General features: G+C 70.2%; 46 protein-coding genes and 2 tRNA genes (2 of these 48 cut by a window edge). 12 read left to right on the forward strand and 36 right to left on the reverse strand.

Features of this window, described 5'->3' with window-relative positions:
* From ACHFIV_RS26270 to ACHFIV_RS26295, 6 genes are all read right to left on the reverse strand, one after another.
* Nucleotides 1–34: the 5' end (the start) of a hypothetical protein gene (locus tag ACHFIV_RS26270; RefSeq protein WP_398973800.1), read on the reverse strand. 2153 nt of this gene lie to the left of the window's left edge; only the first 34 of its 2187 coding nucleotides appear in the window; it begins with the start codon at nt 32–34; its stop codon lies off the left edge, out of view.
* Between the two features lie 136 nt (nt 35–170).
* Nucleotides 171–1670 carry an SDR family NAD(P)-dependent oxidoreductase gene (locus ACHFIV_RS26275; RefSeq protein WP_398973802.1) on the reverse strand — a complete coding sequence of 500 codons (1500 nt, stop codon included), beginning with the start codon at nt 1668–1670 and terminating at the stop codon, nt 171–173.
* A 277-nt stretch (nt 1671–1947) separates the two neighbouring features.
* Nucleotides 1948–3384 (reverse strand): GTPase ObgE, encoded by a 1437-nt coding sequence (obgE, locus tag ACHFIV_RS26280; protein WP_398973805.1) that lies wholly within the window; start codon nt 3382–3384, stop codon nt 1948–1950.
* Nucleotides 3385–3524: 140 nt separating this feature from the next.
* Nucleotides 3525–3782 carry a 50S ribosomal protein L27 gene (rpmA, locus tag ACHFIV_RS26285; RefSeq protein ID WP_014045902.1) on the reverse strand — a complete coding sequence of 86 codons (258 nt, stop codon included), beginning with the start codon at nt 3780–3782 and terminating at the stop codon, nt 3525–3527.
* 14 nt (nt 3783–3796) lie between these two features.
* Nucleotides 3797–4117 (reverse strand): 50S ribosomal protein L21, encoded by a 321-nt coding sequence (gene rplU / locus ACHFIV_RS26290; protein WP_015577124.1) that lies wholly within the window; start codon nt 4115–4117, stop codon nt 3797–3799.
* A gap of 311 nt (nt 4118–4428) precedes the next feature.
* Nucleotides 4429–5424 carry a helix-turn-helix transcriptional regulator gene (locus ACHFIV_RS26295; RefSeq protein WP_398973808.1) on the reverse strand — a complete coding sequence of 332 codons (996 nt, stop codon included), beginning with the start codon at nt 5422–5424 and terminating at the stop codon, nt 4429–4431.
* Nucleotides 5425–5613: 189 nt separating this feature from the next.
* Here ACHFIV_RS26295 and ACHFIV_RS26300 point away from each other — a divergent pair, with 189 nt between their 5' ends.
* From ACHFIV_RS26300 to ACHFIV_RS26325, 6 genes are all read left to right on the forward strand, one after another.
* Nucleotides 5614–5907: a hypothetical protein gene (locus ACHFIV_RS26300; protein WP_398973811.1), complete on the forward strand. Its 294-nt coding sequence runs from the start codon at nt 5614–5616 to the stop codon at nt 5905–5907.
* A 240-nt stretch (nt 5908–6147) separates the two neighbouring features.
* Nucleotides 6148–6315, forward strand: a complete 168-nt coding sequence (locus ACHFIV_RS26305; RefSeq protein WP_398973814.1) for a hypothetical protein — start codon at nt 6148–6150, stop codon at nt 6313–6315.
* 28 nt (nt 6316–6343) lie between these two features.
* A complete protein-coding gene (locus tag ACHFIV_RS26310) occupies nt 6344–7636 on the forward strand; it encodes a CHAP domain-containing protein (protein ID WP_398973817.1) in 1293 nt (430 codons plus the stop codon).
* A 137-nt stretch (nt 7637–7773) separates the two neighbouring features.
* Nucleotides 7774–8385 (forward strand): acyltransferase, encoded by a 612-nt coding sequence (locus ACHFIV_RS26315; protein WP_398973820.1) that lies wholly within the window; start codon nt 7774–7776, stop codon nt 8383–8385.
* A gap of 171 nt (nt 8386–8556) precedes the next feature.
* A complete protein-coding gene (locus ACHFIV_RS26320; RefSeq protein WP_398973823.1) occupies nt 8557–10149 on the forward strand; it encodes a hypothetical protein in 1593 nt (530 codons plus the stop codon).
* Between the two features lie 112 nt (nt 10150–10261).
* Entirely contained in the window at nt 10262–11431 is a 1170-nt protein-coding gene (locus ACHFIV_RS26325; RefSeq protein WP_398973827.1) for an acyltransferase family protein, read from the forward strand.
* Between the two features lie 72 nt (nt 11432–11503).
* Here ACHFIV_RS26325 and ACHFIV_RS26330 read toward each other — a convergent pair whose 3' ends face one another.
* The 19 genes from ACHFIV_RS26330 to ACHFIV_RS26420 all read right to left on the reverse strand — a co-directional run bounded on the left by ACHFIV_RS26330 (nt 11504) and on the right by ACHFIV_RS26420 (nt 42175).
* Nucleotides 11504–12787, reverse strand: a complete 1284-nt coding sequence (locus ACHFIV_RS26330; RefSeq protein ID WP_398973830.1) for a nucleotide sugar dehydrogenase — start codon at nt 12785–12787, stop codon at nt 11504–11506.
* Nucleotides 12784–14415, reverse strand: coding sequence for a glycosyltransferase family 2 protein (locus ACHFIV_RS26335; protein WP_398973833.1), 1632 nt, complete (start codon nt 14413–14415; stop codon nt 12784–12786). Before ACHFIV_RS26335 ends, ACHFIV_RS26330 begins: the two co-directional genes overlap by 4 nt.
* Nucleotides 14412–15989: a glycosyltransferase family 4 protein gene (locus ACHFIV_RS26340; RefSeq protein ID WP_398973836.1), complete on the reverse strand. Its 1578-nt coding sequence runs from the start codon at nt 15987–15989 to the stop codon at nt 14412–14414. The genes ACHFIV_RS26335 and ACHFIV_RS26340 overlap by 4 nt, the downstream gene beginning before the upstream one ends.
* Nucleotides 15990–16012: 23 nt before the next feature.
* A complete protein-coding gene (locus tag ACHFIV_RS26345) occupies nt 16013–18595 on the reverse strand; it encodes a glycosyltransferase (RefSeq protein ID WP_398973839.1) in 2583 nt (860 codons plus the stop codon).
* A 105-nt stretch (nt 18596–18700) separates the two neighbouring features.
* The gene (locus ACHFIV_RS26350; RefSeq protein WP_398973843.1) at nt 18701–19711 is read right to left on the reverse strand and encodes a Gfo/Idh/MocA family protein; all 1011 of its coding nucleotides are present in this window, start codon (nt 19709–19711) and stop codon (nt 18701–18703) included.
* Nucleotides 19708–20826 carry a DegT/DnrJ/EryC1/StrS family aminotransferase gene (locus tag ACHFIV_RS26355; RefSeq protein ID WP_398973846.1) on the reverse strand — a complete coding sequence of 373 codons (1119 nt, stop codon included), beginning with the start codon at nt 20824–20826 and terminating at the stop codon, nt 19708–19710. Before ACHFIV_RS26355 ends, ACHFIV_RS26350 begins: the two co-directional genes overlap by 4 nt.
* A 330-nt stretch (nt 20827–21156) precedes the next feature.
* Nucleotides 21157–25473, reverse strand: a complete 4317-nt coding sequence (locus tag ACHFIV_RS26360; RefSeq protein WP_398973849.1) for a ribonuclease E/G — start codon at nt 25471–25473, stop codon at nt 21157–21159.
* 229 nt (nt 25474–25702) lie between these two features.
* On the reverse strand, nt 25703–26482 hold the full coding sequence (locus tag ACHFIV_RS26365) for a TIGR03936 family radical SAM-associated protein (protein ID WP_398973852.1): 780 nt from the start codon (nt 26480–26482) through the stop codon (nt 25703–25705).
* A 356-nt stretch (nt 26483–26838) separates the two neighbouring features.
* Nucleotides 26839–28764 (reverse strand): TIGR03960 family B12-binding radical SAM protein, encoded by a 1926-nt coding sequence (locus tag ACHFIV_RS26370; RefSeq protein ID WP_398973855.1) that lies wholly within the window; start codon nt 28762–28764, stop codon nt 26839–26841.
* A 50-nt stretch (nt 28765–28814) separates the two neighbouring features.
* The gene (locus ACHFIV_RS26375; RefSeq protein WP_398973858.1) at nt 28815–30356 is read right to left on the reverse strand and encodes a CYTH and CHAD domain-containing protein; all 1542 of its coding nucleotides are present in this window, start codon (nt 30354–30356) and stop codon (nt 28815–28817) included.
* Between the two features lie 51 nt (nt 30357–30407).
* Nucleotides 30408–31601: a rod shape-determining protein RodA gene (gene rodA / locus ACHFIV_RS26380; protein ID WP_398973861.1), complete on the reverse strand. Its 1194-nt coding sequence runs from the start codon at nt 31599–31601 to the stop codon at nt 30408–30410.
* The gene (gene mrdA, locus ACHFIV_RS26385; protein ID WP_398973864.1) at nt 31601–33820 is read right to left on the reverse strand and encodes a penicillin-binding protein 2; all 2220 of its coding nucleotides are present in this window, start codon (nt 33818–33820) and stop codon (nt 31601–31603) included. The genes rodA and mrdA overlap by 1 nt, the downstream gene beginning before the upstream one ends.
* Nucleotides 33821–33896: 76 nt before the next feature.
* Entirely contained in the window at nt 33897–34556 is a 660-nt protein-coding gene (gene mreD / locus ACHFIV_RS26390; RefSeq protein WP_398973867.1) for a rod shape-determining protein MreD, read from the reverse strand.
* Between the two features lie 9 nt (nt 34557–34565).
* Nucleotides 34566–35624, reverse strand: a complete 1059-nt coding sequence (mreC, locus tag ACHFIV_RS26395; RefSeq protein WP_398973870.1) for a rod shape-determining protein MreC — start codon at nt 35622–35624, stop codon at nt 34566–34568.
* A 97-nt stretch (nt 35625–35721) separates the two neighbouring features.
* A complete protein-coding gene (locus tag ACHFIV_RS26400; RefSeq protein WP_391771832.1) occupies nt 35722–36741 on the reverse strand; it encodes a rod shape-determining protein in 1020 nt (339 codons plus the stop codon).
* Between the two features lie 293 nt (nt 36742–37034).
* Nucleotides 37035–37448 (reverse strand): nucleoside-diphosphate kinase, encoded by a 414-nt coding sequence (gene ndk, locus ACHFIV_RS26405; RefSeq protein WP_014156293.1) that lies wholly within the window; start codon nt 37446–37448, stop codon nt 37035–37037.
* A gap of 85 nt (nt 37449–37533) precedes the next feature.
* The gene (locus tag ACHFIV_RS26410; protein ID WP_398973874.1) at nt 37534–37902 is read right to left on the reverse strand and encodes a DUF4233 domain-containing protein; all 369 of its coding nucleotides are present in this window, start codon (nt 37900–37902) and stop codon (nt 37534–37536) included.
* Between the two features lie 3 nt (nt 37903–37905).
* Complete coding sequence (gene folC, locus ACHFIV_RS26415; RefSeq protein ID WP_398973877.1) at nt 37906–39429, reverse strand: bifunctional tetrahydrofolate synthase/dihydrofolate synthase; 1524 nt, start codon at nt 39427–39429, stop codon at nt 37906–37908.
* 124 nt (nt 39430–39553) lie between these two features.
* A complete protein-coding gene (locus ACHFIV_RS26420) occupies nt 39554–42175 on the reverse strand; it encodes a valine--tRNA ligase (protein WP_398973880.1) in 2622 nt (873 codons plus the stop codon).
* Between the two features lie 137 nt (nt 42176–42312).
* On the opposite strand from ACHFIV_RS26420, the gene ACHFIV_RS26425 reads away from it, so the two are divergent.
* Nucleotides 42313–43326 carry a hypothetical protein gene (locus tag ACHFIV_RS26425; protein WP_398973883.1) on the forward strand — a complete coding sequence of 338 codons (1014 nt, stop codon included), beginning with the start codon at nt 42313–42315 and terminating at the stop codon, nt 43324–43326.
* 73 nt (nt 43327–43399) lie between these two features.
* Here the strand turns inward: ACHFIV_RS26425 and clpX are convergent, their stop codons facing one another.
* The 5 genes from clpX to ACHFIV_RS26450 form a co-directional block, all read right to left on the reverse strand.
* Entirely contained in the window at nt 43400–44698 is a 1299-nt protein-coding gene (clpX, locus tag ACHFIV_RS26430) for an ATP-dependent Clp protease ATP-binding subunit ClpX (RefSeq protein WP_033299392.1), read from the reverse strand.
* 156 nt (nt 44699–44854) lie between these two features.
* Nucleotides 44855–45538, reverse strand: a complete 684-nt coding sequence (locus ACHFIV_RS26435; RefSeq protein ID WP_104785645.1) for an ATP-dependent Clp protease proteolytic subunit — start codon at nt 45536–45538, stop codon at nt 44855–44857.
* Nucleotides 45539–45605: 67 nt separating this feature from the next.
* Nucleotides 45606–46211, reverse strand: a complete 606-nt coding sequence (locus ACHFIV_RS26440; RefSeq protein ID WP_031091967.1) for an ATP-dependent Clp protease proteolytic subunit — start codon at nt 46209–46211, stop codon at nt 45606–45608.
* Between the two features lie 289 nt (nt 46212–46500).
* A complete protein-coding gene (gene tig, locus ACHFIV_RS26445) occupies nt 46501–47907 on the reverse strand; it encodes a trigger factor (protein WP_398973888.1) in 1407 nt (468 codons plus the stop codon).
* 150 nt (nt 47908–48057) lie between these two features.
* Nucleotides 48058–48134: transfer RNA gene (locus ACHFIV_RS26450), tRNA-Pro, on the reverse strand.
* Nucleotides 48135–48301: 167 nt separating this feature from the next.
* Between ACHFIV_RS26450 and ACHFIV_RS26455 the strand changes: the two genes are divergently transcribed.
* Nucleotides 48302–48375: transfer RNA gene (locus ACHFIV_RS26455), tRNA-Gly, on the forward strand.
* A 71-nt stretch (nt 48376–48446) separates the two neighbouring features.
* Here the strand turns inward: ACHFIV_RS26455 and ACHFIV_RS26460 are convergent.
* Entirely contained in the window at nt 48447–48794 is a 348-nt protein-coding gene (locus ACHFIV_RS26460) for a DUF1330 domain-containing protein (RefSeq protein ID WP_398973891.1), read from the reverse strand.
* Nucleotides 48795–48979: 185 nt separating this feature from the next.
* Nucleotides 48980–49174 (reverse strand): hypothetical protein, encoded by a 195-nt coding sequence (locus tag ACHFIV_RS26465; protein ID WP_073746901.1) that lies wholly within the window; start codon nt 49172–49174, stop codon nt 48980–48982.
* Between the two features lie 477 nt (nt 49175–49651).
* On the opposite strand from ACHFIV_RS26465, the gene ACHFIV_RS26470 reads away from it, so the two are divergent.
* Complete coding sequence (locus ACHFIV_RS26470; RefSeq protein ID WP_398973894.1) at nt 49652–50806, forward strand: acyltransferase family protein; 1155 nt, start codon at nt 49652–49654, stop codon at nt 50804–50806.
* Between the two features lie 47 nt (nt 50807–50853).
* Here ACHFIV_RS26470 and ACHFIV_RS26475 read toward each other — a convergent pair whose 3' ends face one another.
* A complete protein-coding gene (locus tag ACHFIV_RS26475; protein ID WP_398973898.1) occupies nt 50854–51354 on the reverse strand; it encodes an HD domain-containing protein in 501 nt (166 codons plus the stop codon).
* 151 nt (nt 51355–51505) lie between these two features.
* On the opposite strand from ACHFIV_RS26475, the gene ACHFIV_RS26480 reads away from it, so the two are divergent.
* On the forward strand, nt 51506–52684 hold the full coding sequence (locus tag ACHFIV_RS26480; RefSeq protein WP_398973901.1) for a cation:proton antiporter: 1179 nt from the start codon (nt 51506–51508) through the stop codon (nt 52682–52684).
* A 242-nt stretch (nt 52685–52926) separates the two neighbouring features.
* Here ACHFIV_RS26480 and ACHFIV_RS26485 read toward each other — a convergent pair whose 3' ends face one another.
* Nucleotides 52927–54072, reverse strand: a complete 1146-nt coding sequence (locus tag ACHFIV_RS26485; protein WP_398973904.1) for a PP2C family protein-serine/threonine phosphatase — start codon at nt 54070–54072, stop codon at nt 52927–52929.
* Between the two features lie 106 nt (nt 54073–54178).
* Here ACHFIV_RS26485 and ACHFIV_RS26490 point away from each other — a divergent pair, with 106 nt between their 5' ends.
* A complete protein-coding gene (locus tag ACHFIV_RS26490; RefSeq protein ID WP_398973907.1) occupies nt 54179–55411 on the forward strand; it encodes a GNAT family N-acetyltransferase in 1233 nt (410 codons plus the stop codon).
* A gap of 10 nt (nt 55412–55421) precedes the next feature.
* Here the strand turns inward: ACHFIV_RS26490 and ACHFIV_RS26495 are convergent, their stop codons facing one another.
* Both ACHFIV_RS26495 and ACHFIV_RS26500 read right to left on the reverse strand, forming a co-directional pair.
* The gene (locus ACHFIV_RS26495) at nt 55422–56255 is read right to left on the reverse strand and encodes an Fpg/Nei family DNA glycosylase (protein WP_398973910.1); all 834 of its coding nucleotides are present in this window, start codon (nt 56253–56255) and stop codon (nt 55422–55424) included.
* 74 nt (nt 56256–56329) lie between these two features.
* The gene (locus ACHFIV_RS26500; RefSeq protein ID WP_398973913.1) at nt 56330–56818 is read right to left on the reverse strand and encodes a ribose-5-phosphate isomerase; all 489 of its coding nucleotides are present in this window, start codon (nt 56816–56818) and stop codon (nt 56330–56332) included.
* 249 nt (nt 56819–57067) lie between these two features.
* On the opposite strand from ACHFIV_RS26500, the gene ACHFIV_RS26505 reads away from it, so the two are divergent.
* Nucleotides 57068–57671, forward strand: the 5' portion of a protein-coding gene (locus tag ACHFIV_RS26505) for an amino acid permease (RefSeq protein WP_398973915.1). Its footprint extends 842 nt past the window's final position; the window shows 604 of its 1446 coding nt (coding positions 1–604); its start codon is at nt 57068–57070; the stop codon falls past the right edge of the window.

Below are 57671 nucleotides of genomic sequence, written 5' to 3' on the forward strand. Positions count from 1 at the left end.
CCACACGGGCCAGGCGAATGGCTGTGGAAATCACGAAGAACCTGCTCCAGGGGGTGCCGGTTGTTTCACGTATAGAGGGAAATGTGAAGATGCGGCTTCACGCACTCGGGCCTCTGGGTCCACCTTTCGGTGAACCCAGAGGCCCGTAAAAGTACATTTGTCAAGAATTATTACACATCTTCCTGACGGTCCAGGACCGACGCCAGCGCCTGCTCGAAGCCGGAGGCCTCGGTGACGTCCCTGGTCGGGTCCTGCTGCCGAACGTCGATGACGTGGCCCGTCATGGCCGACAGGAGGACGTCGAGCGAGGTGCGCGCCACGGCCTCGGAGGAGAGCAGCGAGCCCTCCGGCTCCTGGCCGAACGCCTTGGTACGCATGGGGGTCGCGGTGCGCTCGGGGTTCACGCAGTTCACCCGGATCCCCTCGCCCGCCCACTCGTCGGCCAGCGCCTGCGTGAGGTTCACCATCGCGGCCTTGGTGGACGAGTAGAGGCTGTACTCCGCGCGGCCACGGGTGTAGCTGCTGGAGGTGTACAGCAGCAGCTGCCCCTGGGTCTCCGCCAGGTACTTGTACGAGGCCCGGGCGATCTGCACGGGTGCCAGGTAGTTGACGTTCAGCGCTTCCTGGATGGTCGTGTTGTCCGTCTCCGCCAGCTTGCCGATGCGCAGCACGCCCGCGGTGTTGATCACGTAGTCGATGCGGCCGGTCTCGGCATAGGCCTTGGACAGCGCGTCGTCGATGTGCTCGGGGTTCTCGACGTGGGTGCCGGTGGTGGAGCGGCCCAGCGCGTACACACTGGCGCCGTACTGCTCGGCCAGCGTGGCGATGTCGGCTCCGATGCCGTACGAACCGCCGAAGACGACCAGGGTCCTGCCCGAGAGGAGCTCGCGGTAGGCGGCCTCGTCGGCCTGGCGGGGTGCCGCCGTGGAGGCCAGCTGGAAGAGCTTGTCGGTGATGAAGACGTCGACCGGCTGGGTCACCTTCATGTTGTACTCGTCACCCGCGACCACGTAGATCGGCACGTCGGGGAGGTACCGCAGGACGACCGAGCAGTCATCGGTGGCCTGGAAGTTCGGGTCGCCGGCCGCGACCTCGTACGCCTTGCGGATCGTGGAGAGCTTGAACGCCTGCGGGGTCTGGCCGCGGCGCAGCCGGGACCGGTCCGGGACGTCGGTGATGAACTCGCCGTCCTCGCCGTGGGTGCGGGTCACGATGATCGTGTCGGCGGACGGGATGGCGACGTCCACCGCCTGGTAGCGGTCGAGGGCGTCGACACAGTCCTTGATCACCCGCTGTGACAGAAGCGGACGGACCGCGTCGTGGAAGAGGACGTTGCGGTCCTCACCCTCCGCCAGTCCCTCGCCGAGAGCCGCGATGGCGCGCTCGGTGGTCTCGTTCCGGGTGTTGCCACCCTCGATGATCTTGGTGACCTTGGTCAGCCCGGCCTTGGCGACGATCTTCTCGACGTCGGGCACGAAGCCGGGCGCCATCAGCACGATGACATCGTCGATGCCCTCGGCGTTCTCGAAGATGCTCAGCGTGTGCTCGATGACTGCCTTACCGGCGATCTTCAGCAGCTGCTTGGGGATCGACAGTCCCACACGCTGGCCGGTCCCACCGGCGAGCACGACCGCTGTGGTCCGGGGCTTGGCTTCATGCGGCACAGACACAGACGACCTACCTTGCGATGACAGGGGGGAACAGTGTGATGGTCGCACTCTCCGTGACCGTCTCGCAAGGCGGACGTTTACCGGTGCTCGCCTGCGGGAAACCCGCGGTTCACCGCCTGGCCAGGCAGATTGGGCAGGCGGAGCCCCGCACCCGGAGTGACAGACTCCACAGACCTGTTGCGCAATCCGCACATCGCCCGTCGCCGTACCGCCCGCCACCTGGCAGTTCCCTGTGAATCCGGGCACCCCCGCCGTGCGGGGGCGCCCGGCGCGGCGGCTAGAAGGGGTCGAACTCGTCGTACTCGCGCTGCGCGACCTCGCGCTCGGACTCGCGTTCGCGGCGGCGCGTCGCGGCGGGACGCGGAGCCTCCAGGCGGTGGTCCTCGCCGCGGCGGCCCAGCATCTCGGCCCCGGCGGCCATGGTCGGCTCCCAGTCGAAGACCACCGCGTTGTCCTCGGGACCGATGGCCACTCCGTCACCGGCCTGGGCACCCGCCTTGCGGAGCTCGTCCTCGACACCGAGCCGGTTGAGCCGGTCGGCGAGGTAACCGACGGCCTCGTCGTTGTTGAAGTCGGTCTGACGGATCCAGCGCTCGGGCTTCTCACCGCGCACGCGGTAGATGCCGTCCTCCTCCACGGTCACCGTGAAGCCGGCGTCGTCGACGGCCTTGGGCCGGATGACGATGCGGGTCGACTCCTCCTTGGGCTGGGTGGCCCGCGCCTCGGCGATGATCCCGGCGAGGGCGTACGAGAGCTCGTTCAGGCCCTTGTGCGCGACGGCCGAGACCTCGAAGACGCGGTAGCCGCGCGCCTCCAGGTCCGGGCGGATCATCTCCGCGAGGTCCTGGCCGTCCGGGATGTCGACCTTGTTCAGGGCGACGATGCGCGGGCGGTTCTCGAGGCCGCCGTACAGCCGCAGCTCCTCCTCGATCATGTCGAGGTCCGAGACGGGGTCACGGTCGGACTCCAGCGTCGCGGTGTCCAGGACGTGCACCAGGACGGAACACCGCTCGACGTGCCGCAGGAAGTCCAGGCCGAGGCCCTTCCCCTCGCTGGCGCCCGGGATGAGCCCGGGCACGTCGGCGATGGTGTAGACGGTCGAGCCGGCGGTGACGACACCCAGGTTGGGTACGAGAGTCGTGAACGGGTAGTCCGCGATCTTCGGCTTGGCGGCGGAGAGCGCCGAGATCAGCGAGGACTTGCCCGCGCTCGGATAACCGACGAGGGCGACGTCGGCGACGGTCTTGAGCTCCAGGACGATGTCCCGGCTCTCTCCCGGCTCACCGAGCAGCGCGAAGCCGGGCGCCTTGCGGCGGGCAGAGGCCAGCGCGGCGTTCCCGAGCCCGCCCCGGCCGCCCTGGCCGGCGACGAAGGTCGTGCCCTGACCCACCAGGTCGGCGAGGACGTTACCCGCCTTGTCGAGCACGACGGTGCCGTCGGGGACGGGCAGCACGAGGTCCTGGCCGTCCTTGCCCGAACGGTTGTCACCGGCACCGGGCTGGCCGTTCGTGGCCTTGCGGTGAGGGTGGTGGTGGTAGTCCAGCAGCGTGGTGACCGCCTGCTCGACGACGAGGATGACATCGCCGCCGCGTCCGCCGTTGCCCCCGTCGGGGCCGCCCAGCGGCTTGAACTTCTCACGGTGCACGGAGGCCACGCCGTGGCCTCCGTTACCCGCGGCGGCATGCAGCTCGACGCGGTCCACGAAGGTGGTCATGGTGGGGGCCTCCAGGTACTGCGGGAAAATACGGAATTGTCTCTTGACGTAACGCGCCGAGGGCGGACCCGCTTCCCCGGTTACCGGGAAAGCCGAGATCCGCCCTCGGGAGGTGCTGTGTCGCTCAGCCGTTGCCTGACTCAGGCAGCGACGGGAACGATGTTCACGACCTTGCGGCCACGGTGCGTACCGAACTCCACCGCGCCGGCGGTCAGCGCGAACAGCGTGTCGTCGCCGCCACGGCCGACGCCCGTGCCCGGGTGGAAGTGGGTGCCGCGCTGGCGGACCAGGATCTCACCGGCGTTGACGGCCTGACCGCCGAAGCGCTTCACGCCGAGCCGCTGAGCATTGGAATCGCGCCCGTTCCGAGTGGACGATGCGCCCTTCTTGTGTGCCATGTCTCCTCAGTCCCTTACTTCGCAGCCGCGGGGATACCGGTGACCTTGATCGCCGTGTACTGCTGGCGGTGACCCTGGCGACGGCGGTAACCCGTCTTGTTCTTGTAGCGAAGGATGTCGATCTTCGCGCCCTTGTGGTGGTCCACGATCTCGGCCTGGACCTTGATGCCGTCCAGCACCCACGGGTCGCTGGTCACGGCGTCACCGTCGACAACGAGCAGGGTCGAGAGCTCGACCGTGTCGCCAACCTTGGCGGTGGAAATCTTGTCAACCTCAACGATGTCGCCGACAGCAACCTTGTGCTGGCGACCACCGCTGCGCACGATGGCGTACACGCGGATCTCTCTCTCACTCGGAACGGATCCCCTGATGCCAGCCGCCCGCGCGGGCCGGGGCCCGCGACAGTCCGGAAGGATGAGCGGCCTCCCCCGGGGACGGATCACCGGGAGGGATGTGCTCAGGGGGTAGGCGCACAGAAACACGCCGAGGGTCAAGGTTACGGGGCTGGGTGCGGGGGGTCAAACCGGGCCTCGTCCGCCGGCGTACGGGAGGTTTCCACCCGCTCCACGGCACTCCCCCGGACCTGCCGCGCGGCAGGTCGCCGCCCGCCTACCCCCGGCTCCGGATCCCGGACCCGGCCCGGCCGTCAGACGTGCGACGGCAGCCAGCCACGCTGAACCGCGCGGACCCCGGCCTCGAAACGGCTGCGCGCGGACAGCCGTTCCATCAGTTCGTTCGCCATCCTCCGCGCGGTCCTCGGCGACACACCCAGGCGCTTGGCGATGGCTTCGTCGGTGTGCCCTTCTGCCAGCAGACGTATGGCCGTCGCCTGCTGCGGGGTCAGCCCGTCCGCTCCACAGGCCGGCGTGTCGGCGAGCGGCTGCGCGGCGGCCCAGACGGACTCGAAGAGCGCCAGGAGCGCCGTCAGCATGCCTTCGCCGGTCAGTACGGCCGCCCCGACGGCGGTGTCGTCACTTCTGACGGGGATCAAGGCGGTGGACCGGTCCACGATGAGCATGCGGATGGGCAGGAGGGCCGCCGTACGGACCTCACCTCCCATCCCCGCGAGCCGGTTCGCGTGCTCGATCGTCGGACGGCTGTTGCGGACACTGTCGAGGTAGACGGTGCGCATGCGCACCCCTCGGCCCAGCAACTCCTCGTTCAGAGGGCGCGACGCGGCGATCGCGGCGTCCGTCAGGACCGAGTCGGGAGAGAAGGACAGAACCTCTTCCTTGGTGCCGTGCGTGAGCGACACCAGCCGGTCACGTATCCGGTCGAGCCCGACGAGTTGCTCGACACCCGGCTGGCGCGCCTCGGGAGTCAGTTCGGCGTACTCCGCGATCAGCTGGACCGCCGCCGCCCGCGACGCGTCCAGTCGTTCCTGCTGAGCGGTCAGCTGCGCCTGTCTGCGGGCCATCAGGATTTCCATCCCGATGTCGGGCGACACGGCCCACAGCCTCCCCGGATCTTCGGCCGAGGGCCGTACGAGCGCCAAGGCGCTCAGCTCGTCCAGAGCGCCGCGCACCGCGGTGGTGGACGAACCGAGCGCACCGGCCAGTGCGGCGACGTTCGCGCTGGGCATGGACAGCATGGCCCGATAAACAGCTTCGGCTGTCACATCCAGGCCGAGTTCGGTCAACACGTGCGTTCCCCCCGGCGTCAGTTGACACAGTCCTGCCGCCGGATCATCTCAGGATCTTCACGAGCACTTCAATGGATCACCGCATTGTCGGCCGCTTCCGGTCCGTGTCCGGGCCCGATGAGGCCATGGCCGGAAGCGTCCAGGCGTCATGGCCGAGACCTCCCATCGCGCCCGGTCATGGTGAGGTGCATGTTTCTCGTCCACGCAGACTTCTCCGCCCTGGGACCGTTCGAACTACCACGTGACACAGGCGAATTGATCCGCACCTCACTGACTCCGGCTGACCAGGTGGAACACGTCTCGGCCCACGCTCTGCCACCCGGCCGCTTCGTCCTGGGCTTCTTCCTGCTGACCGCTTCACTGAATGAGGCGGAGGCAAAAGCCGAGGCGATCTGCCGTCGCCTGCTCGCCGAGAAGCGCCTGCCTCCCGCGGTGCTGCGGGAGGTGGGCGTGCCTCTCATCACTCCTCTCCTGCCGCCCTGAGCCGCCATGGCGGCACGGGGCCCGCCCCCGTCCGGCGCCGGGCTGTGGCGGCCGGGCCGCGACGTGCCGCGTGTGGACAGAACCATCCAAGGCCGTTTTGGGCCAGCCCGAGCTTCTTCCGCCCCTTCTGAGCTGCGGCTTAGCTATGGATCACCGCTCGGAGCCGCACCACTGCGGTTCGGCTCCGACGACCTGTCTGTCACTCAGGTCACCGTTCCGAACACGAAGGGCCAGCCAGCCATGCGCGTCATCCATCACCTCAAGGCCATCCGAATCACCCTTCTCGCCCTGGCGATCGCGGTCCCTGTGTTCGGTCTCTCCGTGCCGGCGCCAGGCACCACCGCGTCCGCCGCGTCGGGCGCCGAAGCGCCCGTGGTCATCGGCACGGACGACATGAGCTGGCAGTGACACCCAGATGATCTACGGGGGAACAGAAGTGACGTCCAGGACCGACAACACCCGCAGGACCACGGGACTGCTGCTCGCCGGGGCCGTTTCGCTCGGCCTGCTGACCGCGAGCACCGGCACCGCCCAAGCCGCTGAACAGGTGTGCACAGGCACCTCGTCGATCTACGGGATCCTCGACGACGGCCGCCTCACCTACTCCGCCATCACGCCCGGCACCGGCAACCGCATCAGAACCCGCATCGGCCCCGACCTCGGCTTCGAGCCCAAAGCCATGGCCACCCTCAACTTCAACACCATCCTCGTCACCTCCACCGCCGGAGCCCTCTACCGCGTCGACGTCCAGACCAACGACGAAACCCTCACCGTCTCCGCCATCGACAAGATCATCGACAAGGGCTGGACCCACGACAAGCTCAGCTACGACGGCTACGGACACCTCTACGGCACCACCACCGACGGCACGCTCCTGCAATACCTCGTCTCCCAGGCCAAGCCCAAGGGCGTCGAACACATCGGCCAACGCGCCGAGATCGGCACCGGCTTCGTCCTCAAGACCCTCACCACCGTCGGCCAGGACCGCCTCATCGCCACCACCGAAGCCGGAAAACTCTTCTCCTACAAGATCATCGGTGGGGCCTGGAAGCGCGACGACCTGAAGGAATCCGGCTGGTCCGGCTTCGACCAGGTCGTCTCCTCCGGCAGCGGCTTCTACTACGGCCGCATCGCCGCGACCGGCGCCATGTACTGGTACAAGGACGCCAACATCTCCGACGGCAACGGAGACGACATCGCCTACCACAACGACGACCCGGTCGACCCCTCCGGCTGGACCCAGACCCTCCTCTCCGCCGCCCCCGGCCAGGTCACCTGCAAGTCGGTCAGCACCCTCGGGCAGGACATCGCCAAGGACGCCAGGGCCGAGGTCGGCAACAACTTCAACGACTACGACTTCGACCACAGCCGTGCCTGGTGCGCGGAGTTCGTGAAGTACATCTGGGCCGGCAACGACGTGACGGGTTCGTCGGAGCTGGACGCCCGGGCGATCAGCCTTCGCGAGTACGGCCTGAAGCACGGCACCTACCGCTCCGGGTCCCCCAAGGTCGGGGACGCGGTGCTCTACGACACCGACGGAAATCTGACCGACGGCGAGGCCGACCACGTCAACATCGTCGTGGCCGTCTCCTCCGACGGCAAGCAGATCGAGACGGTCGGCGGCAACGAGAGCCGCCAGGTGCAGAAGACCGGATGGTTCAACTGGGACACCGCCTCCAGCCCGATCGGTGCCGGGCCGGCGCTCGCCTTCATCTCGCCGAAGGGCTGACCTGACCGGCGCAGCCGGCGGCCACGCCCCTCGAAGCCGGGGTGTGGCCGCCCTCCGCGTCGCGGTGCCGCCTGCCGCGGGACCGGCGGAGGATCGTATGCTCGCCGGGCAAACACGCTCTCCGGAAGGCACAGCACGTGAACTACAGAGTCCAGCCCACTGCCCAGGTCGACGACAGTGCCGAGATCGGCGACGGCAGCAGCGTCTGGGAGCTCGCCCAGATCCGTGAGGGAGCGCGGCTCGGCGAGGGCTGCGTGGTGGGCCGCGGCGCCTACGTGGGCACCGGCGTGCGGATCGGCGACAACGTCAAGCTGCAGAACTACGCCCTGGTCTACGAGCCGGCCGAGCTCGGCGACGGTGTCTTCGTCGGTCCCGCCGTCGTCCTGACCAACGACCACAACCCTCGCTCCGTCGACCCCGAGGGCAAGCAGAAGCGCGGCGGTGACTGGGAGGCCGTGGGCGTGAAGGTCGCCGAGGGTGCCTCGCTCGGCGCGCGGTCCGTGTGCGTCGCGCCCGTGAGGATCGGGCGCTGGGCCATGGTGGCGGCCGGCGCCGTGGTCACGAAGGACGTGCCGGACTTCGGACTGGTCGTGGGCGTCCCGGCCCGCCGGGTCGGCTGGGTGGGCCGCAGCGGCGTCAAGCTCGTCGAGCGGGCGGACGAGCCGGGCGTCTGGGAGTGCCCGCAGACGGGCGCTCTGTTCGACGAGGCCGACGGCGCCCTCACCGAGCGGGCCGCCGGCGCACTCTGAGGGCGGGGGGACGCGCGCCGGGTCCGGCACCTTCGTCTCGATGCCTCCGGGCTTGCGTCAGCGGTGCCGGAGACCAGGTGTGCGACCCTCCGCGCGAAGGAAGTACAACTCTTCCGTTACCCGGGCGAAGCCCGTACGGTCCATGTTCTGACTCGACCGTGGAGCTTCGCTGTGCAGACACTTCGCCTCTCCGACGAACGACTCGTCGGCCTCGCACGCTGGGCCACCGACCGGATGGCACGCGTCAAGAACCCGGCCCTGGCGGAGAGGGTCCTGGGCGCGGCGGGCCACCGCATCCAGGATCCCCGGGTCAGGGCCGACGTGCTGGCAGAGGCTGCGGAGGCAAGGCTGGGGCTCGGCTACCTGCCCCGCCACCTGGCGCAGGCCTACGCGGCGGAACTGGTGTGCGCCGACGAGCACCACAGGGCGGGGCGTCGTAAGGCCGCCGCCGCGTCGGCCGCGAAGGCGCTGATCCTCGCCTTTCACCGGGTCGCCCACATCGACGCCCTCACCTCGCCGCTCGCCACCGAGCCCGCCCGGTTCACGGCTCCCCTGCGCCGCAGCCGCGTCCTGCGGGCGCTGCGTGCGCCGCGCGGGCGCGTGGCCCCCTCGGCCGCTCCGCCGACGGACCGGCCGATGCGGCTGCTCTTCGCGCACAGCGCGAACGACAACTTCCTGCCGGTCATCCTGGACCACTACCGGAAGCACCCGGAGGTCGAGGTCCGTGTCCTGAACACCGCGACCGACCCGGCTACCGCCCCGCTCGCCAAGGGCCTCGGCCGGATGATCGCGTGCGGTATCGGCATACGGAGCGCCTACGCGGAGCAGACGGAGGAAGCGCTGCGTCCGCACCTCGACTGGGCCGACGTCGTCTTCGTCGACTGGTGCACCGCCGCGGCCGCGTTCCTCACGCTCGTGGACCCCGGCACCACCCGGATCGTGGTGCGGCTGCACAGTTTCGAGGCGTTCAGCTACTGGCCGCATCTGGTGGACTTCTCCCGCGTCGACGATCTGGTGTTCGTCAGCGAGCACCTGCGGGACCTGGCCGTCGCCACGCTGCCCCGGCTCAGGGAGCCGGGGGCCCCTGCCGTCCATGTCGTCGACAACGCGGTCGACCTCGCTCGTTTCCCCCTGCCGAAGAAGCCCGACGCGCGGTTCACCCTCGGCCTCGTCGGCGTCGGTCAGGTGGCCAAGGATCCGCGTTGGGCCCTGGAGGTGCTCCGCATCCTCCGCGAGCAGGACGACCGCTACAGGCTGCGCCTGATCGGAGGGCCCATGGACCCGGCCGTCAGCCCGGCTGTCGGCCGCTACCACCGCGCGTTCGCCGCCGAAGTGGCACCGCTCGTCGCCGCCGACGCGGTGCACCTGAGCGGCCACACGGACGACATGCCCACCGAGCTGACGGAAGTCGGGGTGGTGCTCAGCACGTCCGTCCGCGAGAGCTGGCACCAGGGCCTTCTGGAGGGGGCGGCGAGCGGTGCGGTCCCGGTCGTCCGGGACTGGCCGTTCTTCGCGGACAAGGCGCACGGCGCCCGTTCGCTGTTCCCCGGCGCGTGGGTGGTCTCCACGCCCGCCGAGGCCGCTGAGCGGATCCTCGGGGTCAACGAGTCCGAGGACGCCTGGCTCCGGGCGGGGCACGAGGCCTCCGAGCAGGCCGTCTCCGCCTGGGACTGGGGCACGGTCGGGCCGCGGCTCGACGCGTTGCTCACCGCCCCGTCCGTGGACATCCCCGCTCAGCGGACCGTACGGACGAGCGCGGAGTGACGGCATCCGGGCGGGGCGGACGTGGACCCCGGTCATGACCCACTCGTGCGGTCCTTAGGATGACCGGGCACGGCACCCTTTTGAGGTGCCCGGTAAGCCTAACGAGGCCGACATGTCCCGAACCGAGGTCCAGGCACCCAGCCACCAGGCTGTCGCCGCTACAGCCCCGCAGGAGGCCTCCCGGGCCCCCGCGCCACGGCTGCACGCCCTGGACGCGCTGCGGGTCGTCGCCGCGCTCGCCGTGCTGGCCTTCCACTTCACCGGGGTGGACGCGGCGACGAAAGCCAACTGGGGCGTACATCCGGAGGAGTTGTTCCCGTGGCTCTTCCCGGTGACCTCCTACGGTTCCTACGGGGTCCAGCTCTTCTTCCTGATCAGCGGCTTCGTGATCTGCCTGTCGGCCTGGGGCCGCACCCCGGGGCAGTTCGTCCGGGCCAGGTTCCTCCGGTTGTTCCCCGCGTACTGGTTCTCGGCGGCGGTCGCGTTCGTGGTGTGGCGTGCGCTGCCCGACGGTTCGCGCACCGGCCCCAGCATCAGTGAGTCGCTCACGAACCTGACCATGCTCCAGGTGCCGCTGTCCGCGCAGCACCTGGTGGGCGCGTACTGGACGCTGTGGGCGGAACTCACGTTCTACCTGGTCTTCCTCCTGGTGATCTGGAAGGGCCTCGACTACCGCCGCGTCAGTGTGTTCTGCTGGCTGTGGCTGCTGTCGAGCGTGCTGATCCAGCAGAAGGACAACCAGGTGCCCGTGCTCGGCATCTTCGCCCAGCCGCTCAACACCGCGCTGTTCGTCGGCGGCATCGCGATGTACTTGATCTACCGCTTCGGCCCCGACCTCAAGCTCTGGGGTCTGCTCGCCGCGAGCTGGCTCGTCATGCAGAGCGACCTGGTCCAGCACGCCGACGGTCTGCGCCACGACCGGGGGATGGACCGGCACCCCTACATAGCCCTGGCGCTGGTGACCGTCTTCTACCTGCTCGTGCTGGCCGTCGCGCTGCACAGGCTGGACCGGATCCGCTGGAACGGATTCGTCACCCTGGGCGCCCTGGTCTACCCCCTGTACCTGCTGCACGAGGAACTCGGATGGGCGCTGATCCGGAACCTGTACGGACCTCTCGGCGCCTGGCCCACGCTCCTGCTGACCACCGCTGTCATCCTGGTCGCGGCCTGGTTGCTGCACAGGCTGGTGGAGCGCCCGTCGCAGCGCTGGCTGCGCGCCCGGCTGGAGCAGGAGGCGCGCCGGTCCGCGGACCGGGACCGGGCGGAGCGTACGGCCGTCTGACGCCCTGGCGAGCCGCACACGGCTGAGGCCCCCACCCGGTGTCGGGTGGGGGCCTCAGCCGTCGGGGCCGGGTCAGCCGCCGATCACGACGCGGCGCACACCCGCCCAGTTGGCCGGATCCGTCGTACGACGGCCGTCGACCAGGACGCGGACGTCCGGCAGGTCGGCGGCGGCCAGCTCGCGGTACTCGGCGTGGTCGGCCTGGAGGATCGCGGCGGTGACCGTCTGGCCCTCGTGCGGTACGAGGCCGTGCGCGGTCAGTTCGTCGGACGTGTACATCGGGTCCGAGACGAACGGCACCGCGCCGCGCGCCTTGAGTGCCTCGACGACGCCGAAGACCCCGGAGAAGGCGATCTCCTTGACGCCGCCGCGGTAGGCGGCACCCAGCACCAGGACCCCGACGCCGTCCAGGTCACCGTAGGCGGCGGCCAGCAGGTCGACGGAGTACTCGGGCATCGCGGCGTTGGCCTCGCGGGCCGAGCGCACGACGGTCGCCTCCGGGTCGTTCCACAGGTACATCCGCGGGTAGATCGGGATGCAGTGGCCGCCGACGGCGATGCCCGGCTGGTGGATGTGGCTGTAGGGCTGGCTGTTGCAGGCCTCGATGACCTTCTTGACGTCGATGTCGTTCTTGTCGGCGAACCGGGCGAACTGGTTGGCCAGACCGATGTTGACGTCGCGGTACGTCGTCTCGGCGAGCTTGGCCAGCTCGGAGGCCTCCGCCGTACCGAGGTCCCAGACGCCGTTCGGGCGCGGCAGGTCCTCGCGGTCGTCGAAGTCGAGTACGGCCTCGTAGAACTCCACACCGCGCTGCGAGGACGCCTCGTCGATGCCGCCGACGAGCTTGGGGTAGCGGCGCAGGTCGGCGAAGACGCGGCCGGTCAGTACGCGCTCCGGGGAGAAGACGAGGTGGAAGTCGCGGCCCGGGGTGAGGCCGGAGCCCTCCGCGAGCATCGGCGCCCAGCGGGTGCGCGTGGTGCCGACCGGCAGGGTGGTCTCGTAGCTGACCAGGGTGCCGGGCTTCAGGCCGGCGGCGATCGCCTTGGTCGCCGCGTCCATCCAGCCGAAGTCGGGGATGCCCTCGGCGTCCACGAAGAGCGGGACGACGACCACGACGGCGTCGGACGCGGCGACCGCGGCCGTGGTGTCGGTCGTCGCGGAGAGCAGGCCCGCGCCGACCGTCTCCTTGAGCTTGACGTCCAGGTCGTGCTCGCCGGGGAACGGCTCGGTGGCCGCGTTGACCAGTTCGACGACCTTCGCGTTGACGTCCGCACCAATGACCTTGTGGCCCTTGGCCGCGAACTGCACGGCGAGCGGAAGGCCGATCTTGCCGAGCGCGACTACACAGATGTTCATCGGGTTACTTTCCTCTTCAGCCTGGACAGCATGTGGCGCAGCCGCTTGCCCGCACCGGGTTTGATCTCCCACAGGGGCGCCGTCGTGATCACGAGCCGGCCCTTGGGGTTCTGGTTCGCCGCCACCCTGTACGGGACGGCCTGCCGCCAGCGGCGGGCCAGGGGCAGCGGCATCCCGCCGGTCTTCACCGGGATCTCGTACGTCGACCCTGCCACGTCCACGTACACCCGGACCCCGAGCTTCGCCTTCACGGCGTGTACGGGGATCCTGGCGTGCACCGTCGTCGCCCGGCCCCCCTCGGCCGTTTCGACCCTGAACTCGCCTTCCGGCGCGGGGAGTACGTGATCGGCCGGCAGCCGGCGGGCACCGGGCTTGTCCGCGCCCTTCGGCATGGCGCCCGTGGCCAGGCGTACGGTCAGGGAGCCGGTGTCACCCAGGACGCCCACCCGGACGCTGAGCACGAGTGACAGGTCGTCGCCGGTCTGGTCCCAGGCCACGGAGACGAGCTCGGTGCCCTGCGCCAGCCGCCCGGGCACGGCCTCGCCGACCAGTTCGTAGACACGGTCGGGAAGGCCGAGTGCCTCGTCACGGAAGCCCGGGTACAACGCGAACGCCCGGCCGTCCTCGAGTCGGAACGGGGGCGCTCCGTGTTCGGCCTCCTCGGTGATGGCGCGGGCCAGCTCTTCCACGGCGCCGGCCCGCGCGAGGCAGATCCGCACGCGCCGCTTGACGTCCAGGGAGTCCCTGAGCCCGTCGGTGAGGTACTCGTCGGCGAGGGCGGCGATCCCCGCGCAGACCTCGCGCCGGGTGGCGGCGTCGAGTGCCGGGAAGTCTCCCTGGATGAGTTTGGCGAGCTCCCACGTGAAGTGCCGCTGGAAGAGCGCGTCCCGGTCGGGGCCCGCTTCCACCAGCGAAGCGGCGTGCTTCATGATCGCGGCCGTGCAGCGCAGCCGGGACAGGTGGTCGGCGCGGTAGGTGATGTTGCTGGCGTCGCCGCGTTTCACCGCGTAGTAGAAGGTGTAGTCGGAGAGCACCGAGATCTTCCGGGCCCGCACACACGCCTCGATGGTGAACGGCTGGTCGCTGCCGACCGCCAGGTCCTCGGGAAAACGCAGCCCGTGCTTCTCCACCAGCTCGCGGCGGAAGAGCTTGGTGTTCGCCAGTGTGAAGGGCAGGCTGGAACGGTAGAGGCTGACGTCGGGGTCGTTCTTCTTGTAGAGCTTCTGGTGCACGTACCGGCCGTTGGTCCCGACCATCTTGCCGACGACCACGTCCGAGTCGTGCTCGTCCGCGTAGCCCACCATGCGCTCGAGGGCTTCCTCGCCGAGGTAGTCGTCGGACCCTATGAAGTACACGAACCGGCCCGTGGCCACCTCCAGCGCCCGGTTGCTGGGCGCGGCGGGGCCACCGGAGTTGGCCTGGTGCATGACCTTGACCGTGCCGGGGTACCGCTCGGCGAACCGGTCGAGCTCGGCACCGCTCTCGTCCGTCGAACCGTCGTCGACCGCGACGATCTCCAGCCGGTCGAGACCGATGGTCTGCCCGACAAGGGAGTTCAGGCATTCCGTCAGATACGGCATCGTGTTGTAGACAGCGACAACCACACTGACATCGGGAGCCGTCGTCATCGTCTGTTCTCCGCCTTCTCGCGGTCAGGGAGCAGGTTGGAGTAGAGCCCGTCGAGTACCTCGGCCTGTGCTTCCCAGGTCCAGGTGTCCAGCAGCCCGGGCTTGTCGTACGCGGCGCGATAGCGCTCGGGGTCCGCGAGCACCTGCTTGATCGCACGTGCCAGATCGGAGACGTCCTCGGCCTTGCAGACCTCGCCCTGCCCGGTCGAGCGGGTCACCTCGGACATGGTCTTCACATCGCTCACGACCAGGGGCAGCCGTGCGTGCGAGTACTCGAAGAACTTGGTGATCAGGGCGATCTCGTGGTTCGGCCAGTGGTGGATCGGGATGCACCCGGCGTTCGCCGCGGACAGGAACCGGACGACCTGCCAGTGCGGTACGTACGGCACGGCGTGCAGGCGGTCCCCCGCCCCCAGCTCCTCGGCGCGGGCGAGCAGGCCCTTTATGTAGGCGGCAGCCGGATTCGGGACCACGAACGCCATGTGAACGCCGTCGAGCTGCGGCAGCGCCTCCACCATGTCGCCGAGGCCGCGCTGGGGACCCGGCGAGCCGCTGTAGACCACCAGCGGCACGTCCGGTCCGATGCCGCACAGTTCCCGCAGGTCCGGCACGGGGCCGGCGTCGGGGCGCTCGACCGGCCGGTCGGGCGCGTTGAGCACGACGGTGGGCTGCGCTGCCAGGGAATGCCGCTCACGCAGCAGGTCGCCGAGGCCTTCGGACACGGTCACCACCGCGTCGGCGTACGGGGCGTACTCGCTCTCGTGCGCCGTGTTGCCCGGGATCCAGTGCGCGTTGTCCTCCCACGGGCGGACGCCGGGCAGGAACTCGTGGGCGTCCCAGACCAGCTTGACCTGGCGGCCCGCGGCCCTGGCCCGGACCGCCGCACGGGCCCCGACGCCCAGCATCCGGAAGTCGTTGGCGTGGATCAGATCGGGCTGGAGTGCGTCGATCTCCTTGCCGTAGGTCAGCTCGTAGTCCCACAGGGCGGGTTCGAGCCTGCGCCAGGCCCTTCTGCCCTTGGCGGCCTTCCAGGTGGCGGTGAAGGCCCGGTCCAGCGGCCCCTGCAGCCTTCGGCCGGCCTTCTGGGCCTCGGTGGCCTGGCGGGAACGGAGCGCGACCCAGCGCTGCATCAGCTTCGACGCCGGCCCGGCCACCGTGAGACGTGCCCGCTCCACCTTGCGGAAGGCCGGGGAGCCGACCGCCTGCGGCACCACCTTGAGCGCGGCGCGGCGCGTCGCCACGTCGGCACGCCAGGCCTTCGCCCACTGCCGTCTGTAGGCACCGAGCGGGCCGGGCGGGTAGGCCAGGGGACGGCGCAGCAGCGAGCGGTGCCGTTCGGCGTGCCTCTTCGCCAGTGGCGTCTTCAGCGGCAGCAGTCGCACCTCGGCCTCACCGAGTCTCCAGCTGCGGCCGCTGCCCGAACGCACCAGGCCGAGCAGCGTCACGTCCCAGCCCGCCGCGGCCATGGACTCGGCGGCCTTCTGGACCCGCGAATCACCTTCGACCTTGTTGTCGACGAGCATGACGACCCGGCCCCTGCGGGGCCGCTCGATGGCGGCTTCCTGCGTCTCCATGAACAACCTTTCCCCCGGACGCGTCACTTGAGGAATCCGCTCAGCACCTGCGCGGTCCAGCGTCCGTCGTGGTACGTATGCGCGAATTCCACCGAGGCACGCCCGATGGCCGCGGTGCCCTCGCGATCTTCGATCAGGGAATCCAGCACCTCACGCAGCGTGGCGGGAGTGGCGCTGACGATGGGCAGTTCGCCGTTCGTCGTGGCCTTCACCGCATCGCTGATGTAACCGATCACCGGCTTGCCCGCGGCCATCGCCTCCACGGCGAACGTGCCGTAACTGCCGGTGGTGAACTGGTCCAGGACCAGGTCGCTCTCCTTGACCAGCGCCTGCATCTCGGCCCAGGGGATGTCCTCGGCGAGCCGGAAGTCGATGACTCCCTTGTCGTGGAGCTCGGTGAGGACGGGCATGATCCGGTCCGTGCCCTTGGTCCAGCGCTTGGACGGCGCGTGCAGCACGATGGGCCGCTCACGCTCCATGACCACGGTGTCGGCCGCCCACGAGGCGACGTCCACCACCAGCGGCGCCCACTTCGCCGACGGCAGGTCGTCCAGCAGGTCGGGAGTGGTGACGAAGAGCGGCAGACCGGACTCGTCCGCGATGCGCTTGTTGGTCTCCGCCTTGACCCTGAGCCTCTCGGCGATGCCGTCGGGAGCGTCGCGGAACAGGGAGTACTCGTGGCGCTCCAGGTGCCGGTCGGGGTGGCGGATGTCACTGCCGTGCGACAGGAGCGCCACCTTCACCCGCGCCTTGCGCAGGGCGGCCAGGTCACCGGCGATGGTGTCACCGTTGAGCCGGCCGAAGACCGGCATGAAGGCGTCGACGACCAGGTGGCTGTAGCGGCCGACGATCCTCTTCACCTGCTGCAGCTGGACGTCGAGATCCCCGAGCCGGGCCGCGTCCACGTACACGTCGGCCGGGTAGTCGAAGGTGTCGGCACGCTGGTTCATGACGACTTCGACGGAGACGTCGGGGTACGCCTGTGTGAGGGCCTGCGCGAAGGCCGCCCCCTGTCCCGCGTAGTTGGCGGGTCCGATGCCCAGCTTGACCCGCGTGGAGCCCAGAGGGGTCCAGACCGGCATGCCGGACTTGCCGCTGCTCGCACCGACCCGCGGAGCCCCCGGTGTCTCCTGCACCGTCCAGGACACCTCGGCGACCGGCACCGGCGGCGTCTTCTTCGACAGGGTGCGGTACAGCTCGAGGAGTCCGGCGCTCTGCTGCTCCCAGGAGAGTTCCTTGCGCACGTCCTCGGTGATGGCCTCCGCGAGCTCACCGCGGCGCTTCAGCGCGCGGGCCGCGGCGGGCGCGAAGGTGGCCGGGTCGTCCCACGAGAAGACCTCGCCGAGCCCCTTCTCCTCCACGTAGGCCTTGATCACCCGCACGTCGCTGGTGACCAGAGGCAGTCCCGCCTGCAGGTACTCGGAGACCTTCGTCGGCAGCGAGACCTCGCAGTTGGGCACCCGCCTGAACGGCGTCAGGCCGATGTCCGCCGAGGACAGGTAGTCGGCGACCTCGTGCTGCGCGACGTACGGCACCAGGTGGATGCGGTCGCGCACGCCGAGCGTCTCCGCCGTGGCCAGCAACTGCTCCAGGAGGGGCGTGACCCGGCTGCAGACCAGGGCCAGATGCACACCGGGCAGTTCGGGGAGACCGTCGATGACTGCGTCCACGCCGCGTTCGGGGCCGAGCCATCCCGAATACACCATGAGCGGGACCTCGGGCCCCAGTCCGCAGACCTCACGGACGGACGAGCGCACCGTCCCGGAACCGATCACCTCTCGGACCGGCGAGTTGCCCACGACCAGAGGCAGCTCGGACAGCTTGTGATCGTTCTTGAGCAGCTCGGCAAGCTGCGAGGACACGGTGACCACCGCGTCGGCCCGCCCGATGTACTCGGCCTCGGCCGCCGGGAGCGCGTAGGCCTGCCGGGGGTTGGGCCACTCCACACCACGGACGTACTCATGGGCGTCGTAGAGCCAGACGCACCGGTGGCCACTCGCCCGGAGCCGGGCGGCGCTGCGAGCCGCCGTCACGATCATGGTGGAGTCGTTGGCGTGGATGACGTCCGGCTTGAGCTCTTCGATCACCGGACCGAACGCCAGGTCCAGATCCACCAGCTGGGGCCAGTCGACCCGCCAGTCACGGACCGGCTCCTTCGGCGTCCTGCGCTGCTCCCACTTGAAGGCACGCACCCGCAGCTTGTACACGGCCCGGCGCGCGCGCAGCACGGCCTTCAGCGAAGCCCGCCGGGGGGCGCCCGACCAGGTGGTCTCGGCGGACGTCTGACGCACCCAGGCCCGGTAGGAGGCGCGGTAGTGGTTCAGCGCGGTCTGGTCCTGCATACGGAACTGGGTCAACGCACCGCGCAGCGGGTGAGCCCTGCGCGCCTTCACCGACCGGACGTACTCCGTCGCCACCGGGACGCGGACCACCTCGATCGGCCCCATCCTCGACCGCTGGACGTGCTTGGTGTCACTTCTGCCGATCAGCGTGACGTCCCAGCCGTCGCGGGCTGCGGCCACCGCCGTCTTCTGGACCCGTGAGTCGCCTGTGATGCCGTTGGCGACGATCACGGCGAGCCGCGGTCGGCGGGCAGGGGATTTCATACTGCACTTCCTCCGGTGGAAGACGAACGAGCCGTCACCTGTCGCGCACTCCCCCGGAGCGCGCGACAGGCCTGGCAGTGGAACGCTGTGCCCCATGCCAGGTGTTCAGCCTGCCGCACGATCCGTGTCCAGATGTACGGTGGTGCGGCTGACGGCCGACTCGAGAACCGCTGCCGCGACCTCAACGGTACGCAGTCCCTGCCGCAGCGTGCAGATGTCGGCCGACTCGCCCCGGACCGCGTCCCTGAAGAGCTCGTGCTCGACCAGCAGCGGCTCCCGCTTCGGGATCGCGTAGCGGATCATGTCGCCCTCGGAGACCCCGCGGAACGCGCGCAGCGCCTCCCATTCGGTGGTCACGGCCGCGTTCGAGTGGAACGTGAGGTCGGCGGTCAGCGTGTCGGCGATGTAGCAGCCGCGCTCGCCCGTGACCGACGTGAAGCGCTCCTTGAGCGGGCTCAGCCAGTTCACCAGGTGGTTGACCATGGTGCCGTCGGAGAGCTGCCCCACCGCGGAGACCATGTCCTCGTGGGGACGGCCGGACTTGGAGACGGTGTGGGCCGCGATCGAGGTGTACGTCTGGCCGGTCACCCAGCCCGTCAGGTCGATGTCGTGCGTCGCGAGGTCCTTGACCACGCCGACGTCCGCGATGCGGTGGGGGAAGGGCCCCTGGCGGCGGGTGACGACCTGGAAGACGTCGCCGAGCTCGCCGGCCTCCAGACGGCTGCGCAGTGAGCGCAGCGCCGGGTTGCAGCGCTCGATGTGGCCGACGCCGGCCACCAGCCCGCGGGACTCGAAGGCCTCGACCAGGCGGCGGGCGCCGTCGACGGTGTCCGCCAGCGGCTTCTCGATCAGGGCGCAGACGCCCGCGCCGGCCAGCTGGAGGCCGACCTCTTCGTGCAGGGCGGTCGGGCAGGCGACGACCGCGTAGTCGATGCCGAGTGCGATGAGTTCCTCGACGGTCGACAGGACGGGGGCGCCCTGCGCCCAGCCGTTCTTGTCGCCCATCGGGTCCACGACGCCCACCAGGTCCACGCCTTCGAGGCCGGCGAGGACCCGGGCGTGGTGGCGGCCCATGGAGCCGAGGCCGACGAGGCCGGCCCTCAGTACGGCGGTCACAGGCTCTCCCCCAGTGCGTTCACTGCGTTCGCGATGCGCTCGAGGTCTCCCTCGCCGAGCGACGGGTGGACGGGGAGCGAGACGACCTCGGCGGCGGCCCGCTCGGTCTCGGGCAGGTCCCAGTTGCGGCCGGCCTTCTGGTCCGGCTCCCAGTACGGCTTCAGCCGGTGGATCGGGGTCGGGTAGTAGACGGCGTTGCCGATGCCCGCCTCGGTGAGCTTGGCCATCGCGGCCGCGCGGTCGCCCTGCACCCGGATCGTGTACTGGTGGTAGACGTGGCGGGCGCCGTCGGCGACCGGCGGCGTCGTGACGTTCGGGGCCGTGATGTGCGCGTCGAGGTAGGCGGCGTTGGCGCGGCGCTGCTCGGTCCAGCCGCCGACCTTCGCGAGCTGCACGCGGCCGACGGCGGCGGCCACGTCCGTCATGCGCATGTTGGCGCCGACGATCTCGTTGGCGTACCGCGCCTCCATGCCCTGGTTGCGCAGGAGGCGCAGGGTGCGGGCGAGTTCCGCGTCGGCCGTGGTGACCATGCCGCCTTCGAGGGCGTGCATGTTCTTCGTCGGGTAGAAGCTGAACGTTCCGCCTTCGCCGAACGCGCCGACGGGGGTGCCGTTCAGGGCCGCGGCGTGCGCCTGGCAGGCGTCCTCGACGACGGCGAGCTTGTGCTTGCGCGCGATGGGCATGAGCTTGTCCATCGCCGCGGGGTGGCCGTAGAGGTGCACCGGCATGATGGCCGCCGTGCGCGGCGTGACAGCCGCCTCGACGGCTGCCGGGTCCAGGCCGTAGCTGCCGGGCTCGATGTCGGCGAACACCACGTCGGCGCCGACCAGGCGGACCGCGTTGGCGGACGCCGCGAAGGAGAAGGAGGGGACGATCACCTCGTCGCCCGGGCCGATACCGAGGCCCAGCAGGAGCATGTGCAATGCGGAGGTGCCGGAGTTGACAGCGACGCAGTGACGGCCGTCGACCAGCTCGGAGAAGCCCTCCTCGAAGGCCGCGACCTCGGGGCCCTGCACGACGCGACCGCTGCGCAGTACGCGGACGGCGGCCTCGATCTCCTCTTCACCGATGACCGGGCGGGCAGCAGGAATCGGCTGCTCGTTGATGCTCGTCATGGACGTCCTCCTTGAACACCGCAAGAGCTCTTCACAGGCAGAGGATCCGGGGTGCGGGACGTCTCACGAGGCCGCGCATAACCCCACCGGCACAATGCCGACGCCCTGCCGAGGAACATGACCCGGTCTCTCGTGAACCGGGTCGGTCACTGACCGTAATTCCCTTGAGGGAACATCACAGGCAGCGACCGCCGTCACATTATCAGGGATTTCTCAGGCGATTTCGGGCCGGTTAACCAGCGCGTGCATCAGTTCTGAAACAAAGCGCGTGTCCCGCCCCGAAGGCTTCGGGGCGGGACACGGATCGATGAACAACGGGTCACGAAATGCTCAGTCGGCGGCGGGACCCGCGTTGTCGGACGAAGCCGAAGCCGTCACGGAAGGCGACGACTGCTCGGCGGCGACGGTCTTCTTCGCGGCTGCCTTCTTGGTCGTCGTCTTCTTCGCTGCGGTCTTCTTCGCGACCGTCTTGGCGGCCGTCTTCTTCGTGGCCGTCTTCTTGGCCGTCGCCTTCTTGGCGGTCTTCCGCGCCGCGGTCTTCTTGACCGGCGCTTCCGCTTCCGCCGTGTCGCCACCGGAGGCATCCGAGGCGCCGGAGGCACCGGGCGTGTCGGATTCGGTCCCGGTGACCACGACGACGGCGGCCTCCTCGGCTCCGGCCGGCGAACCCGCCGGAGCCGTGACCTTGCGGGTCACCCGGCGGCGGGCACGCGGCGGGGCAGCCGCGGCGGGCTCCTCCTCGGCGGCCGGGGCCTCCGTCTTCTCCGCGGCAGCCGGGGCCGGGGCCGCCGGCGCCTCGACGACCGGGTCCTCGACCGCCACGGGCTCCGCCGCGGGCTCGGCCGGGTGCACCGGCGGCGTCACGTCGGCCGCCTTGGGCGAGCCCGCGGGCGCGGTCGCCTTCCGGGTGGCCCTGCGGCGCGTACGAGCGGGAGGCGCGGCCTCGGTCTCGGGGGCGGCCGGAGCCTCCACCGGTGCGACGACGGCCGGCTCGGCCTGCGGCTCCTCCTCAGCGACCGGGACCGCCGGCGCGGTCTCGGCCACGGAGGCGGTCTCGACCACGGGGGCGGTCTCGGCCACCGGGGCGGGCGCACCGGCCGGAGCCGTGACCTTGCGGGTCGCGCGCCGACGGCCACGGCCGCGCGACGCCGCCGCCTCGGCCTCGGCCGGGCTGCTGTACAGCTCCTCGTCGGCGACGAACTCCGGCTCGGGCAGTGCCAGCGGGGCGGCCACCTCGGCGGCCACCTCGGCCTCGGTCTCGGTCTCGGCGTCGGCCGTGTGCTCGGCGTGCTCGTGGTCCTGGATGTGCTCGTGCTCGTGTCCGGCGCCACCGCGGCCGCGCTTCTTGGACCGCTTGCCGCCGCCACCGCCGCCGACGGCCGTGGGCTGCTCCATGTGGACGATCACACCGCGCCCGTTGCAGTGGACACAGGTCTCCGAGAAGGACTCCAGGAGGCCCTGGCCCACCCGCTTACGGGTCATCTGGACCAGGCCGAGCGAGGTGACCTCGGCCACCTGGTGCTTCGTACGGTCGCGGCCCAGGCACTCCAGCAGCCGCCGCAGCACCAGGTCGCGGTTGGACTCCAGCACCATGTCGATGAAGTCGACGACGACGATGCCGCCGAGGTCGCGCAGCCGCAGCTGGCGCACGATCTCCTCGGCCGCCTCCAGGTTGTTCTTGGTGACGGTCTCCTCGAGGTTGCCGCCCTGTCCGGTGAACTTGCCGGTGTTGACGTCGACGACCACCATGGCCTCGGTCTTGTCGATCACCAGCGAGCCGCCGCTCGGCAGGTAGACCTTGCGGTCCAGCGCCTTCATCAGCTGCTCGTCGATGCGGTACGTCGCGAAGACGTCGACCTCGGAGGTCCAGCGCGACAGCCGGTCCGTCAGGTCCGGCGCCACGTGCGACACGTAGCCGTGGATGGTCTCCCAGGCGTCGTCACCGCTGACGATCACCTTCGAGAAGTCCTCGTTGAAGATGTCGCGGACGACCCGGACGGTCATGTCCGGCTCGCCGTACAGCAGCGTCGGCGCGTTGCTGCTGGTGGTGTTCTTCGACTTCTTCTGGATCTCTTCCCACTGGCCCTGCAGCCGCTCGACGTCACGGCGCAGTTCGTCCTCGCTCGCCCCTTCGGCGGCGGTGCGCACGATGACGCCCGCGTCCTCGGGAACGATCTTCTTGAGGATGGTCTTCAGCCGGGCGCGCTCGGTGTCGGGCAGCTTGCGGCTGATGCCGGTCATCGAGCCCTCGGGCACGTAGACCAGGTAGCGGCCGGGCAGCGAGACCTGGCTGGTCAGGCGGGCGCCCTTGTGGCCGATCGGGTCCTTCGTCACCTGCACGAGGACGGACTGGCCGGACTTCAGCGCGGTCTCGATGCGGCGCGGCCCGTGGGCCATGCCGAGCGCCTCGAAGTTGACCTCACCCGCGTACAGGACGGCGTTGCGGCCCTTGCCGATGTCGACGAAGGCCGCCTCCATGGACGGCAGGACGTTCTGCACCTTGCCCAGGTAGACGTTGCCGACGTAGCTGGTGGCCTGCTCCTTGTTGACGTAGTGCTCGACGAGCACGTTGTCCTCGAGGACGCCGATCTGGGTGCGCTCGCCGCTCTGGCGGACGACCATCACCCGCTCGACGGCCTCACGGCGGGCCAGGAACTCGGCCTCGGTGATGATCGGCACACGACGGCGGCCCTGCTCACGCCCCTCGCGGCGGCGCTGCTTCTTGGCCTCCATACGGGTCGAGCCCTTGATGGACTGGACCTCGTCGAAGCCCGTGCCGGGCTCCCGCTCGGCGTCCTTCCTGCGGGGCTCACGGAGCTTGACGACCGTACGCTCGGGGTCGTCCGCGCCCGTGGCCGTGTCCTCGACCGGGGCGTCCCCGCTGCGGCGGCGACGCCGGCGACGGCGACGGCTGCTGCTGGATCCGGAGGAGGCGTCGTGCTCGTCGTCGTCCTCGTCCTCCTGGGACTGCTGCTCGTCCTCCGCGTGGTCGGCGGTCTCGTCCTGCTGCTCCGCGTCGTCCATGTCGCTGGCCTCACCGCGGCGGCGGCGGCGGCCACCACGACGGCGGCGGCGCGAGGGGCGGTCCCCGTACTCGTCCGTCTCGTCGCCCTCGTGCTCGGCGTCCGCCTCGGCCTCGTGCTCGTCATCGACCGGGGTCTCGGCGGCGGGGGCAGCGGCGGGCTGCTCGGCGGGAAGGGTGACCGGGGCCGCGGCGGGCTCGGTCTCGACGGCCTCGCCACGGCGGCGGCGACGGCGGCGCGAACCACCCTGGGGGGCGGACTCGGGGGACTCGGCGGACTCCACGGGCTCGGCGGGGGCGGCGGCCTCGGCCGCCTGCCTGACCTCGGCCTTGCGCGACGCGCGGTCCGAGGGCTTCTGCTCCTCGAAGTCGTCGCTCTCGTCGTGCGCCGGGGCCGGACCCGCGGCGGCCGCCGCGGCGGCCGCGGTCTCCGGGGTCTGGAACATCGGCTCGGCGAAGACCGGTGCCTGGAACACGGCAACGGCGGGGCGCGCCGCACGACGGCCCTTGCGGGCCGGCTCCTCGGCCTTGCCGGTGAACTCGGGGCGGCCCGCGGCGGCGGTGGCCCGGCGGCGCTGGCGGCCACGCGGCGCGGCCTCCTCGACCTGCTCCGTCTCGGTGGCCAGCTCCTCGGCCACGGCTGCCGGGAGGCTCTCACCCTTCTCGGCGGCCGCCTCGGCGACCTCCTCGACGGGCTGCGGGGTGCCGGCCGGTGCCGACGCCTTGCGGGACGCGCGCCGGCGGGGGCGCGACGGGGGCGCGGCCTCGGCGGCCGGGGCCTCGACGGTCTCTTCCGCGCGGGCGGGCTCTTCCTTGCGGACCGGCTCTTCCGGACGCGTCGGCTCGGCGGGGGTCTCGGCAGCGGGCGCGGCCGGGACCTCGGCGGTCTGCGCGCCCTGCGGCGCACCGGCCGGAGCGGACGCGCGGCGGCGGGCGCGGCCTCGCGGCGCCGCCGCGGGCTCGGTGGGCTCCACGGACGCGGCTGCGGGCTCGGGCGCCTTCGCCGGTTCGGCCGTGGCGGGCTCCTGCGCGACCGCTTCGGCCGGCTGGGGGGTGCCCGCGGGAGCTGTCGCCTTACGCGTGGCGCGGCGACGGCCACGGGCGGGGGCGGCCTCCACAGCGGGGGCCTCGACCGTCTCCTCGGTCTCCGTCTCCTCGGTCTCCTCCTCGGCCGGGGCGGCGGTCTCGGCGACCGGCTCGACGGCTTCGGGCGCCGGCGGCGCACCCGCCGGAGCGGTGGCCTTGCGGACCGCGCGGCGGCGGGCACGCGGAGGCGCGGCCTCGGCGGCGGGTTCAGCCGCGGGGGCCGGGGCCTCGGCGGCGGTCTCGGCGACCGGCTCCACCACGTCGGCGGTCCGGGGCGCACCCGCCGGGGCGGTGGCCTTGCGGACCGCGCGGCGGCGGGCACGCGGAGGCGCGGCCTCGGCGGCGGGTTCCGGTGCTTCCTCGGCAGCGGCCGGTACGGCCGGCGTGACGTCCTCGGCGGCGGCCGCCCCGGGCGCGCCCGACGGCGGGCCGGCGGGGCGGGATGCCGCCCGGCGCCTGCGACGCGGGGGGAGCTTGTCCCCGGGGGCGTTGTTGTCCTCGGTGTTACCCGTGGTGGTGGATTCGTTCGGCTCGTGCATGCGGGCGGTTCTCCCGTCGCGCTCCCGGGCGCCACGCCTGGTTCCGGTCCGACGCGATTCGCGTGATGTGCGCGATACCGCCGTCCGGGGCGCGGGCGCCGCACGGGAGCTGATGTCTGGCTCGCCGGTTCCGTACGTGCTGCGCACGGCCTGGCGAAAGTCTTATGGGGCGGTGCGCGGCCCGACCCAGGTGGCTCCCGAGTCCAAGGGCTGCGCTACAACGACCGCCTTACGCGGAACCTGCACCTTCCGGCGCCGTCGCGGCGGCGGCCGGATCGGCCGTGGGTACGGCCGGGGCTGCCTCGCGGTCGGGCGCGAGCGGGTCGGTCACCGTGCCGGACTCCTCGTCGAAGAGCCCCTGCGCCAGCCTGGTCACCGCAGCGGGGACCGGCGGCGTTAGGTCGGCCACAGCTCGGAGACCGGACAGGACGTCGTCGGGTCGCACGGCAGGTGTCACGTGCCGCACTACCAGCCGCAGTATCGCACAAGGCCCGTCCCCGGGCCTATCAGGCTGTGGATCGAGGGCCTGCAGGCCGGCGACCGCCGCACGGGCGTCGAAGGTCCTCATGCCGTTCTTCGCGCGGCGCTGGACCTCGACGGTCTCGGCACCCAGGAAGGCGGCGACGGCCTTCTCCGCGTCCGCCACGGCCACGCCGTCCAGCCGCATCTCCCAGACGGAGGCGGTCAGCCGTTCGGCGAGGCCCGAGGTACGGGCCTCGACCGCGTCGATGACGTCGAGGCCTTCGGGCATCGACGCGTCGAGCAGCTCGCGGAGGGTGTCCGGATCCCGCGCCTCGGTGAGGGCGATCTCCAGGAACTCGGCCTCACTGCCCGTACCCGTGGGGGCGGCGTTGGCGTACGACACCTTGGGATGGGGGGTGAAGCCCGCGGAGTAGGCCATGGGTACCTCGGAGCGTCGCAACGCCCGCTCGAAGGCACGCTGGAAGTCTCTGTGACTGGTGAACCGGAGGCGGCCCCGCTTGGTGTAGCGCAGTCTGATGCGCTGCACCGCCGGTGCGGGCGGCGGGCCTTCGGGCTGTCGCTTGCCCAGTGGTTCTTCTCCTCGGTGCGGGGCGGCCGCGGTGGCGTGCCGCCCACGAAGTACGGGATGCCCCGGGGTGGCGCTCCGGCTCACCCCCGCTTGACCGTTTTGCCGGTAAGCGGGGAGATCTCGGACGCGGCCGCCGCGCTGGGGACAGTCGTTGTCCTACCCAGGGTACGCGCAGCGGACCCTCCGAGTTCCCGCGTGTTCGTGACCCGCGGCGCTCCCGGCGGCACGCGCCGCGCGTCCCGGGGGCGGACGCGAACGCCCGGCCCGGAGTTTCCCGGGCCGGGCGTTCGTCACCGGGCCGTCGCCCGAGGGGTCTACTTCACGACCGTCAGCGGCAGGAGTTTCTTGCCGGTCGGGCCGATCTGGATGTCCAGGTCGAGCTGCGGGCACACGCCGCAGTCGAAGCACGGCGTCCAGCGGCAGTCCTCGACCTCGGTCTCGTCGAGCGAGTCCTGCCAGTCCTCCCAGAGCCAGTCCTTGTCGAGACCGGAGTCGAGGTGGTCCCAGGGAAGGACCTCCTCGTACGTCCGCTCACGGGTGGTGTACCAGTCGACGTCGACGCCGAAGCCGGGGAGCGTCTTCTCCGCGCTCCTCATCCACAGGTCGTAGCTGAAGTGCTCGCGCCAGCCGTCGAAGCGGCCACCGGACTCGTAGACCTCGCGGATGACGGAGCCGACCCGGCGGTCACCACGGGACAGCAGGCCCTCGACGATGCCGGGCTTGCCGTCGTGGTAGCGGAAGCCGATGGAACGGCCGTACTTCTTGTCGTCGCGGATCTTGTCCCGGAGCTTCTTCAGCCGGGCGTCGGTGTCCTCGGCGCTGAGCTGCGGGGCCCACTGGAACGGCGTGTGCGGCTTGGGCACGAAGCCGCCGATGGACACGGTGCAGCGGATGTCGTTCTGACCGGAGACCTCGCGGCCCTTGGCGATCACGTTGACCGCCATGTCGCCGATCTGGAGCACGTCCTCGTCGGTCTCGGTGGGCAGGCCGCACATGAAGTACAGCTTCACCTGGCGCCAGCCGTTGCCGTACGCGGTGGCGACCGTGCGGATCAGGTCCTCCTCCGAGACCATCTTGTTGATGACCTTGCGCATGCGCTCGGAGCCGCCCTCGGGGGCGAAGGTGAGACCGGACCTGCGGCCGTTGCGTGTCAGCTCGTTGGCCAGGTCCACGTTGAAGGCGTCGACGCGGGTCGAGGGCAGCGAGAGGCCGATCTTGTCGTCCGTGTACCGGTCGGCGAGGCCCTTGGCGATGTCACCGATCTCGGAGTGGTCCGCGGAGGAGAGCGACAGGAGGCCGACCTCCTCGAAGCCGGTGGCCTTGAGCCCCTTGTCCACCATCTCGCCGATGCCGGTGATGCTTCGCTCCCGTACGGGGCGCGTGATCATGCCGGCCTGGCAGAAGCGGCAGCCGCGGGTGCAGCCGCGGAAGATCTCCACGGACATCCGCTCGTGGACGGTCTCGGCGAGGGGGACGAGCGGCTGCTTGGGGTAAGGCCACTCGTCGAGGTCCATGACGGTGTGCTTGGACACGCGCCACGGCACACCGGACCTGTTGGGCACGACGCGGCCGATGCGGCCGTCGGGGAGGTACTCGACGTCGTAGAAGCCGGGGACGTAGACGCCTCCCGTCCTCGCGAGGCGGAAGAGCACCTCTTCGCGGCCGCCGGGCCGGCCCTCGGCCTTCCAGGCGCGGATGATCTCGGTGATCTCCAGGACGGCCTGCTCGCCGTCGCCGATGACCGCGCAGTCGATGAAGTCCGCGATCGGCTCGGGGTTGAACGCGGCGTGGCCGCCCGCAAGCACGATCGGGTGATCGACGGTGCGGTCCTTGGACTCCAGCGGGATGCCCGCGAGGTCCAGGGCCGTGAGCATGTTGGTGTACCCGAGCTCGGTGGAGAAGCTGAGACCGAACACGTCGAACGCGCCGACGGGCCGGTGGCTGTCCACGGTGAACTGCGGCACCTCGTGCTCGCGCATCAGCTCCTCGAGGTCCGGCCACACGCTGTACGTGCGCTCGGCGAGGACGCCCTCGCGTTCGTTGAGCACCTCGTAGAGGATCATGACGCCCTGGTTGGGGAGCCCGACCTCGTAGGCGTCCGGGTACATGAGTGCCCAGCGGACGTCGCATTCGTCCCACGGCTTGACGGTGGAGTTCAGCTCACCGCCGACGTACTGGATGGGCTTCTGCACATGCGGGAGCAGAGCTTCGAGCTGCGGGAAGACCGACTCGGCAGACATCTGTGGACCTTCGTAGCTGGCAGGGGTGACCATCAAGCGTAACCCGGTGCTCAGCCTTTCAGCGCCGCGCGCAGTCCTGGGCGTGACGCCCGGGCCCACACCTCGGGCAGTTCGCGCTCCCGCGCCGCCGCCGTCGCCTCCTCCCGGCCGTGGAGCAGACCCCAGGTGAACGCGGACTCACCCGCGCCGTGCGCCTGGACCGCCAGGGTGCGCAGGGCGGCCCGGGTCACCACGCTGTCCTGGTGGTCACCGAGGACCGACTGCACGGACTTCACCCTTCCGGCGAGCCTCTTGGCGGGCTTTCCCAGGGCCGGCGCGGCGGCCTCGGCGGCGTAGCGCACCCGCTTGGCGGCCTTGCGCGCTTCATGCATGGCCACGTCGCGCTGCTCGCCCGGCGGCTGTTCCAGGGCGTGCCCGACGCGTGCGGCGAGGCGTTCGTAGTCCTTGAGCACGGCGCGGGGCAGTACGTCCTTGGGTGCGCGGGCGGCGGCGGGGAGCAGCGGCGGGTCGGCGAGTACGGCGTCCAGGGCGTCCAGCAGGGCCAGGTAGCGCCCGTCGTCGAGCACGGAGGTGACCCGCCGCCGCGTGCCGGCGCGCCTGGCGACGGAGGTGAGCTTCAGCCGGGCGCTCACGGGGCCGAGGAGCAGGGGGTCGGGAAGCCCGGCCAGGTGGGAGCGGAGCCGTGCGTCGAGGACCTCCTGGTCGCGGTCGGCCCCGAGCTCGGCGGCGAGCCACTTGAGCTCGTCGCGGAGCGGGTCGGTGACCGTCCGGTCGAGCACGGTGCGGTACGTCCTGAAGACGCTGCGCAGCCGCCGGGTGGCCACCCGCATGCGGTGCACGCTGTCGGGCAGGTCGCGGCGCACGGCGGGGTCGAGCGCGACGACGGCCTCGACCTGCCGGCGGACGTAGGCGAGTACGTGGTCGCCGGCGGTGCGCGGGGCCCGCGCCTTCTTCGTCTCCTTCTTCCTCGTCCGCCGCTCCTCGCGGGGGGCGGTCTCGGCCAGGGCCCTGGACAGCTTGGAGGGCGCGGAGGAGGGCCGGACGCCTGCCTTGCGCAGCCGTCGCTCGACGGCGTCGAGGACGGCCGGGTCGCCGTCGTCGGCCAGCTCGACCTCCATCTCGGTCCACGCCGAGGTGGTGCCGTGGCCCTGTTCCGTGAGGCGCTCCGCGAGGACCTCGTCGATGCTCACCTCGGCGAGCAGGGCGCCGTGCTCGTCGAGGAGGTGGTGGACGTCCCGGGCGGAGAGGATCCGCACGACGGGGGCCACCGGGGTGTTCCGCACGCGGGAGCGGAGCAGGTCGCCGAGGGCGGGCGGCAGGACGTCGCTGAGCGGGGCCTGGATCTCGTCACGCACGCCTGGGGAGACAGGGACCTTCAGGTGCCACCCCTCGTCCTCACCGCCCGTTCTGCGGCGCAGCGTGAGGGATCCGGCGGCCAGGCGGAAGTCCTCGGTGTCGTAGTAGACGGCGTCGAGTTCGCTCAGGCCGCGGTGGACGACGGCCGAGACCCCGGCCGCACGGGTCAGGTCCGGCAGCCGGGTCTCGGGAGTCGCTTCGTACTTTCGCTCGACCTCACGCTTGGAGTCCGCCATAGGACGAATCTATCCGCGATGTCCGTGGGTATGCAGGGCGCGGGGAAGTACTCAGGCCGACATCGGCCGTTGCACCTTGATCGACTGGAGCAGTCCGATCGCCACCCAGACGGCGAACATCGACGACCCTCCGTACGACACGAAGGGCAGCGGGAGCCCCGCCACGGGCATGATCCCGAGTGTCATCCCGATGTTCTCGAAGGACTGGAAGGCGAACCAGGCGATGATGCCGGCGGCCACGACCGTCCCGTACAGCTCGGTCGTACCGTGGGCGATACGGCAGGCGCGCCAGAGGATGACGCCGAGCAGGATGATGATCAGCCCGGCTCCGAGGAAGCCGAGCTCCTCGCCCGCCACGGTGAAGACGAAGTCGGTCTGCTGTTCGGGGACGAACTGGCCCGTCGTCTGGGACCCGTTGAAGAGCCCGGTGCCCGTGAGCCCGCCGGAGCCGATGGCGATGCGGGCCTGGTTGGTGTTGTACCCGACGCCGGCCGGGTCGAGCGCGGGATTGGCGAAGGCGGCGAACCGGGCGATCTGGTAGTCGTCGAGCAGTCCGAGCTGCCAGACGGCCAGGGCGCCGGTGGTGCCCGCGCCGAGGAGCCCGAAGACCCAGCGGTTGGACGCTCCGGAGGCCAGGAGCACGCCGAGCACGATGACCGCCATGACCATGACGGAGCCGAGGTCGGGCATCAGCATGACGACGGCCATCGGGACGATCGCCAGCGCGAGTGCCTTGGCGACCGTGCGGTGGTCGGGGTGGGGCTGGTCGCCGGCGTCGACGCGGGCGGCGAGCAGCATCGCCATCACCAGGATGATGGTGATCTTGGTGAACTCGGAGGGCTGGATCGAGAAGCCTGCCGGGAGCTTGATCCACGCGTGCGCGCCGTTGATCGTGGTGCCGAGCGGGGTGAGCACGGCCATGACCAGCAGCACCGAGATGCCGTAGAGGACCGGGACGGCCCCGCGCAGGGTGCGGTGGCCGAGCCAGATCGTGCCGATCATCAGGGCGAGGCCGATGCCGGTGTTCATGGCGTGCCGGAACAGGAAGAAGTACGGATCGCCCTGGGTGAGGTGGTCGCGGTTGCGGGTCGCGGACCAGACGAGCAGCGCACCGAGGAAGGAGAGCGCGAGGGCTGCTCCGAGCAGCGGCCAGTCCAGCCGCCGGGCGACGGAGTCGCGAGCCGTCAGCTTGGCCCAGGAGCCCTGCTCGGGGGCGTACCGGGCGACGGAGAATCCACCTGCCATCAGGGCCGCCTCCCGGTCGTCGCCGGTGACCCGGTGAGCCCTGGCTGGCCCGCGGGCTGCGGCACCAGGATCTCGGGATCGGCCTGCCGGCCCTCGGGCTTCACCGGCGCCGGGTTGTACGGCTTGACCTTCGGGGCGCGGATCGAGCCGTCGGGCTGGATCTTCGGCAGCGCCGTCTGGGGCTTGGGCAGCAGGGCCCTCTTCACGTCCTGGTTCCCCTCGGCGTCGAGTCCGTAGATCGCGTCGTAGATCTTGCGGACGGCGGGCCCGGAGGCGCCGGACCCGGTGCCGCCCTGGGAGATCGTCATGACGATCGTGTAGTCGTCGGTGTAGGTCGCGAACCACGAGGTGGTCTGCTTGCCGTAGACCTGCGCGGTACCGGTCTTGGCGCGCATCGGGATCTTGTCCTGCGGCCAGCCGCCGAACCGCCAGGCGGCGGTGCCGCCTGGCTCGACCACCGAGCGCAGGCCCTTGTCGAGATCCTTGACGGTCTTCGCGCTGATCGGCAGCTTCCCGGCGGGCTTGGGCTCGATCTCGTGGACCGTCTTGCCGTCGGGGCTGATCACGGCCTTGCCGACGGTGGGCGCGTAGAGGGTGCCGCCGTTGCTGATCGCGGCGTACGCGGTGGCCATCTGGATGGGCGTGACGAGGACGTCACCCTGGCCGATGGCGTAGTTGATGCTGTCGTACGCCTTCAGCTGGTTGCCCTCGAGGCAGCTCTCGTAGGCGATCTGCTGCACGTAGCTGCCGCCCTTCTTGCCCTCCTTGCACCAGGCGTCCTTGTTCGCCTTCCAGAAATCCTGCTTCCACTGCCGGTCGGGGATGCGTCCCTTGACCTCGTTGGGGAGGTCGATACCGGTCTCGGCGCCGAGCCCGAAGTCGCGGGCGGTCCGGTAGAACCAGTTCTTGGCGTCCTTCTTCGGCTTTATGCCGCCGTCGTGCACCCACTCCTCGTGGCCGAGGCGGTAGAAGACGGTGTTGCAGGAGTACTTGAGCGCGTCTCCGAGGGTGATGGGGCCGTGGCCCTGGGACTCGAAGTTGGCGAAGGTCTGGCTGCCGAGGCTGTAGGAGCTGCTGCAGTTGTAGCGGTCGTCGAAGTCGTAGCCGGCCCGCACGGCGGCGCTCGCCGAGACCACCTTGAAGATGGATCCGGCGGGCGCCTGCCCCTGGATGCCCCGGTTGAGCAGCGGGTAGTTGGACTTCTTGCTGGTGAGCTTGGCGTACTGCTTGCCGGAGATCCCGCCGACCCAGTCGTTGGGGTCGTAGTCGGGCTGGGAGGCCATCGAGACGACGCGGCCGGTCTTCGACTCCATCACGACCACGGCGCCTGAGTCGGCCTCGTACTTACGGCCGGTGATCTTGTCGGTCTCCTTGCGGACGGTCTTCATCGCCTGGGCGAGTTCGTACTCGGCCACCGCCTGGACCCGCGCGTCGAGGCTGGTGACGAGGTTGGAGCCGGGCACCGCCGGGTCGTTCTCCGCCTCCCCCATGACACGGCCGAGGTTGTCGACCTCGTAGCGGGTGACGCCCGCCTTGCCGCGCAGCTCCTTGTCGTAGGTGCGTTCGAGGCCCGAGCGGCCCACCTGGTCGGAACGCAGGTACGGCGACGGGCCGTCCTGCGCCTTCTGGATCTCGTCGTCGGTGACGGGCGAGAGGTAGCCGAGGACCTGTGCGGTCTTCGCCTTGGCCGGGGCGGTGTAGCGGCGTACGGCGGTGGGTTCGGCGGTGATGCCGGGGAAGTCCTCGGCGCGTTCGCGGATCGTGAGGGCCTGCTGGGTCGTGGCCTCGTCGGTGACCGGGATCGGCTGGTAGGGCGAGCCGTTCCAGCAGGGCTGGGGGGTCTTGGCGTCGCAGAGGCGGACCTTGTCCCTGACGTCCTTCGCCTTCATGTCCAGGACCTCGGCGAGCCGGGTGAGTACCCCGACGCCGTCGTCCTTCATCTTCAGCAGCTCGGTGCGGCTGGCGGAGACCACGAGCCGGGTCTCGTTGTCAGCGAGCGGCACGCCCCGGGCGTCGAGGATCGAGCCGCGCACGGCGGGCTGGACGACCTGCTGCACCCCGTTGCCCGCCGCTTCGGCGGTGTACTCGTCGCCGTTGCGGATCTGGAGGTACCAGAGCCGGCCACCGAGCGTCAGGAGCAGCGAGAAGACGAGCACCTGGATGATGACGAGACGGATCTGGACCCGCGGGGTCCGGCCGGTCTCGGGAATGTTGCTCACTGGGTGCCCCCCGTGGTGGTGGGCCGGCCGGCGTCGCGGGGGCGACCGCCCCCGGTCCTCGTCCGGTGCGTCGGGCTCACAGTCGTTTGACCCCCTTGATCCTTCCGGCGCGCGCGGCGCGGCCGCGCGCCGCCCTCAGCCGCATCCCGTTGCGCTGGCCGCCGATCCTCAGACCGGTGCCGGAGGCCAGCCAGCCGGCCGCTACGTCACCGCTGCCGGTGTCGGCGACCGGGTCGTTCACCGTGCGTCTGGCGAGAGCCATGATCAGCGGAACGGTGAACGGCGCGAGGAGCAGGTCGTACACGACGGCGGTGACCAGCAGGCTGCCCAGGCCCACGTGGCGGGCGGCCGTGTCGCCCACGAGTGCTCCGACGCCCGCGTACAGCAGGGTCGATCCGATCGCCGCGGCGAAGACGAAGGCCATCGGGGTGAACGCCGACTTCAGCTGGCCGTTCTCGGGGCGGGCCATGCCGGCGAGGTAACCGATGACGCACAGCACCAGGGCGTAGCGGCCGGCGGCGTGGTCGGCGGGCGGCGCCAGGTCGGCGAGGAGGCCCGCGCCGAAGCCGATGAGCGCGCCGCTGACGGGTCCGTACACGAAGGCGAGTCCGAGCACGACGAGGAGCAGCAGGTCGGGCGTGGCTCCGGGCAGCTGGAGCCGGGCGAGTACGGACACCTGGATGACGAGGGCGACCACGACCAGGGCGACGGAGAGCAGAGTCCTGTTGATGTGCATGGGTGCGCTCTATTCCTCGTCGTTCGCCGCGTCACCGGCGGCCGTGTCGGCGTTGCCGGTGGCGTCCGGTGAGGCACCCGGGGAAGCGGATGCGCCGGGCTTCTCGTTGACGTTCCCGACGACCTTGCCGCTGCCGTCGACGAGGTCGCCGTTCGGCTGGACGGTGACGGTGACGGTCGGAGTGGGCTTGGGCTTCTCCGGTTTCCTGGGCTGCGCCGGGAGGACCATGTCGCGGGGGTTTTCGCGGGGCGCCTGGACGACGATGCCCACGATGTCGAGCTTGGTGAAGCCGGCGAACGGGCGGACGTAGACGGTCCGGGTCAGGTCTCCGCCCGAGGGGTCGACGCGGACGACCTCGCCGACCGGCACCCCGGGGACGAACGGCTTGTCCTTGCTGGATCCGAAGGTGACCAGCCGGTCGCCCTTCTTCACGTCGGCCTTGCCGTTGAGGAACTGGACCGAGAGCGGCCTGGACCCCTGCCCGGTGGCGAAGCCGAGCTCGTCGGTCTTCTCCAGCCGGGTGCCCACGGTGAAGTCGGGGTCGTTGGCCAGCAGGACGGTCGCGGTGTCGGGGCCGACGGTGGTGACCCGGCCGACGAGCCCGTCACCGTTCAGTACGGTCATGTCGCGCCGGAGGCCGTCCTTCGCCCCGGCGTCGATGGTGATGGTCCAGGAGAAGCCCTGGGCCGCTCCTATGGCGATGACCTGGGCGGCCTTGATGCCGTACTGGCCGGCTCCGGCGCTCTTCAGCATGCTGTCGAGCTGGCGGACCTTGCTGGTGTTGCGGTCGTCGCTGCCGAGCTTCGTCTTCAGCGCGGCGTTCTCGTGCTCCAGGGCCGCGATCCGGTCGTGCCGGTCACCGGAGTCCCGTACGGCGCCGATGGCGTTGCCCACCGGGTCCACCGCCGCCGCGACGCCGTTCTCGACCGGTCCGAAGACCGTGGCCGCGGCTCGCCGCGCTCCGTCCACCGGCGACTCCCCGCCACCGCGGATGTCCACCGTGATCAGGGCGAATGCGATGGCGATCAGCAGCACCAGGAGCAGCCGGCTCTCTCGTGTGTCCCTCACGTGCGGCGGCCGTGCCTTCCTCGTCGGAATGTTCGTGCCTGTATACCAACGTTCCGCCGTACGGGACGGCAGTGCCCGTACGGCGGAACATCGTGTTCTACCGTCGGGGCTGGGCGTCCAGGACCTGCTGGAGTGCCTCGAACTCCTCGACGCACTTCCCGGATCCGAGCGCCACCGAGTCCAGCGGGTCCTCGGCGATGTGGATCGGCATGCCCGTCTCGTGGCGGAGCCGCTCGTCGAGTCCGCGCAGGAGCGCCCCACCGCCGGTGAGAACGATGCCGCGGTCCATGATGTCGCCCGAGAGCTCCGGCGGGCACTTGTCGAGCGTCGTCTTCACGGCGTCGACGATCGCGTTGACCGGCTCCTCGATGGCCTTGCGCACCTCGGTCGCGGAGATGACGACGGTCTTGGGCAGCCCCGAGACGAGGTCGCGTCCACGGATCTCGGTGTGCTCGTCCTTCTCCATCTCGTACGCCGAACCGATCGTGATCTTGATCTGTTCGGCGGTGCGCTCGCCGAGGAGGAGGGAGTACTCCTTCTTGACGTGCTGGATGATCGCGTTGTCCAGCTCGTCGCCCGCCACCCGGATCGACTGGGCGGTGACGATTCCGCCGAGCGAGATCACCGCGACCTCGGTGGTGCCGCCACCGATGTCGACGACCATGTTGCCCGTGGCCTCGTGGACCGGCAGGCCCGAGCCGATGGCCGCGGCCATGGGCTCCTCGATGATGTGCACCTGGCGCGCGCCTGCCTGCGTCGACGCCTCGATGACGGCGCGTCGCTCGACCCCTGTGATGCCGGAGGGCACACAGACGACGACTCGCGGGCGGGCCAGGTAGCGGCGCTTGTGGATCTTGAGGATGAAGTAGCGGAGCATGCGCTCCGTGATCTCGAAGTCGGCGATGACGCCGTCCTTCAGGGGCCGCACGGCGACGATGTTGCCCGGTGTGCGGCCGATCATCTTCTTTGCCTCGGCGCCGACCGCCAGGATGCCGCCGGTGTTGGTGTTGATGGCCACGACGGACGGCTCGTTCAGAACGATGCCGCGCCCCCTGACGTACACCAGCGTGTTGGCAGTCCCGAGGTCGATAGCCATGTCACGGCCGATGAACGACATTGAGTTCCCCTTGTTCCCCATGAGGATGCGTCGGGCCTTCCCGAGAAGCGAAGAATGGCTTGTTCCAGGTAGGCGAGGGTTGGCGCTGCGGGCGTGGAAGCTTCCATCGTAGTGCCGTATGCACGGACACAGCGCGAGGGTCCTTCGCCGTGGCGGGTGGAACGGCTGCCCGTTCCACCCATGGTGACGTTACGTCGGGAGGATGGGTTCCCGCGATACGTGACCCTATGCCGAAGGGCGACCGAATTACTTCGGTCGCCCCAGGTCATGAGCGCTGATTGGCGGAGCCGAAGTCAGGAAAGGCCGGGAAAGAAAAGCTTGAGTTCTCGCTCTGCGGACTCCTCGGAGTCCGAGGCGTGGATGAGGTTCTCGCGGGTGATCGTGCCGAAGTCACCACGGATCGAGCCGGGCGCGGCGGCGATCGGGTCGGTGGGGCCGGCCAGGGCGCGGACGCCCTCGATGACCCGCTCGCCTTCGGCCACCAGGGCGACGACGGGACCGGACGCCATGAACTCGACGAGCGGCTCGTAGAAGGGGCGGCCCTTGTGCTCCCCGTAGTGCTGCTCCAGGGTCTCCTGGTCGAGGGTGCGCAGCTCCAGCGCGGTGATCGTCCAGCCGGCCTTGCGTTCGATGCGGCCGACGATCTCGCCGATCAGCCCACGCCGGACGGCGTCGGGCTTGAGAAGGACGAGGGTGCGCTGAGTCATGTGCGGCTCCTTGCAGACTTTCGGTGCGGGTGAGGGCGAGATTACAGGGGGCCGCGTACGACGACACGGCCGGGCTCACTCTGCGTCATCCCTGGGCCGGAGCCTGCGTGGTGTCCTGGTCCCCGGCCTGGGCCGCCCACCGCGCCTTCGCCTCGTCGATCCTGCGCCCGTAGTGCACCGAGGCCCACCACAGGGCACCGAAGATCACCCCGAGGACGAACATCATCGGGACGAAGAAGCCGCTCAGCACCAGCAGGACCTGGAAGGCCCAGCCCAGCTGTATGCCACCCGGCCGGGTGATCAGACCGCAGAGCAGGACGGACAGCAGCATGCCGACGCCGCAGACCGCCCAGACCGTGCCCGTGGACAGGCCGTCGGACTTCATGGCCACCAGTCCGGCGAAGCCGATGACGAAGAACTCACCGATCAGCGTCGATGCGCAGAGCGTACGCACAGGTCAGCGCCTTCCCATAAGCAGCCGGGCCTCGCCGACCGTGATCACGGATCCGGTCACCAGCACTCCGGCGCCCGCGTACTCGGCCTCTTCCTCGGCGAGGGTGATGGCCGCCTCCAGCGCGTCGTCCAGGCGCGGCTCGACCTGGACGCGGTCGTTCCCGAACACCTCGACGGCCACCGCGGCCAGTGCGTCGGCGTCCATGGCGCGCGGGCTGGAGTTCTGGGTGACGACGACCTCGGCGAAGATCGGCTCGAAGGCCTCCAGGAGACCCCGGACGTCCTTGCCGTCGCTCGCGCCCACCACTCCGATCAGCCGGGAGAAGCTGAACGCCTCGGAGATCCCCTCGGCTGCGGCGAGGCCGCCGGCCGGGTTGTGCGCCGCGTCCAGGACGACGGTCGGACTGGACCGGACGACCTCCAGGCGGCCGGGCGAGAGCACCGACAGGAAGGCCTTGCGGACCACGTCGGCGTCGAGGCTGCGGGCCTGCTCGGCGCCGATACCGAAGAACGCCTCGACGGCGGCGAGCGCCACCGCCGCGTTGTGCGCCTGGTGCGCCCCGTAGAGGGGCAGGAAGATGTTGTCGTACTCGCCGCCCAGTCCCCGCAGGGTCAGCAGCTGCCCGCCGACGGCGATCTCGCGGGAGACGACGCCGAACTCCATGCCCTCGCGGGCGACCGTGGCATCCACCTCCACGGCCTTCTTCAGCATGACCTGCGCGGCGTCGACCGGCTGCTGGGCCAGGATCACCGTCGCGTCCTGCTTGACGACCCCTGCCTTCTCACCGGCGATCTCGGCCGCGGTGGAGCCGAGACGGTCGGTGTGGTCCAGCGAGATGGGGGTGACGACGGCGACCGAGGCGTCGATGACGTTCGTCGCGTCCCAGGTGCCGCCCATGCCGACCTCGACGACCGCGACGTCGACCGGCGCGTCGGCGAACGCCGCGTACGCCATGCCCGTCAGCACCTCGAAGAACGAGAGCCGGTAGGGCTGCTGCGCGTCGACCATCTCGACGTACGGCTTGATGTCGTTGTACGTCTCGATGAAGCGCTCGGCTTCGACCGGGACGCCGTCCAGGCTGATCCGCTCGGTGATCGACTGGACGTGCGGGGAGGTGTAGCGGCCGGTGCGGAGCTCGAAGGCGCCCAGCAGGGCCTCGATCATGCGGGCCGTGCTGGTCTTGCCGTTCGTCCCCGTGATGTGGATCGAGGGGTAGGCGCGCTGGGGCTCGCCCAGCAGGTCCATCAGGGCCGCGATGCGCGTCACCGAGGGTTCGAGCTTGGTCTCGCCCCAGCGGCCGGCGAGCTCCTGCTCCACCTCGCGCAGCGCACGGTCGGTCTCGGGGTCGGCGGGGCGGTCGGGGACCGCTTCGCCCTGCGGAGGGCCCGACTGGGTGCGCAGCGTCCGGCTCCCGGCCTCGATCACCGCCAGGTCGGGGTCGCGCTGGGTCTCTTCGTCGACGATCTCCGCGAAGGTGTCGTCGGGATCTGACGCGTCGTGCCGGTCTGAAGGGCGGGGCTCACTCACAGGGCCAGTCTACGGATGGCCACGGACATCGCGCGCAGCGCCCGCTCCCGCGCCCGTCCCGGAGTACGGCGAAGCCCCCGCGCTCCCGGTCGGTCGGGGGCGCGGGGGCTCCGCACTCAGGTCATCAGCCCTTCGGCAGGTTCGCCAGCTGAGCGGCGATCCGGTCGATGTCCGCCTCGGCCTTGGCCAGCCGGCCACGGATCTTGTCGACCACGTTGTCCGGGGCCTTGGCCAGGAACGCCTCGTTCCCGAGCTTCCCGGTGGCCTGGGCCTTCTCCTTCTCGGCGGCGCCCAGGTCCTTCGTGAGGCGCTTGCGCTCGGCCTCGACGTCGATCGTGCCGGACAGGTCCAGGGCGACCGTCGCTCCGGCGACCGGCAGCGTGGCCGTGGCGTGGAAGCCGTCGCCTGCGGGCTGCAGGCGCAGCAGCTGGCGGATGGCCGCCTCGTGCGCCGCGAGCACCGTCCCGGTGACCGTCAGCTCGGCCGGGACCTTCTGACCGGGCTGGAGCCCCTGGTCGGAGCGGAAGCGGCGGACCTCGGTGACGACCTCCTGGACGAGCTCGATCTCCTTCTCGGCCGCGTCGTCGCGGAAGCCGCTGTCCTTCGGCCAGTCGGCGACGACGACGGACTCCTGGCCGGTGAGCGTGGTCCAGAGCTGCTCCGTCACGAACGGGACGATCGGGTGCAGCAGCCGCAGGGTGACGTCCAGGACCTCGCCGAGGACCCGTGCGGAGACCTTGGCCTGCTCGCCGCCCGCGAAGAACGTGGTCTTCGACAGCTCGACGTACCAGTCGAAGACCTCGTCCCACGCGAAGTGGTACAGCGCGTCGCTGAGCTTGGCGAACTGGAAGTCCTCGTAGAGCGCGTCGGCGTCGGCGACGGTCTTGTTCAGCCGCGACAGGATCCACCGGTCGGTGGCCGACAGTTTCTCGGCGGGCGGGAGTTCGCCCTCGACCGTCGCGCCGTTCATCATCGCGAAACGGGTGGCGTTCCAGATCTTGTTGGCGAAGTTGCGGGAGGCCTGGACCCAGTCCTCGCCGATCGGGACGTCGGTGCCGGGGTTGGCGCCCCTGGCCAGGGTGAAGCGGACGGCGTCGGAGCCGTACGTGTCCATCCAGTCCAGCGGGTCGACGACGTTGCCGAAGGACTTCGACATCTTCTTGCCGCGCTCGTCACGGACCAGCCCGGTGAGCGCGATCTTCTTGAACGGGGCCTCGCCGTCCATGACGTACAGGCCGAACATCATCATCCGGGCGACCCAGAAGAAGATGATGTCGTGGCCGGTGACGAGGACGTCGGTCGGATAGAACTTCTTGAGGTCCGGGGTCTCCTCGGGCCAGCCGAGCGTGGAGAACGGCCACAGGCCGGACGAGAACCAGGTGTCCAGGACGTCGTTGTCCTGCGTCCAGCCCTCACCGGTGGGCGGCTGCTCGTCGGGGCCGACGCAGACGACCTCGCCCTCGGGGCCGTACCAGACGGGGATGCGGTGGCCCCACCAGAGCTGGCGCGAGATGCACCAGTCGTTGAGGTTGTCGACCCAGTCGAAGTACCGCTTCTCCATCTCCTTGGGGTGGATCGCGACCCGGCCGTCGCGGACCGCGTCACCGGCGGCCTTGGCGAGGGTCTCGACCTTGACCCACCACTGGAGGGAGAGCCGGGGCTCGACGGTCGTGCGGCAGCGGGAGCAGTGGCCGACGGAGTGGACGTACGGGCGCTTCTCCGCGACGATCCGGCTCTGCTCGCGCAGCGCTCCGACGATGGCCGAACGGGCCTCGAAGCGGTCCAGCCCTTCGAACGGGCCGGCGACGGTGATGACACCGCGCTCGTCCATGACCGTCATCGACTCCAGGCCGTGGCGCTGGCCGATCGCGAAGTCGTTGGGGTCGTGCGCGGGGGTCACCTTGACGGCGCCCGTGCCGAACTCCGGGTCGACGTGGTGGTCGGCGACGACCGGGATGGTGCGGTCGGTCAGCGGCAGCTTGATCCGCTTGCCGATGAGGTGCGTGTAGCGCGCGTCGTCGGGGTGGACGGCGACCGCGGTGTCACCGAGCATCGTCTCGGCACGGGTGGTGGCGACGACCAGCGTCTCCTCGCCCTCGCCGTACTTGATGGAGACGAGCTCGCCGTCGTCGTCCTGGTAGTCGACCTCGATGTCGGAGATCGCCGTCAGGCAGCGCGGGCACCAGTTGATGATGCGCTCGGCGCGGTAGATCAGCTCGTCGTCGTACAGCCGCTTGAAGATCGTCTGGACGGCGGCGGACAGCCCCTCGTCCATCGTGAAGCGCTCACGGGACCAGTCGACACCGTCTCCGAGACGGCGCATCTGGCCGAGGATCTTGCCGCCGTACTCTTCCTTCCACTTCCAGACGCGCTCGACGAACTCCTCGCGCCCCAGGTCGTGGCGGGACTTGCCCTCCTCGCCGAGCTGCTGCTCGACCTTGTTCTGGGTCGCGATGCCGGCGTGGTCCATGCCGGGCAGCCACAGCGCCTCGTAGCCCTGCATCCGCTTGCGGCGGGTGAGGGCGTCCATGAGCGTGTGCTGGAAGGCGTGGCCGAGGTGCAGCGATCCGGTGACGTTGGGCGGCGGGATGACGATCGTGTACGGAGGCTTCTCGCTCTCCGGGTCGGCCGTGAAGTAACCGCGCTCCACCCAGCGCTCGTACAGCTTCCCCTCTACCTCGGCCGGCGCGTACTGGGTCGGCAGTTCGGGGGTGCTGGCTGGCTGCTGCGCTGCGTTCTCGGTCACGCGACACAGTTTAGGGGCGTCACAGTCGTGCATTGAAACCGGTTTGTTGAGTAACGGTGTACGACCGGATGCACTGAGTGGGCGCCGCTTCCGTCAGGATGTTCGGAACGCATAAGCATTCTGGAGGGGACAGCGCCATGAGCTACAACCAGCCGGGTCCGTACGGCGGACAGCCGCCGCAGGGCCAGCCCGGGCCTTACGGCCAGCAGCCGGGACCGTACGGGCAGCAGCCGGGACCCTACGGCGGCCATCCGCCGCAGGCGCCGCCGCAGGGCCAGCCCGGCTACGGCTACCCGCAGCAGGCCCCTCAGGGCGTCCCGCCGCAGCAGCAGCCCCCGCAGGGCTACGGCTACCCGCAGGGCCAGCAGCCGGGGCCGTACGGCCAGCAGCCGCCGCCCACCCCGCCGTACGGCGGCCAGCAGGCGTACCCCGGCATGCCTCCGCAGCCGGGCGCCCCGAAGAAGAAGACGGGGCTGATCGTCGGCGCGGCCGTGGTGGCGCTGGCGTTGGTCGCGGGAGGCGCCTGGTTCCTGACGTCGGGCGCCGGCAGCAGCGACGTCGCCGACTCCACCAAGGGGTACAAGCTCACACCGGCAGCCTCGGTGGACGACTACAAGAAGAGTGACAAGAGCTCCTCCTCGGACACGATGACGAGCAAGGAGAAGTCGGAGGCCGAGGCCCTGGGCATCAAGGACGCCCACAAGGCTGAAGCCCAGTACCAGAGCGGCGACCTGGAGAAGAACCCCCTCACGGCCAAGATGCTCATGATGTACGGCAACTGGGGCGAGGTCAGCGACCCCGCCAAGGCCCTCGACGGTATGTTCGCGCAGGCCAAGCTGGGCATGGCCAAGAGTGACAACGACGCCAAGACGTCCTTGGTCGGCAGTCCCAAGAGCGTCACGCCCGCGGGCTTCGAGGGTGCGCTCATGAAGTGCCAGGACATCAAGACGGTCAACGACCAGGCCGACGGCACTCCGGCCGGCGGCCCCAAGGAAATGATCATGCCCGTCTGCATCTGGGCCGACCACAGCACCGTCGCTGCGGTCGTCGGCGTCGACATCGGCGCCGCCATGACCAACAAGTCCATGTCGCAGGACGAGGTGGCGGCCCTCACGGCCAAGCTCTACAACACCTCACGCACCAAGATCTGATCGCGGCTCCACGCGAAGGGGCGCCCGGCCGGTGGCCGGGCGCCCCTTCGCGTGCGCGTCGTTATCGCTGCCGCTACGCGGACTTCTCGTGGCGGCCGCCGTCGTTCTTGCCGATCGTGCGCGGCTCGCGCGGGACCAGCGTCGGGTTGACGTTGTTGCGGACGACGTCCGGCGTGATGACGACGCGGGCCACGTCCTTGCGGGACGGCACCTCGTACATCACGGACTGGAGGACCTCTTCCATGATGGCGCGCAGCCCGCGCGCGCCCGTCTGGCGGAGGATCGCCTGGTCGGCGATGGCTTCGAGCGCCTCGCGTTCGAAGTCCAGCTCCACGCCGTCGAGTTCGAACAGGCGCTGGTACTGCTTCACCAGCGCGTTGCGCGGCTCGATCAGGATCTGGAGCAGCGCCTCACGGTCCAGGTTGTGGACCGAGGTCAGCACGGGGAGGCGGCCGATGAACTCGGGGATCATCCCGAACTTCACCAGGTCCTCCGGCATGACCTCCTGGAACTGGTCGCTCGCCTGGATCTCCAGCTTGGAGCGGATCGTCGCGCCGAAGCCGATGCCCTTGGCGCCGGCCCGCGACTCGATGATCTTCTCGAGGCCCGAGAAGGCGCCGCCGACGATGAACAGGACGTTCGTCGTGTCGATCTGGATGAACTCCTGGTGCGGGTGCTTCCGTCCGCCCTGCGGCGGCACGGAGGCGGTGGTGCCCTCCAGGATCTTCAGCAGGGCCTGCTGGACGCCCTCACCGGAGACGTCGCGGGTGATCGACGGGTTCTCGCTCTTGCGGGCGACCTTGTCGATCTCGTCGATGTAGATGATCCCGGTCTCGGCCTTCTTGACGTCGTAGTCCGCGGCCTGGATCAGCTTCAGCAGGATGTTCTCCACGTCCTCACCGACGTAGCCGGCCTCCGTCAGCGCCGTCGCGTCCGCGATGGCGAACGGGACGTTGAGCATGCGGGCCAGCGTCTGCGCGAGGAGCGTCTTGCCGGAGCCCGTGGGGCCCAGCAGCAGGATGTTGGACTTGGCGAGCTCGATCGCGTCGTCGCGATTCGCTCCGCCGCCGTTCTCCCCGGCCTGGACCCGCTTGTAGTGGTTGTACACAGCGACCGAGAGGGCCTTCTTCGCGGGCTCCTGCCCGACGACGTATCCCTCGAGGAACTCGTAGATCTCGCGCGGCTTGGGGAGTTCCTCCCACCGCACCTCGGAGGTCTCCGCGAGCTCCTCCTCGATGATCTCGTTGCAGAGATCGATGCACTCGTCGCAGATGTACACACCGGGTCCCGCGATGAGCTTCTTCACCTGCTTCTGGCTCTTTCCGCAGAACGAGCACTTGAGCAGGTCGCCGCCATCACCGATGCGTGCCACGAGGTGCTTCCCCTTCGCCTGGGAGCAGCCTGGTTCAGCGGCTCCTGGTGCCTCTATCCGACGGTACCTTGCCTGGCCCCCCGTTCGGGCCCCCCTTGGCACGGTTCACACGGCCGAAGCCGTGGAAACGGAATGTGCCAAGGGGAAAGACCGACGTCAGACGGACGCGCCTGCGGTGGTCTTACGGGTGGAGACAATCTGGTCCACCAGACCGTACGCGAGTGCGTCGTCGGCGGTAAGGATCTTGTCGCGCTCGATGTCCTCGCTGATCTTCTCCAGCGGGGTGGTCGAGTGCTTGGCCAGCATCTCCTCGAGCTGGGTGCGCATCCGCAGGATCTCGTTGGCCGCGATCTCCAGGTCGGAGAGCTGCTCACGGCCGGTCTGCGAGGACGGCTGGTGGATCAGCACACGGGCGTGCGGGAGCGCCATGCGCTTGCCCGGGGTGCCCGCGGCCAGCAGGACGGCGGCGGCGGAGGCCGCCTGGCCCATGCAGACCGTCTGGATGTCCGGCTTCACGAACTGCATCGTGTCGTAGATCGCGGTGAGCGCGGTGAACGAGCCGCCGGGGCTGTTGATGTAGATCGAGATGTCACGGTCCGGGTCCATCGACTCCAGGCACAGCAGCTGCGCCATGACGTCGTTGGCCGAGGCGTCGTCGATCTGGACGCCGAGGAAGATCACGCGCTCCTCGAAGAGCTTCGCGTACGGGTCGTACTCACGCACACCCTGCGAGGTGCGCTCCACGAAGCGCGGGACGACGTAGCGGTTGTCCACCTGCGGGCCGGTGTAGAGGCCGCTCGCGGAGGCGCCGGAGAGGTTGTTCATGTGGGTGTTCACCATCCTGGTGGCGTATCTGTGGGCTGGAGGTCTCGGCGTACGAGAGGGTGCGGGGTCGTGCACGCCCGGGTCAGGCGCCGGTGCCGCCGCCGCCCGGGATGCCCGACGCGACCGAGATGATCTCGTCGATGAGGCCGTAGTCCTTGGCCTCCTCCGCCGTGTACCAGCGGTCGCGGTCGCCGTCGCGGATGATCGTCTCCACGGTCTGGCCGGAGTGGTGGGCGGTGATCTCGGCCATCCGCGTCTTCGTGCGGAGCAGGTACTGCGCCTGGATCTTGATGTCCGAGGCGGTACCGCCGATTCCGGCCGAGCCCTGGTGCATGAGGATGTCGGTGTTCGGCAGGGCGAAGCGCTTGCCCGCCGTGCCGCCGGTGAGCAGGAACTGGCCCATCGAGGCCGCCATGCCCATACCGATGGTGACCACGTCGTTCGGGATGTACTGCATGGTGTCGTAGACCGCCATGCCGGCCGTCACCGAGCCGCCGGGGCTGTTGATGTAGAGGTAGATGTCCTTGTCGGGTTCCGCGGCAAGGAGCAGCAGCTGTGCGGTGATCTTGTTGGCGATGTCATCGTCGACCTGCTGACCGAGGAAGATGATGCGCTCGCCGAGCAGTCGGCTGTAGACCTGGTCACCGAGGCCTCCACCGAGGGACGGCTCTCCGGCGGCGTAGGGCATCAGATTCGTCACGTATCCACCTGCTCGTCTCTGACGGCTCCGGCCGTCTCAGCGTCTTCGTACCGGGTGGGCCGGGACTACCCGGCCCTTCCTCTTCATGGACCCTAACGCGCAGGTGGGACAACGCCATCCCGCTTCCCCAACTGTTCGCTTGGAGCGCAAGGTAAGCAGTCCGCACAAGGGTTCCAGGGGTGCGCCACCGGTGCGCGGGCGCCGGTACGACGGCGGGCCCCGGACGCGGTACGTCCGGGGCCCGCCGTGCGGATCAGATCAACGGTCGGAGCGGGGCTCAGGCCTCGTTCTTCTCGTCCTTCTTCTCGTCGGCCGCCTCGGTGTCACCCTCGGCTGCCTCGACCGTCTCGACGGCCTCGTCCGCGGTGTCCTCGTCGTCCTCGAGGTCGACGACCTCACCGTTGGTGTCGGTGACCTTGGCGGCCTCGACGACGACGGCGAGCGCCTTGCCGCGGGCGACCTCGCCGACGAGCATCGGCACCTGGCCGCCTTCGACGACGGCCTGGGCGAACTGGTCGGGGCTCATGCCGGAGGACTGCGCGCGCCGCATGAGGTGCTCGGTGAGCTCCTCCTGGTTGACGTTCAGCTTCTCCTTGTTGACGAGCTCGTCAAGGATGAACTGGGTCTTGATGCCCTTGACGGCCTGCTCGGAGGTCTCGTTCTCGAACTCCTCCAGGGTCTTGCCCTGGATCTCGAGGTACTTCTCGAGGTCGAGACCCATCTGGCCGAGCTGGTGGTGCTCGAGGTTGTGCTTGCGGGTCTGGACCTCGTCCGCGAGGAGCTTCTCGGGGATCGGGACCTCGGCCAGCTTCAGCAGCTCCTCCAGGACGCGCTCCTGGGCCTGCGTGGCCTGGTCGTACTGCTTGGTGTTCTCGAGGCGCTTGCGGCTGTCCTCGCGGAGCTCGGCGAGCGTGTCGAACTCGCTCGCCATCTGCGCGAAGTCGTCGTCCAGCTCGGGCAGTTCGCGGGAGGCGACGGCGGTGACCTTGACGGTGACCTCCGCCTCCTTGCCCTCGGCGGAGCCGCCCTTCAGCTCGGAGGTGAAGGTGGCCTCGCCACCCGCCTCCAGGCCGGTCACGGCCTCGTCGATGCCTTCGAGGAGCTCGCCGGAGCCGATGGTGTACGAGACACCCGCGGCCACGCCGTCCTCGAGGACCTCTCCGTCGACCTTGGCCTCCAGGTCGATCGTCACGACGTCGCCCTCGGCGGCGGCGCGCTCGACGGGGTTGGTCGAGGCGAAGCGCTCGCGGAGCTGCTCCACGGCCTTCTCGACCTCTTCGTCGGTCACTTCGAGTGCGTCCACGGTGACCTCGATGCCGGAGTAGTCCGGGATCTCGATCGTGGGACGGACATCCACCTCGGCGGTGAAGGCCAGCAGTTCGCCGTCCTTGAGCTCGGTGATGTCAACCTCGGGCTGGCCCAGAACGTTGAGCTCACCCTCGTTGACAGCCTCGGTGTAGAACTTCGGAAGGGCGTCGTTGACGGCCTCCTCCAGCACAGCACCACGGCCGAACCGCTGGTCGATGACGCGGTTGGGGATCTTGCCCTTACGGAAGCCCTTCACCGTGACCTGCTGGTTGATCTTCTTGTACGCCGCGTCGAGGCTGTCCTTGAGCTCCTCGAAGGGCACCTCGATGCTGAGCCGAACCCGAGTCGGGTTCAGGGTCTCCACGGCGCTCTTCACGGTTCGGTCTCCTTGGTGGCTGACTTCTTGGGGTTCTGCTGGGCCGCCGAGAGGCGGCTTCGCGGATCGAGCCCGGTACATCAGACACACGGGCACGCAATTTGCATAGTAACGGCAAGGTGGAGGACTCCCACAATGCGATCTTGCTGGTGGTCGGGGTGGCCGGATTCGAACCGACGACCTTCCGCTCCCAAAGCGGACGCGCTACCAAGCTGCGCCACACCCCGTCGGTGCGACACGAAGGGTACATGCCGGAGAGCGCCGCGTCGGCCGCTTCGCACAGGCCGTCACCGAGCCCGGCACCGGGTCACGCCGATACGGGTGTGCGCGCACCGTCCCCGACCCGCTACGATGCTGTCCGTACGGCGGTCCACCGGACCTGCGGTGCGCATGTGCGGGCGTAGCTCAATGGTAGAGCCCTAGTCTTCCAAACTAGCTACGCGGGTTCGATTCCCGTCGCCCGCTCCAACGGCTCAGGGCCGGACGGAGGATTCTCCCTCCGTCCGGCCCTGAGTGCTTTCCGTCAGCCGGCCCGCCCGTCACCCCGGGGGCAGGGCGTCCCGCACGGCCTTGGCGGAGGCTGCCGGGTCATATCCCTCGGGGACGCCGTCGACCAGGATGATGTCGCCCTCGATGTGCCGCGAGCGCAGCGGCGCGATCTCCTGGTAGGCGGGAGAGTCCCACCAGGCCCGCGCCTCGGCGATCCCGGGGAAGCCGAGCAGGACGACGCTCCCCGGCCAGCTGCCCTCCTTGACCTCGTGCTGCTCGAAGTGCACCAGGAAGGTCCCGCCGTACCCCTCGAGGGTGGCGGGGAGGCGTTCGATGTACTCGGCGATGTCCGGGTGCGGTGCGGCCTCTCGCAGATGGGCTATCGCGTAGGCGGGCATGGCGTCCTTCCGGTCGGCTGGTCTCCGTGGACCGGGAGCCTGGCACGCCCGCGGACCGGGGTCGATGACCTCGGGGGTAATCGGCGGCCGTCCGGACGGGGGCGTGCGGCTCGGCCACAGCGGGCCGGCGCGTGGCTGCGACCCGGTCGGCGGTCGTCCGCGCAACCGGGTTCCGCCCCGTCGGCTCAGAAGCTGATCTGGTTGATCGTGTCGGCTATCGAGTTCATGAATCTGTTGATCGACGGCGCCATGCCCGTCGAAGCCAGGAAGAAGCCGAAGAGCACGGCGACGACCGCCGGCCCGCCCTTGATGGATCCGCCGCGGATCAGCACCACCAGGACGATCCCCAGCAGAAGCACCACAGACAGTGAAATGGCCACGACTGATCACACCCTTGGTCGGTCCGCCTTGCCGGCCCGGTGGCGTGCGGCCCGGCACACCTCCGTCGCGCCCATCGTGCCACCAACTCCCCTGCGGCTGCTGCCGGGTGAAGAGGAGAGATGGCCGGATCGCGCCATCCTCATGCCCACCCGCGACCGGATACAACCCCACGGACGCGGCGCCCGGCGGAGGCGGCACGGGCGGGGCGGATATCTGTGCGCCCGCTGTGCGCAGGGGAGTTCGAATTCGACCGGCGCGATCGTTTCCGTATCCCCACACTTCATTCACAGCGATTTGCCAGGAGTTCGTGCGACCAAATTCACTGCCCTCAACCAGCCGCCGATATGCCCCATTTAAGGGGGATGAATCATCAGGTAACGGTCGGTTGTCGGTGGTTTCACTTTCGAATGGCAGGGAACGCGCGATATCTCTTGAGGGTTTTACGCATAGCGATGGACGGGTCTAAGGTGCATGGGATGTCTCAAGCTCCGAGCGATATTCAGAGGGCCCCGACCACCCCGGAGAGCCGGGAGTCGGAGCCCAGACGCGAGCAGACCCTGCCGGTGCACGGGGCCTCCCCGGCGGCGGCTCCGGTCCGCACCGGGGTGCCCGCGCCGGCCAGGCGTCGTGACGCGTACTTCGACAATGTGAAGTACCTCGCGATCGTGCTCGTCGCCGTGGCTCACGCGTGGGAGCCGGTGATGGACGGCAGCCGCACGACGCGCGCGCTGTACATGGTCGTGTACACGTTCCACATGCCGGCGTTCATCCTCGTCTCCGGCTACTTCTCGCGGTCGTTCGACATGAGCTCCGCCAAGGTGAAGCGCCTCGTCACCGGGGTCGTCGTGCCCTACGTGCTGTTCGAGACGGCGTACTCGCTCTTCAAGAGGTACGCGGGCGGCGTGGACGACACACCCGTCACGCTGCTCGACCCGCTGTTCCTGACCTGGTTCCTGATCGCCCTGTTCATCTGGCGCGTCACCACACCGCTGTGGCAGTCGCTGCGTCACCCCCTTCCCGTCGCTCTCGGCATCGCCGCGCTCGCCTCGGTCACCCCGGGCATCACGGACGACCTGGACCTGCAACGCGTCTGCCAGCTGCTGCCGTTCTTCGTGCTCGGCCTGCTGATGAAGCCGGAGCACTTCCAGCTGATCCGGCGGCGCGAGGTCCGGATGCTCGCCCTGCCGCTGGTCGCCGGCGCGCTGGTGTTCGCCTACTGGGCGGCGCCGCGCATGCGGCTCGGCTGGTTCTACCGCAGCAACAGCGCCCAGGAGATGGACTTCCAGTGGTGGACGGGGCCCGTGATGACCCTGGCGATGTTCGGCTGCGCGCTGCTGCTCACGGTCGCGTTCCTCGCCTGGGTGCCGCGCCGCCCCATGTGGTTCACGGCGCTGGGCGCCGGCACGATCTGCGGCTACCTGCTGCACGGGTTCCTCGTGAAGGGCGCCGGCTACTACGGCCTGTTCGACCGTTACGAGTGGCTCACGGGGCCCGTGGGGCTCGTCGTCGTCTCCCTCGTCGCGGCCACCGCCGTGACCCTGTTCTGCACCCCGCCGGTCCGGCGCGCGCTGCGCTTCGCGACCGAGCCCGACATGGACTGGGCCTTCCGCCGGAGTCCGGCCAAGCGCTGAGCCTGGCCGGATCGGCTCCTCCCGCGGGGGCCGGTCCGGCGGGAACCTCAGCCCGTGGCGGGGTTGGCTTGATCCCGTCGCTCGGTGGGCCCGTCGCCGCCGTCGAGCCCCAACAGGCCGCGCACCTGCGCGTACTTCTCGGTCAGCCGGATCCGGGTCACCGGCTCCAGGACCGCGAGCCGGGCCGGATCCGCGTTGTGCGCCAGGTCCGCCTCCTTGATCAGCAGCGCGCCGGGCGTGGCGAGAATCCGCCCGGTGTACGCGGAGAGGTCCTCGCCGTCCCGCTTGGTGACGGCGAGGACCATTTCTTTCACCCGCTCCGGCAGCGGGGCCTCGTCCAGCCACTGCCGCGACAGGGCGCCGTCCTCGACCGCGTCGTGCAGCCAGGCCGCCGCCATCTGCTCCTCGCTGCCGCCCCGGATCCGCACCCCCTCGGCCACCGCGGCCAGGTGTTCCGCGTACGGACGCCCCGCCTTGTCGGTCTGTCCGCGATGGGCCTCGCGGGCGATCGCCTCCACCTGGGACAGGGTCAAGTTCAGCATCGGCATGGGCCGACTGTACGCGGGCACCGTCGCGCGGGGCAGCGTCTCCACGGGGCACAGCGAATCGTTCGGTAAACTAATTACTGACGATTTCTTGACGCACTCTTGACCCACCGAAGGAGACGGGCTCATCGGACACGCAGACACGCTCATCGCCATGGGGGGCGCCTTCCTCGCCGCCGCCGTCCTCGCCCGCGTCGGCGGCCGCATCGGGCTGCCGACCATCCCCCTGTTCATCCTCGCCGGGATCCTGCTCGGCCCGCACACCCCCGGGGTCGTCCTTCTCGACGATCCGCACGACCTGGAGATGCTTTCCGCTCTCGGCCTGGTGCTGCTGCTCTTCTACCTCGGGCTCGAATTCCATCTGGACGACCTGAAGAAGGGCGGGCGCAAGATGGCGCTCGCCGGCGGCACCTACCTCGCCCTGAACGTCGGTGCCGGTCTCGGCTTCGGTTTCGCGCTGGGCTGGGGCACCTCGGAAGCCCTGGTCCTCGCGGGTGTGCTCGGCATCTCGTCGTCGGCCATCGTCACGAAGGTCCTGGTGGACCTCGGCCGCATCGGCAGCCCCGAGACCCGTCCGATCCTCGGGATCATCGTCGTGGAGGACGTGTTCCTCGCCCTCTACCTGGCCGCCCTGCAGCCGATCCTGTCCGGTGCGGACAGCCTCGGGGCGGCGGTGCTCGACGGCGGGAAGGCCTTCGGCTTCCTGCTGTTGCTCGCCCTGGTGGCCAGGTTCGGCACGAAGGTCATCGGCAAGCTGTTCGACACGAAGGACGACGAGCTGCTCGTCATCTCCTTCCTCGGGGCCGCCGTCTTCGTGGCCGGGGTCTCGGAGTGGTTCGGGGTCGCCGACGCGATAGGCGCGTTCATGGTCGGCCTGATGCTGGGCAGCACCGCCTCGGGCCCGCGCGTCATGAAGCTGGTGCATCCGCTGCGGGACGCGTTCGGCGCGATCTTCTTCTTCGCCTTCGGACTGTCCATCGACCCCGGCGACCTGCCGAGCGTGGTGTGGCCGGTGCTGGCGGCCGTCGCCGTGACCGTGGCGATGAACGTCTTCGCCGGGATGGCCACGGCCAGGATCTACGCCTTCGGCCCGAAGGCCACGGCGAACATCTCCACCACCCTGCTGGCACGCGGGGAGTTCGCGCTGATCCTCGCCACGATGGCGGCGGGCGCGGGCCTGGACGAACGCCTCTCCCCGTTCATCGCCGGGTACGTGCTCCTGCTCGCGGTCCTGTCACCCCTGGCGGCCGGACGCTCGCACTGGCTCGCCCGGATCCTGCCCGGGGGACGGACGCCGGAGCAGGAGGCCGGCAAGGAGGCGGTTCCGGTCTGAGGCGTCGACGACCGGGTGCGGGGGCCCGGTCCGCGCACCCGGGGGACGCGCGCACGGTGACAGGTCCTCAGTGACGGATCGCGGGTGACGCGTCCCGAGCGAGGTGTCCGGCACGACACGTGCGCGGCGGCTCGGCGGGGCCGGCCCGTGTCGGGGATGGCGGACGCGCCATGACTTCACGTTCGGGTGACAACGGCACGTCCAACTTGACGCCTGTACGGTTTCGACCGCTTCGGCACGGTTCAGCCCCGGCGGGACAGCAGCAGCAGCGCGCGGTCGTCGTTGACGTCCTTCGCGCAGGCCTCGATCAGATGCCACGCCGCGCCCTCGAAGCCCGTCGCGACGTAGCGGTCGGCCTCGCCGGTCAGCCGGTCGATGCCGTCGGCGATGTCCCGGTCGGACGCCTCGACCAGACCGTCGGTGAAGAGCATCAGGACGTCGCCGGGTGCCAGCGACCCTTTCACCGCGTCGAACTCCGCTCCGTCGTACACCCCGAGCAGCGGACCCTCGGCGGCCATCTCCTCCCACCGTCCGCTGCCGGCGTGCAGTTGCAGCGCGGGGGGATGGCCCGCCGAGAGGAGTTCGTAGTCGCCGGACTCCAGGTCGAGGACGAGATGGATGGAGGTGGCGAAGCCCTCGTCCCAGTCCTGACGCAGCAGATAGCCGTTGGCGGCGGGCAGGAAACCGTGGGGCGGCAGGGAGCCCAGGAGGCCGCCGAAGGCTCCGGAGAGCAGCAGGGCGCGGGAACCCGCGTCCATGCCCTTGCCGGAGACATCGGTGAGCACCACTTCCAGGGTGCGTCCGCCGTTGGTGCGGGCGGCGACGACGAAGTCACCGGAGAAGGACTGACCGCCCGCCGGGCGGAGGGCCATCTCGCGGTGCCAGCCCTCGGGCAGCCGCGGCAGGGCGCTCTGGACGCGGATCCGTTCGCGCAGGTCGAAGAGCATGGTGCCGCCGCGCCGCCACGGCACGCCCACCCTGGCCCGGAACTGGGCGAGTACCAGGCCGAAGAAGCCGCAGGCGGCGACGACCAGTACGGTGCCCGGCGTGACCCGGGCGGGCCCTTCCGCGTAAGGGCCGAGAGCGATGGACTCCACGATCAGGGCGGCGGCGGCGGTCGCGTAGAGACTGAGCAGGCTGGCGGGCCGCAGCAGCAGCCCGCCGGCGACGATCGGCAGGGCCAGCGCGGCCGGTGAGCACCAGACCGGGTTGAGCAGCGTGGTGCAGGTGATCACCGGAATGACGAACAGCAGTCCCGCCAGGGCTATCCAGTCGGAGCCGTCGCCACGGAAGTAGTCGACCCCGGACCTGCGCAGCGCGATGCGCGCCCGGTGCGCTGATCTTCGCCACCGGGCGGTGTAGGTGTCTGCTCCTCTGCGACGGGCCATTGCCGGGACCTTATCCACCCGGCGGCCTCCGGTGCAGGGGGGACCCCGTGACAATGTGTTCGAAACCGGGTCGCCCGGGTGGCGGAGCCCTGGTAAGCAGGGGTTCATGAACACGGACCTGCGGGTGCTGACGGCCTCGGAGTGGGATGCCTGGCTCGGTTGCACGGAGCTGGCGTTCGGTGGCGTCCCCCTCTCTCCGGAGAGCCGCGAGTTGTACGCCTCGCTGGCCGAGCCGCAGCGTGCGCTCGGTCACTGGGACGGCGCCGAGTGCGTCGGGACGGCCGGTGCGTACAGCTTCCGGGTGACCGTGCCCGGCGGCGCGGCGGTGCCCGCCGCCGGGGTCACGATGGTGAGCGTCGCGGCGACGCACCGCAGACAGGGACTGCTGACCTCGATGATGCGGCGCCAGCTGGACGACGTCCGGTCCTGGGGCGAGCCGCTCGCGGTGCTGCTCGCGTCGGAACCCGGCATCTACGGCCGGTTCGGCTACGGTGCGGCCACGTCCGAGCTGAACCTGCGGATCGACACCTCCCGGGTCGGCCTGGCGCTGCCTCCGGGTACGGACGGGGTACGCGTGCGCCGGTCGTCCCCGGAGCGGGCGCTGGGTGCCTGCGAGGCCGTCTACGCGAGGCTGGCGGCCGGCCGGCCCGGTACCCCCGTGCGGCGGCCGGGCTGGGAGCGGGTGGCCGTGAGCGACCCGGAGAGCCGCCGGGAGGGCGGTTCCCCGCTGCAGTGCGTCCTCGCGGAGCGCGACGGGGAGGTGACGGGGTACGCCACGTTCCACCTGAGGCCGGCCTGGGACGACGCCGGTCCGAGGGGCACGGTGGCGGTGCGGGACGTGGCCGGGCTCGATCCCGCCTCGTACGCGGCGCTGTGGCGCTTCCTGTCCGGGATCGACCTGATGCCCGTGGTCGAGTGCCGCAACCGCCCGGCGGACGACCCCGTCCTCCGGCTGGTCTCCGACGTCCGGCGCTGCGAGGTGCGGCTGCGGGACGGGTTGTACGTACGCCTGGTCGACCTGGGTGCGGCGCTGGCGGCCCGGTCCTACCGGGCACCCCTCGACGTGGTGCTGGACGTTCAGGACGCCTTCTGCCCCTGGAACGCGGGGCGTTGGCGGCTGACCGCTGACGCGGGGAGCGCGGCTGCCTGCCGCCGGACGGACGACGACCCCGGACTGTCCCTGTCCGCCGGCGTGTTGGGGGCCGCCTATCTGGGCGGGGTGTCGCTGACGACGCTGGCTGCGGCCGGGCAGGTGCGGGAACTCCGGGTGGGTGCGCTGGCGGAGGCGGCTCTGGCGTTCTCCTCGGACGTGCAGCCCTGGTGCCCGCACGGCTTCTGAGTCCGTGCGGTCACCGGCGCGTCGGGCGGCCGGACACGGGCGGCTGGCACGCCGGGCACCAGAAGAGGTTGCGGGCCGCCAGGTCCGCCGTGCGGATCCCGGTCCCGCAGATGTGGCACGCCTGCCCGGCACGGCGGTAGACGTACACCTCGCCGCCGTGGTCGTCGACCCGCGGGGGCCTGCCCATGGCCTCCGGCAGGTGCTCGGGGCGGACGGTGTCGATGCGGTTGTTCCGTACGCCCTCGCGCATCAGGGCGCCGAGGTCGGCCCAGACGGCGTCCCACTCCCCCCGGGTGAGGTCCCTGCCCGGGCGGTACGGGTCGATGCAGTGCCGGAAGAGGACCTCGGCGCGGTACACGTTGCCGACGCCCGCGACGACCTTCTGGTCCATCAGCAGGGCGGCCACCGTGACGCGGCTGCGGGAGATCCGCTGCCAGGCACGCTCGCCGTCCTCGTCCGCGCGCAGCGGGTCGGGCCCCAGCCGGTCGTGTATCGCGCGCTTCTCGGGGCCCGTGATCAGGGCACAGGTGGTGGGCCCGCGCAGATCGGCGTGGTGGGTGTCGTTGAGCAGCCGCAGCCGGACCGTCTCGGTGGGCGGGGGCGCCGGGGACGTGCCGAAGCCGAGCTTCCCGAAGAGCCCGAGGTGGATGTGGACCCAGACCGCCCCCTCGAAGCCCAGGAAGAGATGTTTGCCGTGGGCGTCGACGCCGGTGAACGTCCGGCCGTCCAGCAGGGCCGCGCTGTCGGCGAACTTTCCCTGGGGGCTGCTCACCCGCACCGGGCGGCCCGCGAAACGCTCGTGGTGGTCGGCGGCGAGGCGGTGGATCGTATGCCCCTCGGGCACGGCGTGACTCCTGTGGACGCGCTTGTGCCGCCGGGCAGGGGCCCGGCGGCACAGGGGAAGGGGGTACGGGCCTTTCAGCCCTGCTGCGGGTGGTGGGCCGGGACAGGGGGGAGCTCGCCGGTGTTCTCGTACGCCGAGAGCATGTCGATGCGGCGGGTGTGGCGCTCCTCGCCCGAGTACGGGGTGGCCAGGAAGATCTCGACGAACTTGGTGGACTCCTCCACCGTGTGCATCCGTCCGCCGATGGCCACGACGTTGGCGTCGTTGTGCTCACGGCCGAGCGCGGCGGTCTGCTCGCTCCAGGCGAGTGCGGCGCGGACGCCCTTGACCTTGTTCGCGGCGATCTGCTCGCCGTTCCCGGAGCCCCCGATGACGATCCCGAGGCTGTCCTTGTCCGCGGCCGTCCGCTCCGCGGCACGCAGGCAGAACGGCGGGTAGTCGTCCTGGGCGTCGTAGATGTGGGGACCGCAGTCGACGGCCTCGTGGCCGTGGGCCGTGAGCCACTCGACGAGGTGGTTCTTCAGTTCGAAGCCGGCATGGTCGGAGCCGAGGTACACGCGCATGGTGCGAAGTGTGGCACGGACCGGGCGGGGTAGCCGTCAGCGGGGTCGGGACCCACCGGGCTTCCCGGGGGCCGGGCCGGATCCGGCGCCTGTGTGCAAGGCCACTCGGGCAACGATCGGGTCAAGGAACCGGATGAAGGGGTTCCGCATCCGGTGTCGATCGGGCTTGAATGCGTGGCCTTGCCTTCCGCACCACCCCCGCGGAGGCAACACCGACACACGTGATCAGAAAACGTAAGGATTCGATCCATGACGTCGCAGACGACTCTGGCTGGACCGGGCCAACAGCCCGGTGAGCCGGGAAAGCCGGACTCCCCGGACGGACTGCAGGCCGGTCTCAAGAACCGTCACCTCTCGATGATCGCCATCGGCGGTGTGATCGGAGCGGGCCTCTTCGTCGGCTCCGGTGCCGGCATCGCCGCCGCTGGACCGGCCATTCTCCTGTCGTACGCGCTGGTCGGCCTCATGGTCGTCTTCGTCATGCGGATGCTCGGCGAGATGGCCGTCGCCCGGCCGAGCTCGGGTTCGTTCTCCGCCTACGCGGACCGGGCGCTGGGCCGCTGGGCCGGTTTCTCCATCGGCTGGCTGTACTGGTTCTTCTGGGTCGTGGTGCTCGCCGTCGAGGCCACGGCGGGTGCCAAGATCCTGGAGAGCTGGGTGCCCGGCGTACCGCAGTGGGCCTGGGCCCTGATCGTCATGGTGGTGCTGACGGCGACCAACCTGGTCTCCGTCGGCTCGTACGGTGAGTTCGAGTTCTGGTTCGCCGGGATCAAGGTCGTGGCGATCGGCGCGTTCGTCGTCGTCGGCCTGCTCGCCGTCTTCGGCGTCCTGCCGGGTTCGGACGACGCGGGGT

This window comes from Streptomyces sp. ALB3, assembly GCF_044385685.1.
Lineage (GTDB): Bacteria > Actinomycetota > Actinomycetes > Streptomycetales > Streptomycetaceae > Streptomyces.

Excerpts from the sequence above, each read along its gene's own strand:
- ACHFIV_RS26460 (WP_398973891.1), bottom strand. The coding sequence starts at position 48,794 with ATGCCCGCCTACGCGATAGCCCATCTGCGAGAGGCCGCACCGCACCCG.
- ACHFIV_RS26400 (WP_391771832.1), bottom strand. The coding sequence starts at position 36,741 with ATGTCGTTCATCGGCCGTGACATGGCTATCGACCTCGGGACTGCCAAC.
- ACHFIV_RS26480 (WP_398973901.1), top strand. The coding sequence starts at position 51,506 with ATGGGGGGCGCCTTCCTCGCCGCCGCCGTCCTCGCCCGCGTCGGCGGC.
- mreD (WP_398973867.1), bottom strand. The coding sequence starts at position 34,556 with ATGCACATCAACAGGACTCTGCTCTCCGTCGCCCTGGTCGTGGTCGCC.
- ACHFIV_RS26485 (WP_398973904.1), bottom strand. The coding sequence starts at position 54,072 with ATGGCCCGTCGCAGAGGAGCAGACACCTACACCGCCCGGTGGCGAAGA.
- ACHFIV_RS26370 (WP_398973855.1), bottom strand. The coding sequence starts at position 28,764 with ATGTCTGCCGAGTCGGTCTTCCCGCAGCTCGAAGCTCTGCTCCCGCAT.
- ACHFIV_RS26305 (WP_398973814.1), top strand. The coding sequence starts at position 6,148 with ATGCGCGTCATCCATCACCTCAAGGCCATCCGAATCACCCTTCTCGCC.
- ACHFIV_RS26325 (WP_398973827.1), top strand. The coding sequence starts at position 10,262 with ATGTCCCGAACCGAGGTCCAGGCACCCAGCCACCAGGCTGTCGCCGCT.
- ACHFIV_RS26330 (WP_398973830.1), bottom strand. The coding sequence starts at position 12,787 with ATGAACATCTGTGTAGTCGCGCTCGGCAAGATCGGCCTTCCGCTCGCC.
- ACHFIV_RS26355 (WP_398973846.1), bottom strand. The coding sequence starts at position 20,826 with ATGACGAGCATCAACGAGCAGCCGATTCCTGCTGCCCGCCCGGTCATC.
- ndk (WP_014156293.1), bottom strand. The coding sequence starts at position 37,448 with ATGACTCAGCGCACCCTCGTCCTTCTCAAGCCCGACGCCGTCCGGCGT.
- rodA (WP_398973861.1), bottom strand. The coding sequence starts at position 31,601 with ATGGCAGGTGGATTCTCCGTCGCCCGGTACGCCCCCGAGCAGGGCTCC.
- ACHFIV_RS26335 (WP_398973833.1), bottom strand. The coding sequence starts at position 14,415 with ATGACGACGGCTCCCGATGTCAGTGTGGTTGTCGCTGTCTACAACACG.
- ACHFIV_RS26475 (WP_398973898.1), bottom strand. The coding sequence starts at position 51,354 with ATGCCGATGCTGAACTTGACCCTGTCCCAGGTGGAGGCGATCGCCCGC.
- ACHFIV_RS26435 (WP_104785645.1), bottom strand. The coding sequence starts at position 45,538 with ATGGTGAACACCCACATGAACAACCTCTCCGGCGCCTCCGCGAGCGGC.
- rpmA (WP_014045902.1), bottom strand. The coding sequence starts at position 3,782 with ATGGCACACAAGAAGGGCGCATCGTCCACTCGGAACGGGCGCGATTCC.
- ACHFIV_RS26490 (WP_398973907.1), top strand. The coding sequence starts at position 54,179 with ATGAACACGGACCTGCGGGTGCTGACGGCCTCGGAGTGGGATGCCTGG.
- ACHFIV_RS26375 (WP_398973858.1), bottom strand. The coding sequence starts at position 30,356 with ATGGCGGACTCCAAGCGTGAGGTCGAGCGAAAGTACGAAGCGACTCCC.
- ACHFIV_RS26340 (WP_398973836.1), bottom strand. The coding sequence starts at position 15,989 with ATGGAGACGCAGGAAGCCGCCATCGAGCGGCCCCGCAGGGGCCGGGTC.
- ACHFIV_RS26440 (WP_031091967.1), bottom strand. The coding sequence starts at position 46,211 with ATGCCCTACGCCGCCGGAGAGCCGTCCCTCGGTGGAGGCCTCGGTGAC.
- obgE (WP_398973805.1), bottom strand. The coding sequence starts at position 3,384 with ATGACCACCTTCGTGGACCGCGTCGAGCTGCATGCCGCCGCGGGTAAC.
- ACHFIV_RS26470 (WP_398973894.1), top strand. The coding sequence starts at position 49,652 with ATGTCTCAAGCTCCGAGCGATATTCAGAGGGCCCCGACCACCCCGGAG.
- ACHFIV_RS26425 (WP_398973883.1), top strand. The coding sequence starts at position 42,313 with ATGAGCTACAACCAGCCGGGTCCGTACGGCGGACAGCCGCCGCAGGGC.
- ACHFIV_RS26360 (WP_398973849.1), bottom strand. The coding sequence starts at position 25,473 with ATGCACGAGCCGAACGAATCCACCACCACGGGTAACACCGAGGACAAC.
- ACHFIV_RS26345 (WP_398973839.1), bottom strand. The coding sequence starts at position 18,595 with ATGAAATCCCCTGCCCGCCGACCGCGGCTCGCCGTGATCGTCGCCAAC.
- ACHFIV_RS26300 (WP_398973811.1), top strand. The coding sequence starts at position 5,614 with ATGTTTCTCGTCCACGCAGACTTCTCCGCCCTGGGACCGTTCGAACTA.
- ACHFIV_RS26500 (WP_398973913.1), bottom strand. The coding sequence starts at position 56,818 with ATGCGCGTGTACCTCGGCTCCGACCATGCCGGCTTCGAACTGAAGAAC.